This window comes from Pseudomonas sp. PDM10 (assembly GCF_014852295.1).
Classification (GTDB): Bacteria; Pseudomonadota; Gammaproteobacteria; order Pseudomonadales; family Pseudomonadaceae; genus Aquipseudomonas.
In genome coordinates this window covers 226,109-283,779 of sequence record NZ_JACVBJ010000003.1, presented here as the reverse complement: position 1 = coordinate 283,779, position 57,671 = coordinate 226,109, and the positions used below count along the sequence as shown (strand labels likewise).

Sequence of the window (57,671 nt, the reverse complement as noted above, 5' to 3'; positions counted from 1 at the left end):
CGATCAGACGCTGGATTTCCAGGGTGCGGCCGCCTTGTTTGCCGCGGCTCGCTTCACGCTGGTTACGCTCGCCGGTGGCGCGCGGCAGCATGCCGTATTCAGCGGTCAACCAGCCTTGGCCCTGACCTTTGAGGAAACGCGGCACGCCGTTCTCGACGCTGACGGTGCAGATGACTTTGGTATCACCGAACTCGACCAGTACAGATCCCTCGGCGTGTTTGGTGTAGTTGCGGGTAATGCGGATCGAGCGGAGCTGATCGGCAGCGCGACCACTTGGACGTTTCATAGGGAATACCTGTACGGGGGACGGAAAACTGCGGAGCATTATAGAGCCGCAGGGCCAGGAGTGGGCACTTCTAAAAAAATCCCCCGACGACTGAAGGCCCGCAATAGCGCTTTACCGACGGCCTGCAGCCCTTTGTCACTCCGTGTGTTTGGGCGCATTCGCCCCACTGCGCTACAATCCTGCGCCTTTGCTGCCTCTTGGCTTAAATTCATATAGATCAGGTCTGCGAAACCTTTGGTAACGCATGAACCTGCATTGCGAGGTACCTCCATGGTGCACAGCATGACCGCCTTCGCCCGCGTCGAAAAAGCCGGCGCCCAAGGCACCCTTAGCTGGGAACTGCGCTCGGTCAACAGCCGCTACCTGGAGCCGCACCTGCGTCTGCCGGAGTCCTTTCGCGACCTCGAAGGCGCGGTCCGCGAAGCCCTGCGCCAGGGAATCTCCCGGGGCAAGCTCGAATGCACCTTGCGCTTCACCGAAGAAAATACCGACAAACCCCTGCAAGTGGACCGCGAGCGTGCCGCGCAATTGGTCGCTGCCGCCGAGACCATCGCCGGCCTGATCAAAAATCCGGCCGCGCTGAACCCGCTGGAAGTCCTGGCCTGGCCCGGCGTGCTGGTGGGCGACGCGACCGACCCGCAAGCCCTGAATGCCGAAGCCCTGGCGCTGTTCAACGAAGGCCTGAAAGAACTCAAGGCCGGCCGCGAGCGCGAAGGTGCGGAGCTGGCGCGGTTGATCAACGATCGCCTGACCTCCATCGAAGAAGACGTGGTGACCCTGCGTGAACTGGTGCCGCAGATGCTTGCCACCCAGCGCCAGAAGGTCCTCGACCGCTTCGCCGACATGAAGGCCGAGATGGATCCGCAGCGGCTGGAGCAGGAAATGGTCATGCTCGCGCAAAAGAGCGACGTCGCCGAAGAACTGGATCGCCTGAGCACTCACATCATCGAAGTTCGCCGGGTGCTCAAATCCGGTGGCGCTGCCGGTCGGCGCCTGGACTTCCTGATGCAAGAGCTCAACCGCGAAGCCAACACACTGGGCTCCAAAGCCTTCGACCCGCGCAGCACCCAGGCGGCGGTCAACCTCAAAGTGTTGATCGAGCAGATGCGCGAACAAGTGCAGAATATTGAGTAAGGCAACCCTGACATGACCCACAGCACCGGCACCCTGTACATCATTTCCGCCCCTTCGGGCGCGGGCAAGAGCAGCCTGGTCAAGGCCTTGACCGACTCCGACCAGGAGATCCGCGTCTCGGTTTCCCACACCACCCGCGCCATGCGCCCCGGTGAAGTGGACGGCGTGAACTATCACTTCGTCTCCCGCGAAGCGTTTGTGAAGATGGGCGAACATGGCGACTTCCTGGAGCGCGCCGAAGTGTTCGGCAATCTCTACGGCACCTCGCAAAGCCACTTGCAGCAGACCCTCGACGCAGGCCACGACTTGATCCTGGAAATCGACTGGCAAGGCGCCGAGCAAGTGCGCAAGTTGATGCCCCAGGCCCGTTCGATCTTCATTCTGCCGCCATCCCTGGAGGCTTTGCACCAGCGCCTGACCAATCGCGGCCAGGACAGCGACGAGATCATTGAAGGCCGGATGCGCGAAGCCGTCAGCGAAATGAGTCACTACGTCGACTACGATTACCTGATCATCAACGACGATTTCGCCCACGCATTGCGCGATTTGCAGGCGATTTTCCGTGCCAATCAGCTTCATCAGAAGCGCCAGCAGCAGCGTCACGGAAAACTTTTGGCCGAATTGCTCGGCTAAACAGCTCTTCCCAAAACCGCTGCAAGGGCTTTACATTGGTACTTGCAGCGCGTTGAAGGGCTTGGTCAAAAAATCAGCGCTTCCCTAATCGCTGGTGATTTTTTAAACTGTTGAGTCCGCTCGCCCAACCGGGCAGCGCGCATATTGCATTCGCTCCGAGGAATACCATGGCCCGCGTAACCGTTGAAGATTGCCTAAACCACGTGGAAAACCGCTTTGAGCTGGTCATGCTGTCTACCAAGCGTGCCCGTCAACTGGCCACCGGCGGCAAAGAGCCACTGGTTCAGTGGGAAAACGACAAGCCTACCGTTGTAGCCTTGCGTGAAATCGCTGAAGGCCTGATGAGCTACGAGTTCATCGCCAACGCTGAAATCGTCGAAGACGAACCGCTGTTCGCAGCGTTCGAGGACGAGTCCAACGAGGCAGTCTAAGCCATGCCTGGTCGACGTAGCACGGCGCGGGGTCACAGCGAACGGCAGGTCTCATCATGCCGAGCATAGACGCCCTCGCCGATCGCTTATCGACCTACCTCGGCAAGGACCAGGTCAACCTGGTCCGCCGAGCGTACTTCTACGCCGAACAAGCCCACGACGGCCAACGCCGCCGTAGCGGTGAGGCGTACGTCACGCACCCACTCGCGGTTGCGAATATTCTTGCCGACATGCACATGGACCATCAGAGCCTGATGGCTGCGATGCTGCATGACGTGATCGAAGACACCGGTATTGCCAAGGAAGCGCTGCAAGCGCAATTCGGCGAAACCGTGGCCGAACTGGTCGACGGGGTCAGCAAACTGACCCAGATGAACTTCGAGACCAAAGCCGAAGCCCAGGCTGAAAACTTCCAGAAGATGGCCATGGCCATGGCCCGCGACATTCGCGTGATCCTGGTCAAACTGGCCGACCGCCTGCACAACATGCGGACCCTGGAAGTCCTGTCCGGCGAAAAACGCCGACGGATCGCCAAGGAAACCCTGGAAATCTATGCGCCCATCGCCAACCGGCTGGGCATGCACGCCATCCGCATAGAATTCGAAGACCTTGGCTTCAAGGCGATGCACCCGATGCGTTCCGCACGGATCAACCAGGCGGTCAAACGCGCCCGGGGCAACCGCAAGGAAATCGTCAACAAGATCGAAGAATCCCTCAGCCATTGCCTGGCCATCGACGAAATCCAGGGCGAGGTCAGCGGTCGCCAGAAACACCTCTACGGCATCTACAAGAAAATGCGCGGCAAGCGTCGGGCCTTCAACGAGATCATGGACGTCTACGCGTTCCGGATCATCGTCGACAAGGTCGATACCTGCTACCGCGTGCTGGGTGCTGTGCATAATTTGTACAAACCGTTGCCGGGGCGCTTCAAGGATTACATCGCGATCCCCAAGGCCAACGGCTACCAGTCGCTGCACACCACGCTGTTCGGCATGCACGGTGTACCGATCGAGATTCAGATCCGCACCCGTGAAATGGAAGAGATGGCCAACAACGGCATCGCCGCCCATTGGCTCTATAAATCCAGTGGCGATGAGCAGCCCAAAGGTACTCATGCCCGCGCCCGCCAGTGGGTCAAAGGCGTGCTGGAGATGCAGCAACGGGCCGGCAACTCGCTGGAATTCATCGAGAGCGTGAAGATCGACCTGTTCCCGGACGAGGTCTACGTGTTCACGCCCAAAGGCCGGATCATGGAGCTGCCCAAAGGCTCCACGGCGGTCGACTTCGCTTACGCGGTGCACACCGACGTGGGCAACAGCTGCATTGCCTGTCGGATCAATCGCCGTCTCGCGCCGCTGTCCGAACCGCTGCAAAGCGGCTCCACGGTCGAGATCGTCAGCGCCCCCGGGGCACGGCCGAATCCGGCGTGGCTCAACTTCGTGGTCACCGGCAAGGCGCGGACCCACATCCGCCATGCGCTGAAACTGCAACGCCGCTCCGAGTCCATCAGCCTCGGTGAGCGCCTGCTGAATAAAGTCCTCAACGGCTTCGACAGCTCGCTGGAAAAAGTCGCGGCCGAGCGCGTCAAGGCGATGCTCACCGAGTACCGCCTGGAGCTGATCGAAGACCTGCTCGAAGACATCGGCCTGGGTAATCGCATGGCTTACGTGGTCGCCCGCCGACTGCTGGGTGAAGGCGAACAGCTGCCGAGCGCGGAAGGCCCACTGGCGATTCGCGGCACCGAAGGCCTGGTGCTCAGTTACGCCAAGTGCTGCACGCCGATCCCGGGCGACCCGATTGTCGGCCACCTGTCCGCGGGCAAAGGCATGGTCGTGCACCTGGACAACTGCCGCAACATCAGCGAAATCCGCCACAACCCGGAAAAATGCATCCAGCTCTCGTGGGCCAAGGATGTCACCGGCGAATTCAATGTCGAACTGCGCGTCGAGCTGGAACATCAGCGCGGCCTGATCGCTCTGCTGGCCAGCAGCGTCAACGCGGCCGACGGCAATATCGAAAAAATCAGCATGGACGAACGCGATGGTCGCATCAGCGTGGTTCAACTGGTGGTCAGCGTGCACGACCGCGTACACCTGGCCCGCGTGATCAAGAAACTGCGCGCCCTGACCGGGGTGATTCGCATCACTCGCATGCGTGCTTAAGCCACTCATTACAAGGAGTCATTCATGACCAAAACAGTTATTACCAGCGACAAGGCCCCGGCTGCCATCGGCACTTACTCCCAGGCAATCAAGGCCGGCAACACCGTTTACATGTCGGGTCAAATTCCTCTGGACCCAAAAACCATGGAACTGGTTGAAGGCTTCGAAGCCCAGACCGTCCAGGTGTTCGAGAACCTCAAAGCCGTGGCTGAAGCCGCTGGCGGTTCGTTCAAGGACATCGTCAAACTGAACATCTTCCTCACCGACCTGAGCCACTTCGCCAAGGTCAACGAGATCATGGGCAAGTACTTTGACCAGCCTTACCCTGCCCGCGCCGCCATCGGCGTAGCAGCCCTGCCAAAGGGTTCGCAGGTTGAGATGGATGCCATTCTGGTCATCGAGTAATGTGTCCGGCGCAGCCTTCCAAAGGCTGCGCCGATCTTGCTTTGAAAGGATTCCACCATGCGCCAAGCGCTAGCTCTCTCGCTGGTCGCCCTACTCTTGGGCGGTTGTGCCAGCAACCCTGCCGACCGTGACATCAGCGGCACCTGGATCAATCAAGTGGCGATCGATTCAGCAGCCAAAGGCGGCCCCCTGCGCGAAGCGCTCCAGGCCTATGGGCCGAACCTGGAATGGGACGTCAACACCAAGGCCGGGCAGGCCCGCTACACCAACGGTTTTGAAAACGTCGACGGCAAGCTGCTGGGCGAACAGTCCGGCGCCTGGAAAGTCGACTTTTATGGCAGCTCGGGTAGCGAGCTGAAGCGTGACGGCAAGCAACTGAGCCAGGTCGCCAGCGACAATGAGCCGGAGCAAGTCTTCGACCGCGCGCAGGTTACGGTGCCGGACGGCGCACCGATAGGTGCCAGTTTTGAACGCGCACTGTATTCGGCCTACATGGGCGGCAGCTGGAAAGTCGTCAGCGGTCCCGGCGAAGGCAATACCGTGCAATTCCAGGCTGATGGCCAGGTTGCCGGCCTGCCGGGGGCGGATCGTTATGCCTTGTGCCTAGCGGGCGATTGCGCGTCGATGAGCGGCGGTAACGACAACATGTGGCTACAGGCGAATGGTCAGGGCAACACCTGGATCTTTGCGCGCAAGGGCAAGGAACTGGAAATCCTCCAGGCAGTGAACACCGCACACGCGGATGAAATGCCGCAGTTCACCCCGGGTGATCGCAAGTGGTTGCTGGAAAAGCAGTAGCCCGACCTTAGCGGCAACGAAGATCCCATGTGGGAGCGGGCTTGCTCGCGAAGGCGCCGTAACATTCAACATCATCGTTGACTGTTACACCGCTTTCGCGAGCAAGTCGGATCGCCGCACCGCCGCTCCCACATTTGGTTTAGGGTGGCCGGAAGTCAGCTGCGCCCTTCAAGAATCGCGGCGTAGCCTTCGCGATAGCTTGGGTACTTCGGCGTCCAGCCCAAGGCTTTCGCCCGAGCATTGCTGCATTGCTTACTGCCAGTGCGGCGCACGCTCGCGTCTTCGGCCCATTCGGTCACGCCCAGATACTCACGCAACCAGCCCACCACTTCGGCCAGCGGCGCAGGCGCATCGTCCACACCAATGTAGATGTCATCCAGCGCCACACCGCGACGATCCGCTTCAAGCAGACACGCCATCAACCCCGCCGCGTCGTCGGCGTGAATGCGATTGCCATACAACGGTGGATCGACCGCCACGCGATAACCCTGACGGACCTGAGTCAGCAGCCTTTCGCGACCCGGGCCATAAATGCCAGTCAAACGTACGATGCTGGCCGGGATGCCACTATCGAGCGCAATCTGCTCGGCTTCCAGCATCACACGCCCCGAATAGCCAGCGGCCAAAGCAGGCGAAGTCTCATCGACCCACTCGCCATCCTGCTGGCCATACACACTGCTGCTGGAAACAAACAGCAGGCGATTGGGCACCTGCCCATAGTCGTTCAGCCACTCCAGCACATGCTGCAAGCCCTGCACATAAGCGGCGCGGTAACCGGCTTCATCGTGCTCAGTGGCGGCCGCGCAATACACCAGGTAATCCACCGCACCGATTGGCCAGGTTTGCGGACAGTCTTTATTGAACAAGTCGCCGGCGACGCCGATCACGCCCTTTGGCAGACGTGAGACGTCACGCCTCAGGCCGTGAACCTCCCATCCGCCAGCCAACAATTGCGTGGCCAGACGACTACCAACATCACCACAGCCGGCGATCAAAACAGAGGGCGCGGACATCAGAAAACTCCCATCAGAAAGGCACAGACTAGCGCTGACAATGGACGAGCGGCTAGCAATGAAGGAAAAAAAGATACTCTATTACTTTTGTTAACAAGAATTAATTGCAATAATGCCGACCACTTTTGTTCTCGGCCTCACGAGGCCTGGAAGAGCATTTACCGTTTTTCTTTCTCAGGTCCGGCCAGCATGACACGCAATCATTTCCCCGCTTCGCCAACCAAACGACCTCGCGCCTGGAGCGCAGTGGCCACCCTGCTGCTCAGCTTGATGCTGGCGCCGACCGCCACTTTCGCTGACGCACAAGCGCCAGCCGCTCCGACTGCCACTGCGGCTCAAGCTCCAGCCGATCACGCCGCACCGGCCGTTACCCCGGCTGCGACCGACCCGGCCCAAGCCGTAGACACCACCGCCGAAGACGTTCCCGAAGTCCTTGAAGCCGACAATTCCCTGGGCATGGCCCACGACCTGTCGCCGTGGGGCATGTACCAGAACGCCGACATCATCGTGAAAATCGTGATGATCGGCCTGGCCATCGCATCGATCATCACCTGGACTATCTGGATCGCCAAGGGTTTCGAGCTGATGGGCGCCAAGCGTCGTCTGCGCACCGAAATCGTCCATCTGAAAAAAGCCACCACACTCAGAGAAGCCAGCGCTTCAGCCACCAAGCAAGGCACCCTCGCCAATTTGCTGGTGCATGACGCCCTGGAAGAGATGCGCTTGTCGGTCAACAGCCGCGAGAAAGAAGGCATCAAGGAACGCGTTGCCTTCCGCCTTGAGCGTCTGGTTGCAGCCTGCGGTCGCAACATGAGCAGCGGCACCGGCGTGCTGGCCACCATCGGTTCCACCGCGCCGTTCGTCGGCCTGTTCGGTACCGTTTGGGGCATCATGAACAGCTTCATCGGCATCGCCAAAACCCAGACCACCAACCTCGCCGTCGTGGCTCCCGGCATCGCCGAAGCCCTGCTGGCGACCGCGCTGGGTCTGGTTGCAGCGATTCCGGCCGTCGTGATCTACAACGTTTTTGCCCGCTCGATTGCCGGTTACAAGGCACAAGTATCCGATGCCTCGGCTGAAGTCCTGCTGCTGGTCAGCCGTGACCTCGATCACCTGCCGACCACCGAGCGCTCCGCGCAACCCCACATGGTCAAAGTAGGGTAATCAGCCATGGGCTTGCATTTGAAAGAAGGCGCAGACGACGATCTGGCCGAGAACCACGAAATCAACGTCACACCGTTCATCGACGTGATGCTGGTGCTGTTGATCATCTTCATGGTGGCAGCCCCGCTCGCCACCGTGGACATCAAGGTCGACCTGCCCGCTTCCAGCGCCAAACCGGCGCCGCGACCAGAGAAACCAGTGTTCCTCAGCGTCAAGGCTGACCAACGCCTGTTCCTCGGCGAAGACGAAGTGAAGGCCGAAGCACTCGGCGCCACCCTCGACGCCAGGACCAAAGGCAAGAAAGACACGACGATCTTCTTCCAGGCCGATAAAGGTGTGGATTACGGCGACCTGATGAGCGTGATGGACAACCTGCGCTCTGCCGGTTACCTGAAGGTGGGTCTGGTCGGACTCGAGACGGCAGTCAAGAAATGATCACGACGCGCCAAAAGCTGACGCGTTACAGCGCGAGCCTGGCCGTGGTGCTGGGCGTCCATGCGCTGGCCATTGCGCTGGCGCTGAACTGGACGTCGCGCCCACCGATCGAGCTGCCGCCGCAGGCGATGATGGTCGAGTTGGCGCCGGTTCCGGCCCCGCCACCGCCGGCACCGCCGAAGGTCATAACGCCGCCACAGCCACCCGCCCCGGTGGAAGAACTGCCAATACCGAAACTAGCGGAAGTGCCGAAGGCCGAGATCGCCGTGCCGAAACCGGTCAAACCCAAGCCCAAGCCTCAACCGCCCAAGCCTGTGGAGAAAAAGCCGGAACCGCCTAAAGAGAAGCCGTCCGAGGAAAAACCGAGCGACGCGCAACCGACTCAGGCGCCACCGGAGAAATCCGCTCAGCCGGCACCGGGCCCATCACCGGCGCAGCAAGCGGCCAAGGCCAGCTGGCAGAGCGAATTGCTCGCGCATCTGGCCAAGCATAAGAAGTACCCACCCGCTGCAAGACTGCGGAACAAGGAAGGTGTGAACCGTCTACGTTTCGTGGTGGATGCGCAAGGTAATGTGTTGTCGTTCGAACTGGAGAGCCCTTCCGGCAACGCCGATCTGGACCGCGCCACCCTGCAAATGATCCGCGAGGCTCAACCACTGCCCAAGCCACCGTCCGACATGTTGACCAACGGCGCCATCGAAATCGTTGCACCATTTGTTTACTCGCTGGAAAAACGCCGACGCTAAACCACCGCAGATCCCCCTGTGGGAGCGGGCTTGCTCGCGAAAGCGGTGTGTCAGTCAAAGTTGATCTCGACTGTCACACCGCTTTCGCGAGCAAGCCCGCTCCCACAGAGGATCCTCAGCGCAGAAATAACGCCACAAGGCACCCGAAAGGTGCCTTTTGCATATCCGCCAGCGGCAATCCTGCTTTGCCCTGTGTCACTCAACGCACTCAGTCTGATAACGTGCGTCTATCGATTGCAGCCGGTATGCTTGGCTCGCAACTTCATGGACGCTTGCTATGACTCTTACAGAATTACGCTACATCGTTACCCTCGCCCAAGAGCAGCACTTCGGCCACGCGGCCGAGCGTTGCCATGTCAGCCAGCCGACCCTGTCGGTGGGCGTGAAAAAGCTTGAAGACGAACTCGGTGTGCTGATTTTCGAGCGCAGCAAGAGTGCCGTGCGCCTGACTCCGGTCGGGGAAGGCATTGTCGCCCAGGCGCAGAAAGTGCTGGAACAGGCCCAAGGCATCCGCGAACTGGCCCAGGCCGGCAAGAACCAGCTGACCGCACCGCTGAAAGTCGGCGCCATCTACACCGTCGGCCCGTACCTGTTTCCACACCTGATTCCACAACTGCACCGGGTTGCCCCGCAGATGCCGTTGTACATCGAAGAAAACTTCACCCACGTGCTGCGCGACAAACTGCGCAACGGCGAGCTCGACGCGATCATCATCGCCTTGCCGTTCAACGAAGCCGACGTATTGACCCTGCAGCTCTACGACGAGCCGTTCTACGTCCTGATGCCGGCCCAGCACCCGTGGACCCAAAAAGAATCCATCGACGCCGCCCTGCTCAATGACAAGAGCCTGCTGCTGCTCGGCGAAGGCCACTGTTTCCGCGATCAAGTGCTGGAAGCCTGCCCGACCCTGGCCAAAGGCAACGACGGCGCCAAGCACACCACGGTGGAATCCAGTTCCCTGGAAACCATTCGCCACATGGTTGCGTCCGGCCTCGGCATCTCGATCCTGCCGCTGTCGGCGGTCGACAGCCATCACTACGCCCCGGGCGTGATCGAAGTGCGCCCACTGACGCCGCCGGTACCGTTCCGCACCGTGGCCATCGCCTGGCGCGCGAGCTTCCCGCGGCCGAAAGCGATTGAAATCCTCGCTGACTCCATTCGCCTGTGCTCGGTGGCCAAGCCGCAAGCACCGGTGGTTGCGGCCTAAGTCGCTGCCATGACCGAGTTGTCGCAAGTGTCGGTGACGGCACTCAAAGGTGTCGGCGAAGCCATGGCCGAGAAGCTGGCCAAGGTCGGCCTGGAGAATCTCCAGGACGTGCTTTTCCACCTGCCGCTGCGCTATCAGGACCGCACTCGTGTGGTTCCGATCGGCCATTTGCGACCCGGGCAAGACGCCGTGATCGAAGGCACCGTTAGCGGCGCCGATGTGGTCATGGGCCGTCGCAGAAGCCTGGTGGTGCGCCTGCAGGACGGCACTGGCGGGCTCAGTCTGCGTTTCTATCACTTCAGCAACGCCCAGAAAGAAGGCCTCAAACGCGGCACGCGCATTCGTTGCTACGGCGAAGCACGGCCCGGCGCGTCGGGACTGGAAATCTACCACCCGGAATACCGCGCCATCACCGGCGACGAGCCGCCGCCGGTGGACGAAACCCTGACTCCGGTTTACCCGCTCACTGAAGGCCTGACCCAACAGCGCTTGCGCCAGTTGTGCATGCAGACCCTGACGATGCTCGGCCCCACCAGCCTGCCCGACTGGCTGCCGAACGAACTGGCGCGGGACTATCAACTGGCGCCGCTGGCCGATGCGATCCGCTACCTGCACCACCCGCCGGCCGATGCCGATGTCGACGAACTCGCCCTCGGTCATCACTGGGCGCAGCACCGTCTGGCCTTTGAAGAACTGCTGACCCATCAACTGTCCCAGCAGCGCCTGCGCGAGAGCATGCGCTCCCTGCGCGCGCCGGCGATGCCGAAAGCCACCCGGCTGCCGGCCCAGTATCTGGCCAACCTCGGTTTCACCCCAACCGGCGCTCAGCAACGGGTCGGCAACGAAATCGCCTACGACCTCAGTCAGCACGAGCCGATGCTGCGGTTGATTCAGGGCGACGTCGGCGCGGGCAAAACCGTGGTCGCAGCCCTCGCCGCACTCCAGGCCTTGGAGGCCGGTTATCAAGTGGCGCTGATGGCGCCCACCGAAATCCTCGCCGAGCAGCATTTCATCACCTTCAAGCGCTGGCTCGAACCGCTGGGCATTGAAGTCGCGTGGCTGGCCGGCAAGCTCAAAGGCAAGAACCGCGTGGCCGCACTGGAGCAGATTGCCAACGGCACACCGATGGTGGTCGGCACCCACGCGCTGTTTCAGGACGAAGTGCAGTTCAAGAACCTCGCACTGGCGATCATCGACGAACAGCACCGCTTCGGCGTGCAGCAACGGCTAGCGTTGCGGCAGAAAGGTGTCGGTGGGCGGATGTGTCCGCATCAGCTGATCATGACCGCGACACCGATTCCCCGGACGCTGGCCATGAGCGCCTACGCCGACCTCGACACCTCGATCCTCGACGAACTGCCGCCCGGCCGGACCCCGGTCAACACCGTGTTGATCACCGATACCCGGCGCGTCGAGGTCATCGAGCGGGTGCGCGGCGCCTGTGCCGAAGGGCGTCAGGCCTATTGGGTGTGCACGCTGATTGAAGAGTCGGAAGAACTGACCTGCCAGGCCGCCGAAACCACTTACGAAGACCTCACCGCCGCCCTTGGCGAGTTGAAGGTCGGGCTGATCCACGGCCGCATGAAGCCCGTCGAAAAAGCTGCGGTCATGGCCGAATTCAAGGCCGGCAACCTGCAACTGCTGGTCGCCACCACGGTGATTGAAGTCGGCGTCGACGTGCCCAACGCCAGCCTGATGATCATCGAAAACCCGGAACGCCTCGGGCTTGCGCAATTGCACCAGTTGCGCGGTCGTGTGGGTCGGGGCAGCGCGGCCAGTCATTGCGTGCTGCTTTACCATCCGCCGCTGTCACAGATCGGTCGTCAGCGTTTGGGCATCATGCGCGAAACCAACGACGGGTTTGTCATCGCCGAAAAAGACCTTGAGCTGCGCGGTCCCGGCGAAATGCTCGGTACGCGTCAGACCGGCCTGCTGCAATTCAAGGTCGCGGACCTGATGCGCGACGCCGATCTGCTGCCCGCCGTGCGCGACGCCGCCCAGGCGCTGCTGGAACGCTGGCCGGATCACGTCAGCCCGTTGCTCGACCGCTGGCTACGTCATGGGCAGCAATACGGCCAAGTGTGAGCACCGTCGCAGTTTCTGAACCACCGTTCTGAGCAAGCTGGTTATACTCCTGCCATTGTTTTAAAACGGATACAGACCATGACCGAAGTTGCCCTCGCACCCGCCTCCCCGCACGCTCCGTCGGTTATTCGGCTGATGCTGGGCAAACTGGGTATCGCCTACGAAGAAGTCCTCGACCACCACGGCCTGAACGCCGCACGCAAAGTGCAGGCTGTTCTACTCGATGACGCCGTGGGCACGCTCATGGTGCTGTTCCCGCAGAGCCAATTGCTGGACCTCAACAGCCTCGCCGAACTGACCGGCCGCCGCCTCACCGCCGTGTCGACCGAACGCCTGGTAAAAATGCTCGGCAAACACAACCTGAGCCTGCTGCCCGGCATGCCGGCGCTTACCAGTACACCGTGCCTGTATGAAGAAAGCCTGCTGCGCGAGCCGAAGTTGCTGATCAACTCGGGCGAGCCGGGCATGTTGCTGGAGATCACCAGCGAAGACTTCAAGAGCATGCTGACCAAGGCCAGCGCCGCCAACTTCGGCGAAGCGCTGACCAGCATTCGCCCGAACCTCGACCGTCCTCACGATGACCGCGAGGAAATCACCCAGGCCGTTCAAGCGTTCACCGCGCGGCGCATCCAGCAGCGCCTGGAAGAGACCATCGAGATTCCGCCGCTGGCCGAGACCGCGCAAAAGATCATCAAGCTGCGTGTTGACCCCAACGCCACCATCGACGACATCACCGGCGTCGTCGAAACCGACCCGGCCCTGGCCGCACAAGTCGTGAGCTGGGCGGCGTCGCCGTACTACGCGTCGCCGGGCAAGATTCGTTCAGTGGAAGACGCCATCGTGCGGGTGCTGGGTTTCGACCTGGTGATCAACCTCGCGCTGGGCCTGGCCCTGGGAAAAACCCTGAGCCTGCCAAAAGACCATCCGCAACACACTACGCCGTACTGGCAACAATCGATCTACACCGCCGCCGTCATCGAAGGCCTGACCCGCGCCATGCCCCGCGCCCAGCGCCCGGAAGCCGGCCTGACCTACCTCGCCGGCCTGCTGCACAACTTCGGCTACTTGCTGCTGGCGCACGTGTTCCCGCCGCACTTCTCGCTGATCTGCCGCCACCTGGAGGTCAACCCGCACCTGTGCCACAGCTACGTGGAACAACACTTGCTGGGCATCAGCCGTGAACAGATCGGCTCGTGGCTGATGCGCTACTGGGACATGCCCGAAGAACTGGCCACCGCGCTGCGCTTCCAGCACGACCCGGGCTACGACGGCGATTACGCTGAATACCCGAACCTCGTGTGCCTGGCTGTGCGTTTGTTGCGTAGTCGCGGGATTGGGTCCGGACCGGATGAAGACATCCCCGACGCCCTGCTCGAACGCGTAGGCCTGACTCGCGACAAAGCCAACGACGTCGTCAGCAAAGTGCTTGAGGCTGAAGTGCTGCTGCGCGAACTGGCTTCGCAATTCACCCAGGTCTAAAGCACTACGGGCAAGCCCACTCCCACAGGATTTACGCGATCCCTGTGGGAGCGGGCTTGCCCGCGATGAATCCAACTCAATCCAACTGAATGACACTAAACCCTGTGGTGAGGGGATTTATCCCCGTTCGACTGCGCAGCAGTCGCAAACCCAGCCAACACGGTACACCTGATACAACCCAGTCTCAGGTTTCAGGGCCGCTTCGCAGCCCAACGGGGCGGTGCGACGCTTCGCCAAGTCCCCTCACCACAGGGTTTACCATCGACCTCAAGCCTTGGCTTTAGCCTTCGCCTTCCTCGGCTTCAAATACTTGGTCAACCCCTGGAACCAGATCACCAGCGCTGGGTTGCCCTTGATCTGAATCGACTTGTCCTGAATCCCCGTCATAAACGCCAACTGCTTGTTCTTCGCCTGCATCGTGGCAAAGCCATACGCCGCATCCTTGAACGCGATCGCAAACGCCGGCTCGGCATACACGCCGGACTTACTGGTGATGCGTTGATCCTTCACAAAGAAATGCCGCGCCACCTTCCCGTCCAGGGTCTGTAGTTGAAACACCAATTCCTTGTCACCCAACTGCTGCTGAAACGCAGGATTAGTCCGACTGGCCTTACCCATCAACAAACCCAGCATCCACAGAAGAAAACGAAATTTCATGCGCACAGCCTCAAAAGGAAAATGAACGGCCGGCGCAGTGTAGCGGCTTCAAGCAAGAACGCCACTGTCTGGTTGCGTTAGAAGAAGATGCAGGTCTTTTTGACGCCAATGACTACCAAGTCACGCCAACTTGATCGGTCCCACGCGCAATAAAGGAATGCATCCCGTGACGCTCCGCGCCACCTCCCTACACCGCCCCTACACCTGAAGAAACACAATCCTGTAGGAGCTGCCGAAGGCTGCGATCTTTTGATCTTGATCCCCTCAAACCTCTCGGACATTTCCTTCAACACGCCGGGCTGTCCGTGAACTAGGCAGTCTTCGGTATCACCGATAGTCTCTGGTGGTCGCCGCAAAATCGGTGACACGGACGTGCAAGTCCGAATCCAGGTGCGCAATTGCTTATGGCTATTCGTCGAGCGTTTTCCTATGCTCGCGAATCGTTATGGCGGCTGTGCGTCGGAGGCCTTCGGGTCTGCCGGTTCCTGGATCGGTCTTGCACACCAACGCACAGCTGCCACCTCTTTCGAAGTGCAAAGCGAAACGGTGTCAGTCTCTTAATTCCAGGAGATACATCTATGATCAAGCCAACACCGAATCCCCCCGAACACGAAGACACATCCCCCTACGAATCCTTCGATTCAAAAAAGCTCCACGAAGCCGCCGAGCGCGCCCTAGATCTTCACCTCGGCACACCTGCGGATAAAAAACCTAAACGTCGCAATGGCGACCTCTTCATCGTCGCTCCCGACCTCCACACCGAAACCATCCTGGCCAACGCCTCGGAAGACCTGCTGTCCATCAGCGCCATCGCCGCCGACCTGGCCGACAGCGTAGAAGGCTCACGCCGCTCCGTCGCACTGGCACTCAGCAGAATGGCGGTCGGTGTGCATCTGTTAGTGGAGCGAGCGCTGGACCATATTGATTCGCCGAATCCGGCGGAGCATCGGGCGAAGGTGTAGCGGAACCGCGAATAGAAAAAAGGGGACGTTAAGTCCCCTTTCTTGATGATCCCTGACTCACCACTGACAACCAGTCTCTGGTGGCGAATCCATACTGATATCTTGCTCAAACGAATACTTCTTTCCGGATTTATAGTTCATATAAGTCATTCCATAAATCCGGGCACCCTGACTGACCATTTCATACTCCCCCGTCAGCGCACCGTCAGCCACTTCTATCCACGTCGTCGTGAACTGATAGGGCCCATCTTCAGTCATGACTTCATGCTCAGTGTTCCGATGGACAAGAGCAATGGCCTTCTTCGATTTGCTGTACTTAACCCCCGCCCCACCCCACTTGGCGACCGAGTCGTAATAGGTTCTGAACTCAAAATTGATGCTTTTGCCTTCCTGCGAACGGAAGCAATAGACCTCTGTTGTGACTTCGCTGTGAGCCGCCAGCGGACAAAGGATTAGCGGGGCTAGAAAAAACGAAGACAAATATTTCAAACCGATCATTCCTCTAGTGGTTAAGGGAACCCATATTCTTACGGGAGTAAAAACGAGAAGTTGCAGTTGATAATGTCTCGTTCTTCTAAAGCGAAAAGTCCGACACCTGACTAAGCATCCAACACTGCCCCCGCACAAAGCGGTACTCGATCACATAGTCGGTATCAGGTTTTTGCAGTATCGCCGTAGCGTTGTCGCCCTGCTGCTGCTTGACAGTCAACGTCAGGCCATCAGCCTCTCTTTTCACTCGATCCGGGATGAGCGGAAACTTGATCTGATCGCCGCTCACGCTGCGTTTTTCTAGCTCAGGTTCGGGATCTCCTGCTACGGTCGTGCCTAATTGCAGTGGCTGTTGAACGAACGTTTTTTGCACGTCTGCGCGCTCGGAAAAGGCTGCGAGGAACCCTGAAAACTCGTTCGAGGGACAAGCAACATTGGCCGCGTTACCACCGGTTTTGCGCGGCTCCTGGCTGATGCTATGTTCCATTTTTGAATCCGCAATAATCTTTGCATCCAAGTCTGCCAGACGCATTTTAATACTCGCCGCATCCTTGTAAGCACATTGAACATCTACGCCCGCTTCCAGATTTCGCCCATCGCGGCAGTTCTGCAATTCAGGATCTGGCAGGTCACCGCGAAAGAACCCCAAAGACAACTGACCGCCGTCCTTGATGAGCGGCAACTCCAGCGTCGAATAGGAATAGCCTTCGAAACCACTGTTCGACTCTTTGTTTTTCGTCAGCAGATACAAGGACTTCCCCGCTCGCTCAGGGAATTTGCGCTCGAAGAAGAACACCGAAGCTATCTGTTCGCCATTGACGGGTGCCACATAAGTGAGGTTTGGCTTCGTAGCACTCATCGTTGCGTAGAAAACCTCACCATCGGAAACGTGTGCGCCTTTCGTCTGATCTTTGAGCGTGTTCTTCAAGAACAATACCGTGATCTTCTGATTACCCACCGAAGCCACCACCGGCGGGTGCATCTGCTCGATGGTTTGAAAGTCTTTGGCTAATGCTGGTTGTGACGAAAAACCGATGATTGATACAACTATGTACACACAACTAAAAAACCTGGCCATTTCCATTTACTTCCCTGTTGATCCACGAACTGATCATTCTTAAAAAAACTTGCGCCTGCAATTTTTTCAGTTTGATTCAGGTGTGCCGCATTTCAGCTTTTTGATTTCCGAGTTATGAATCGGAATCACACAAGCGAGGTGCTTCTCTCCGGGCACACGAAGCTCCGTCAGGCTAAGCGTCAGGTGCAAACAATCTTCAGCAAATGCATGAACCTCAAACCCAGGATCGTTATAACCCGACCAAAACGATTTGCCGTCAAAACTACAGCGTAGAAATGGGACAGATCTATTTCTTTAATTCTTTCATCTATTTTGATGGCGGAGCGACCGCAATCTGCCTGGCGCGATCAAGGGTCAGACGAATCAAGCAACTAGCAGATTGCTCACCATATATAGACTTTACGCACTCGATATCCCGAAGCTTCATCCAAGCTCGTTGAACCTCACGAAACGCGGTTCTTTTTTCGTCACTTAAACGATTTGCCTTGTCATGGTAAGCCGAATTAAGCAGCGCATCCGCATCCGCCAAAACCAACTGATAAATATCGCTCTCTTGCACTATTTTTACTTGAGGCAAACTCTGAGGTAGATCCGCATCCCAGTTATTCAGTCCATTATTGTCATCAACTCTTAGCTTGACCGTTTTATTATCAAACCACCCATATTGATTTTTTGTCTGCTCCGACTTGTAAAGCAACTCAATATAAATTGGGTCGTTTCCCCGTTGCGGATCATTTAGCAGAGTCTGCTTTAAAACACTGACATTTCCATTTCCCTCATCCAGTTCGAAAGAAAAGCAAGGGTTTGGCCCAGGCTGAGCAGCTGACTTGCTAGCACGCATACAGGCCGCTCGAGCGGAGCCGCTTGGCTCATTACTTCCCGTTTCTACATCTTGAACTCATTAGCAGTCTCAGATTAGGGGCCGCAGAATAGTCGGCTTGTAATATCTTCGCGGAATAGAACGGTTCTGCTTGAACGGTAGCAACGCTAGATACAAAAAATGCTGAGCATGCCAAGAAAATTATATTTTTAACCACAAGTACTAATTCCATTTAGTTCAAAAAACTGCAAACCACTGGGACAGATTTAAAAAATTATTTATCGCAAGCCAAATCTACTTTACAAATAAATTCGCCACTTTTTTTGCTTCTGCTCATCTGTGAGAACCACTTAATGAACGTTTATATTCTTTTTAATATAGGATTTTATTGATGCCGCATCCTTATAGGCAAAGTGCTCCTCCTCGCCCTCCTGGTAACCATCAATACCGCTTAGATGCTTATCGAACCGAATTAGTTTATTAGTCACCAACTGATTTTTCGCCCCCTTCTCATAACTATAAACCTGATAAAGGGTTCCATAGGTACCAATACCCCTACTGGTAAGCTCCCAAGAAACCAAAACCAATACATTTTTCTTCCCTTGTACGGGGTAAAAGAACAGCGACTCAATTTTAGGATCTGAGCCAGCGACATCATACTTATCAACTAGACTTTTAACCTTGCTTTTATCAGCCTCTGCTGTCTCTAGAACTAGCGAGATAGGGAACTCTGCATCTCCCGTATCTAAAAATGATAACTCGCCATTATCTACAACGTTTGTTTTAAATGGACCTTGAATTACCTTGCCTTGCAAAAACCTCGCATCATCTTGAGCAAAGCTTATACCCGCCAAAATAAAAAAGAAGAAAAACGCAGTAAGTCGGAGCATTGTGAGCACTCTCTTAATCAAAGATTCATTAGCGTTGCGAGAGATTGGAATCGGTTATTCCTATCCGTATATCCATTTTGGCCACCATTCACCATCTGCGTTACGTTAACGACACTGCCTGTCTTAGCAATATCACAAAGCTTCGTCCCTCCCTGACCAGTTTTCGTGAACCAGAATACGAAAGCAGACTCCACACCGTATTCGATCGAGGAAACCAGTAGATCAGGATTGGCCACGAAATCCTGTATATCCGTTGGATTTTTCTGATTATGAACATTCGTAAATCTTAGATATTCCGACTTCCCCGTTACTTGAAGCATTCCTCGGCCTCGATATGTATACCCCTCTTTGCTGGTCTCATCGCCGTTACCCATTCTATTAGCATAAACATAACTACCGAGGTTTTCCGCGTTCATAGCATAATAACTTTCTTCCGACCATAGCTTGCTACGCAACACGCCAAATTCACAGCTATCAGTTTGCTCATTATACCCGTTAACATTATTTTGCCGTCTGCACCCGTAAGTCTTTTTCATTTGTCGCGCACTATACCTCAACCCTTCCTCAATAATTCTAAAACCACTTTCATGGCCAATTTGAGAAAGAAAGTGCGCGATCGCTTTGGGCTCCTCCAACTTGTATGCCAGTGCGTATTTATTTAGATAGGGCAAAATATTTCTATGATGCTCCTCGGCTCCGTCTGGATTCGCGGCTCTCAACATCTCCAAAGTAATCAAATCACGCCGAGCAGTAAAATTGGAAATCAAGCCAATGGGATGAATGTGCTGAATATTAATATCTTCAGTTATCCCATGCTTTTGTATCAGTTTATCCCACCAGCTTAAACTTTCTATCCGAACTTTCTCTTCGATCCATTCTTTATGCGGATCTGATTCGTTATGACCCATCAATTCATCAAGGGCATCCCACTTATCTTTTTTGTATTGCCACTCGCTTTCGTAACGAGTAACCATCTGAGATATCGGCTGAGAAAACCAAGGCTTCCCCAACGCTTCTTTTATCTCAAGGGGAGTGAGTTTTTTATCACCATTTTTGTCCAGTATTTTATAAAGCTGTTGCTTCGCTGAACCTTCATTAGCATTACCAATATTCGGCAGATAAGTCGCTCGCTCTTCATCACTGAGACTTTCCTGTGCATGGAGGAAAGCAGCCAGGTGATCCACATTGCTGACGGTTTCATCGATAAAACTGAAGCCTTCCCATTCAAAAGGTGAGTGGCGTGACAAAGTAGTGTCCGGCTCCGCAAACCAACCGCTGATTTCATTCCCGTCGCCATCACCAAGCAACCCGTCTAAACGCCACCAAAGCGTGTAGGTGGTGGCTCCTCCCATGACGACAGGCACCTTAATTTTTTTCTCCGCAGGCAACGCTTCAAGTACTCCGACAGGGACCAAAAAATCGTAGCCAACTGTCTTGTGAGGATCCGTCACTTTAGGTGGGTTTGTCGCGCTCATTCCTTGCACGTGGGTGACCAAAACGCTGCCTTTGGGAATCTTGAGCAGTGTTTTTTCGGCTGCTGGCAAACCTGTAGCCTTCTCCTTGCTCAGATCGGTGAATGCCTTGATGTCTTCGCAGCTAAACACTTCCAAGTGCAGCAAATTTTTGGGGGCAGGATCAGAGTGGTTCTGATATTTCCCTACATGACCAATCAGGCTCCCAGCCTTTACCGAAAATGGACGCTCCAGCACATGGACAGTATTTTTTTCGGCCGGCTCACTCTTCGTTTCAAGCATTGCGGTCGAAACATAGCCGAGCACGCCATTGATTGCGGTCAACGCAGGGACAGCACTACCGCCAACGATTTCTAGCAACTTTTGATACCTAGCACTTGTCCCGTCATTCCCGATTTTCACCTGAGTTCCAATCGGTAGAATTGATTTTATAGCGCTTGTCCGGCTATTCGTTACATGAACGGCAAGGCCATTTTGAGGCGGGTTCATTTCATCTTTCGCAGCGCCACCGATAACGTAGCTATTGGGTGTTGTACCAGCCGCCATTTCTCTCTTGAATACCCAACCGGTTCCCGGAAGAAGACTGGCATCAGCAGGAGTAACACTCACCACCTTGAGCCATCCGTGATCTTCTTCACCTGTTTCAACGACCGTGCCGCGGGGTAATACTGTTAACACAGTGCCGTAACCAGGTTTCCCCCTCGGTTCCTGTCGAACCCTCAGCCCCAGGAGTTTGTCATTAGCAGCTGCCTTGACCTGCCACTTACCACCGTTCCAGAACGTCGGTCCGCCTAATGCGCGAGTAGAATTGTAGGTATTCCAGTCCAGCAAATGCATATAAAGACTGAAAAACGTAAGGCTTGGCCCAGGTACAGTTGTTGCAGGTGACGCGCCGGAGGCAGGTGCTGGTGCGGGGGGCACGGGAACTTCCAGACGGTGCTTAACCAACACAAACCCCGTTGAATAAACCGAATGCATCGAACCGAAATCTGATTTTGGGTATGCCTCGTCAATCCGATAAGCCACAACCTCACCATCAGCGATGCATCTGACTTCAGTCAGATCCCTCACCAATCCAGTGTCCTCATCAAAGTGAACACCGCCGTGCCAAAGGCCATTAGCACCTAACGGGTAGTAACCATCCTTAGCCTTGGCCAACGCCTTATAAAACTGCTGAGGATCTGTTGCTTCTGCCGTTCCTACCTTCAGCGGATACGACCACTTCTCTACTTTGCTCGTTGTCTCAGTCATTACCAATTACCTGAATTCTGATCCCTGGTGGCTTGGATTGCCGTCGGTGTTTATTAGCCGGAAAAATTGAGCATCCGTTTTGGTTTACGCTTGATCTGTTCCTCAGGCGCATTCAACAACGCCTGATCCATCAAACTCCCCGCCTTATCCTTATCCGCCGCCCCCGGCAGCACCGGCGGTTTAATCCCAATCCCGGTCCCACTCCCCGCCGCCCCACCCGCATTGATCTTGATCACCGGCCCAACCACGGTAATCCCGCCGGCATCGAGTTTAATAAAGCTCCCACCCGCCTTCACGGTGAGCTCCATCCCAGCCTCAATAACAATCTTCGCCCCAGCCTTCAGATGAATCTCTTTCCCAACACTAGTCAGCTGCGCAGTCCCCAACTTCACATGCTGGTTCTGCCCAATCGTCAGGTGATCATCCATCCGCGCTTCAATCTTGCGATCAGCAATCGTGGTGCGATGCTCTTCCGCCTTCAGCTCGGTGTAGGTGTTCTTCACAACCGTGTCATGGCGTTCATTCCCAACCCGAATCTTCTGATCATGCTCAACGTTTTCATCCCAATCCCGCTGGGCATGAATAAAGATCTGCTCCGCCCCTTTCTTGTCTTCAATCCGCAGTTCATTGAACCCGCCACCCCCTGGTGAGCTAAGGGTTTTGAACACGGTGCGGGTTTTATTGGCCGGCAGGTCGTAGGGAACCTGGTTTTCCTTGTGATACAGGCACCCAGTCACCAGCGGCTGATCGGGATCGCCTTCGAGGAAGGTCACCAGCACTTCCATGCCGATGCGCGGGATGGCGATGGCGCCATAACGGTCGCCAGCCCAACTCGAAGAGACGCGCATCCAGCAGCTGGTTTTGTCGTCAGCCAGTCCTTCGCGGTCCCAGTGGAATTGCACTTTGATGCGGCCGTATTGGTCGCAGTGGATTTCTTCGCCTTTGGGGCCGGTGACCATGGCGGTCTGGCTGCCGAGGACGCGGGGTTTCGGGTGTTCCAGCGCCGGGCGGTAGAACACGTCCCACGGGGTGGCGAGGAAGCGGTTGCGGTAGCCCTGGTGGAAGTCGTCCTTTTTGTCGGTGGTGTCGCTGGTCACCGACTCTTCGAGGACTTGCGGTTGTTTGCCTTCGTGGAAGATTTCGGTGAGCAGCCAGAGGTCGTTCCACTCGGTACGCGGGTGGTCGGACATTTCCAGGAAGTGGCCGCTGACCAGGGTGGTCTGATCGCTTTTGCCTTCGGCCTGGCGGTAGTCGGCGCGGTGGCGTTCGAGGGCGCGTTGGCTGAGGAATTTGCCGCGCGCACGGTCGATGAAGCGGCCGGGGTAGTCGTAGTCTTCGAGGTCCGGCGCGTCGCTTTGCGTCTCGGGTTTGTAGGCGGACTCGAGTTGCAGGCGTGGTTTTTCGAAGTCGTAGTCGCGGCGGGTGACGCGGCCGGTGCGGGTTTCCAGGCGCAGTTTGAAGCCTTTGATCACCGGCTCGTCGGCGACCATGCCGCTGCCTTGCACGTACGCGGTTGGCTGCCCGAGTTTGGGGAACACGGTCTGGTCATCGCCGAATACCAACAGATGACCTTTGGAGCTGTGCTGGAAGTGGTAGTGAATGCCTTCTTCTTCACACAGGCGTTGGACGAAGTGCAGGTCGGTTTCGTCGTACTGCACGCAGTAGTCGCGGTCCGGGCAGGGCTGGCTGAGCTGGAAGCGGTAGGCGTTGCCCTTGATGCCGTGCTCGTCGAGGATCAGCGCGATGATTTTTGGTGCGGACATCTGCTGGTAGATGCGCTGGTTGGTGCGGTGATGCAGGTATTGCAGGTGCGGCACCAGGGAGATTTTGTAGCGGGTCAGGCGTTTGCCGGCATCGCCTTGGGCGACGCGGTAGATCTGGCCGTGGATGCCGGAACCTTGTGGATCGAGCGCGAGGAATGCCTGTTTGTGCAGGAGCTTTTCCAGGTCCAGATCGGGGTTTTCGCTGACCAGTTCCAGGTCGAAGCGATACGGCTGGCTGATGCCTTCGGTGCCGGTGAACGACAGCACTTGCAGGTCGCCGACGTAGTCTTCAACGGTCAGGCTGAAGTGGGTTTCGTTAGCTGGGTTGAACATTGCTTGCTCCCTGTTCGGTAGTCATCCGTTACGCCCGCAGTCGCAGGCGTTGCAGCAAAGACGAAGTGGCGCCCAAGGCGTCACGCAATTGGGCGGCGGTGATGGTGCGCTTGGCCGAATCGAAAGCCAGCGCCGTTCGCAGGGCTGGCCAGCAGTGTTTCGGTAGATTCCTGGGGGCGTGCAGTTCGCGATCCAGTTGGCCGTCGCGGGCCTCGGTCGAGGGCAAGCGGCGGAACGGGTGTTTGCCGCCCGCCAATTCGTAGAGCACGCAGGCCACGCCGTAGACATCGGCACTGGCCGACAGCGGCTGGCCTTCGAGCAGTTCGGGGGCGGCGTAGCCGGGGGTCCAGGCGTTGAAGCGGTTGCGGCTCAGGTGTGGCAGGCCGGGCAGGATGCCCTCCTCGGCCTGGCCCAGACCGAAGTCGAACAGGCGCACGCCTTCTTCGCTGAGCATGACGTTGCTCGGTTTCATGTCACCGTGCAGCACGCCGCGAGCATGGGCGAAGGCCAGCGCGTCGAGCAGCGGCAGCGCGATGTCGCGCAGTTCTTTCCACGGCAGGCCCAGCGGCCGCTCGCAGAGTAATTTGTCCAGGGTCAGCCCACGCATGAGTTCCATGGTGATGAAGGCGCGCTGGCAATCGGTGTCCACTTCAAAGCTGTTCAAACGCAGCACGTTGTCGTGGCGCAGGCGTCGGGTCAGGGCGAACTCGCTGTAGAGCAAGGCACTGGCGTCCGGCGATTCGGCAAATTCTTCGCTGAGGATTTTCAGCGCGATGTAAGGGTCGGGGTCGCCGAACTGTTCGCTCAGCAAGTCCCGTGCGCGGTAAACCGCGCCCATGCCGCCAGCACCGAGCAGGCGCTCGATGCGGTAACGGCCTGCGAGTACGTCGGGCATTTCGCCGACGCTGGCCTTTGTTGGCGCCAGCGCGGGTTCAGCCTTATGCGGCTTTCCGTTTAGAGACGGGGCGAACGCAAAGTAAGTCAGGTTATTGGCTTCCTCGTCGGTCACCGGCAGGTCGTCGAGCGGCGGCATGAGTTGGGTCATTTTCGGATCACCACAGCGGTCAAGTTGTCCCGGGCCGAGCCACGCAGAGCGCCGTCGAACAGACGCTCCAGCGCAACGTGCGGCGCGGTCAGGCTCAGGGCGTTGCCCAAGGCATCGGTGCTCAGCCCTTGGTACAAGCCATCGCTGCACAACAGAAACGCATCGCCGGGGTAAACCTCGAGTTCAAGCACATCCAGCGTCAGCTGCTCGGCGGCCCCGACCGCACGGGTCAAGGCATGAGCGGAAGGATGGGCACGAGCGTCCTCGACGCTCATGTTTTGCTCGTCGATGAGCTGCTGTTGCAGCGAATGGTCCTTGGACAGCTGATACAAACGCTGGCCGCGCCACATATAGCAACGGCTGTCGCCGGCCCAGATGCAGGCCGCGCGATTACCTTCCACCAGCAGTGCCACTACGGTGCTGCCCATGATGCTGTCGTGACGCCCGGCCGTGACGGTCAACTCCTGACCCAAGCGGCGGTTAAGCCAGTGCAGGCACTGGCGTATGCCTTTGAGTCGTTCGTCGAAGTCGTCCTGCTCCGGCAATTCCGCCAGGCTGGCGACGATCAACTGGCTGGCGATGTCGCCACCCTGATGACCGCCCATGCCATCCGCGACCACCCACAGCCCCTGCTGTGGGCAGTCGAGGAAAGCATCTTCGTTGCGCGCCCGAACCTTGCCCGGATCGGTACGCGCAGCGCTGCGCCAGGGACTGGCAACCAGCATCAGAGCTGCACCGGCATACGGAAGGTGCGCAGCACGCCCATGTCGAACGGGTTCGGTGTGCGCTGGCTCGACAGCAAGTAGTTGGCGCGCAGGCCGCCTACGTCAGCTTTAAGCACCAGCACATCGCGACCGCTCAGGTACTCGGTCTGCATCAAGTCGAACAGACGGAACAGCGACCATGGGCCGGTGTTCTTTTCGATACCGATTGGGCGGCCAGCCATTTTGTCGAGGACCAGGCTGGTGCGACCGTCTTCAGCATCGGTCGGCCATTTGAACGACACCGGCACGATCGGGCCGTGGCGGTATTCGATGGTCTTGTCGCCAAACTTGAACTCGGAACGGCTGACGGCCGGGTCGAGGGTGTACGGCTCCAGTTTGAATTGCACTTGCGGCTCGGCCGGGTTGATCGAGAAGAAGCTCTGGCGAATCACTTGTGCCGCGGCCATCTGGTCGAGGTAGACCTTGGAGATCGGCATGCTGTGACCGTCGATGTTGCGCAGACGGTAGTTGCCTGGATCGCCACTCACGAACGGACGCATGTAGGTCTCGAAGAAGCGATCGTTGATGCCCTGCGCCTTGAAGAACTCGCGGAAGTCGCTGATCGCAACGTCGCTGGTGCTGTGGGCGCTGAACGGGTAACGCTTGTTGATCGCCTTGCCGTAGAAGCTGTACAGCTCGCTCTGATAACGCTGGTTCAGGTACTGGTAGGAATCGTTCAGCACCAGACGCCAGGTGTCTTCAGCCAGGACGTTGAACCACACGCTGACCGGACGCGGCAGACGGTTGGAAGCATTGCGCAAGTTGCTCAGCGCATCACGCTGGCCGCTCATGCGGGTCTTGGCCATTTCGAACGCGGCCTGTTCCGGCGCACTGGCACGCGCCAGGCTCGCCAGTTGCAGTTGCAGGTCGTTGAGCGCCGTCAGGGCCGGGGTCAAATCAGCGGCCGGGCCGTTGTTGTCATCCAGCAAACGGTGCAGCGGTTCGAAGCGACGTTGCAGGGATTTCTTCGCGGTGTCCGGTAGGTTCTTGGTCATGTCTGCGGCTTTGTCAGCCGCGGCCGCCGCGAGTTTGCCGAGCTTACCGCCCTTCTCGCCCAGTTTCTCAGCCGCCTCGGCCGCTTCATCAGCATTGTCGGCGATCACCGAGAAACGGGTGTTCTCGCGCACTTCCACCAGCAGTTGCAGCACCGGGGAGTTGGCGGACGTCAGGCCCGCCAGTTGCTCGGCGCCCTCACTGAAGTCGCTGATTGGAGGCAGTGCAACCTGGCCAACCGCTTCGCTCCAGAAGTTGGCGTAGTCGCGGAAGTACAGTTGCTCCAGTTCGACCATCAGGCGACGCAAGTCCATGCCGCTGATGCCCGAGCCTTCGCCCAGCACCCAGTTGTCACGCAGGATATCGGTGACCAGCGCACTGCCCTGAACCGAGAAGTACTGCTGATAACCCTGTTGAGTGTAGAAACCCGGGATCACGTATTCGGTGCCGACAAACAGCGCACCTTGTGGGCCCAAGTGTTGGCTGAGGCGATATTCCGGCAGGTTGCGGGCCTGCTCGCGCAGCATCCGGTAAACCACGTTGGCCAGCGATTCGCTGCGCAGTACCTGACGCGCTTGGGCCACCAGTTGATCGTTCAGCGGGTAGATAAACGGCTGCTTGAGCAAGCGCTCGAAGTGGGTGTTCAAACCGTTCTGCACCGCGGTGTTGCCGGCGTAACGCTGGGACCATTCGGTGGCGACCCAATCCTTGAGCCAAGGGCCGTCGCGACGGTCTTTCATGTTCAGCATCAGGTACGCACGCAGGCTGTTGAGCAGACGTTCGCGGTCCTTCATGTTGGCGCGGATCTGCCCTTCCAGCAGGGTCGCGACCTTCGGCAGCAGTTGCGCTTCAAGCTCACGCTCGTAGGCCTCCTTGACCACCGGATTGACCTCTTCGCCTTGGTACAGGCCACCCCGTTCGTGGTACGACACATCACCTTTTTTCGGGAAGACCTGAGTCGCCGCGTAGCTGGTGTCGAGAGGCTTGAGTACCGCCATGGAATCATCACGCGCGGTCAATGCCGAGCGCTGTTGTGTCCAGTTGGTCGCCAGATTGCGCAGGTTTTCCAGGCGCTCGTAGTTGGCCGAGAATCCGCCCGCCCACAGCATGCCGAACAGCGCCAGTGCCGCCAATGCGCCCACGTACAGGGCACGCTGGCCCCAATGAATACGGCTGCGTTCGCGTTTGTCCAGACCGGCCAAGTCGGCCTCGGGGAAAATCACCCGGCTGAGCAAGTGGTGAATGAAGCGCGAACGGCCGCTGCGCAAGGTCGGCAGCACGCCAGCGTTCATCCCCAGATTGGCGCCGATGCCGGCGGTGGTCTGGTCCATTTCTTGAGTCAGGTGCGGTGCGCTGGTCAGGTAGAAACCGCGCAACTGGCTGACACGCTGGTAGCGGTTGCCGGTGAACGCCATGTCGACGAACAGGCACAAGCGCTCGCCGATCTGCCCCAGTTGATGCGGGAAGTCGAGGATGCGGCCACGGCGCTGGGTGTCGCGCTCCTGGTGCATGCGCATGATCACCTGGCTGTTGAGGCGACGCAGCAGCTCTTCGAACTCGGCGCGCAGGACGGCGACGTCGGTGCCGCTCTGCTCTTTGCGGAAGCTGGTGCCGAGCACCTGATCGCTTTCTTCGCGGGTCAGTTGATCGAAGAACTCGTCAAAACCGAGCAGCTTGTCCGCCTTGCTCAGCACCAGATAAACCGGCACATCGACGTGCAGTTTCTGATGCACGTCTTGCAGACGCGCACGCACCTGGCGAGCCAGGGTGTCGAGGTCTTGCTCGGTGTTGCCCAGCAGCATTTCCACCGGAATGGTCACCAGCACACCGTTCAACGGACGATTGCGGCGACGCTTGCGCAGCAGGTCGAGCAAGGTGCTCCAGGCGCTGCCATCGACTTCGGCATCCGGCTGGGTCAGGTAACGCCCGGCGGTGTCGATCAGCACACCGTGGTCAGCGAAATACCAGTCGCAATGACGGGTGCCGAGGGTGTCGCGGGTCAGCTTGCGGTCGATCTTGTTGATCGGAAACTCAAGGCCCGAAAAGTCCAGCAGGCTGGTCTTGCCGCTGCCCTGTGGACCGATCAGCAAGTACCAAGGCAAATCGTTGCGCCAGCGCTCGCTGCGACCGCGATAGAGGCTCGAGGTCTTCAGGGTTTTCAACGCATCCTTGAAGCGTACGCGAAGCTCTTTCTGCTCTTCGTCGATCAGCTCTTCACGGCGGATACGATCCTGGCCGTCTTCGGTGTCTTCGATGGCTTTCTTGCGTACGCCAGCGCGCCAGCTGACGAAGACCATGGTCAGGCCCCAGATCAGGAACAGCACACTGATGGTCAGCAGGCGGGAGGTCGAACCTTCCCAGAACTTGTAGTCATTGACCGCCAGCAGCGGCCCGACGAACCACACCAGCAGCGCGACAAATAGCACCAGCAGCAAGGTCCAGACCCAGGTCTGACGCAAGAATGCGCCGACTTTCTTGAAAAACTTTTTCATCACACGTCCCTGTTTACGGCTGCGACTGCGGCTGGACCGCGGCCGGATCTAGCTGCTGATAAGGTTGCAGAACGGTTTCGCGTTGCTCGCCCAATACCCAGGCGAAGCCCGAATACATCACCACCAGGCAAACCACGGTGAACAGCACCACCATCCACGCCGGCACGATGCGCACCAGGCTGCGGCGCTGATCGTTCAAGCCTTCCCAATGGGGCGACAGTTCGCGAGGCACGTCACCGCGCAACTGACGAATCTGGCGATACAAGGCGTCGCGGATGCCTTCGAGCTCGAGCATGCCGCGGGCCTGCACGCGGTACTTGCCTTCGAAGCCCAGCGACAGGCACAGGTACATCAGCTCCAGCATCGGCAGGTGCTTGACCGGGTTTTTCGACAGGCGATCCAGCAGCTGGAAAAACTTCTCGCCGCCGAAGGTTTCGTTGTGGAAGCTGCTGAGCAGGCTCATCTGCGACCACTCGCTTTCGTTGCCCCACGGCGTGGTCACGACGGCTTCGTCGACCACGGTGCACAGCACGTAACGCGCGGCCATCACCTGGCTGCTTTCGGCGCCGTTGTGCAGCGCCCGCACTTCAAACAGCTTCAGCCCGGCGGTTAGTCGCTCGTTGAGCGCGTACATGTCTTCGCGGGTGTCGCTGTGCTTGAGCCGCACTACTTCCGACAACAAGTCGGAGGCGGCAGCGACCAGCGAATTGAGGCTGATGTTGAAGGCTTCGGCCGGGCGCAGGCGCGCGGCATAAATCATCCGTTCTTCGAGCTGTTCAAAACGCGGCGGTGCGGCGAAATCTGTCAGCGGACTCGAAGCAGGGCCGTGGCCCTGGCGGTCGAGCAGGACGGTTTTGTCGTCCTGGGTATGTTCCATGTCCTTGATCATGTCGGTCAGTTCCTGATGGCCCAGAATTTCAGTTCAAGCTCGGCAAATTCGCCGGACACGTGGAACGCGAAGCCGCCGGAGCGCTCGAGTTGTGCCAGGTCTTCGGAACTGAGTTCGAGAATGAAATAGGTTTTGTTGGAGTGGAACGCGATCTGCCGCGGGGCCACCGGCAATGGTTTGACCTTGATGCCCGGCAGATGCAGGTTGACCAGTTGGCGGATGCGCTCCACCGGGCCGACCTTGAGGTGCGCCGGCAAGCGATGGCGCAGTTCTTCGGAGTCGCAGTTGGCACTGGCGGCGAGTACGAACGAGGCCGAGCCCAGCAGTTTGTGGTCGTGCAACGGCGAGACGATGATCCCGTACTGACGCGCTTGCAGGACCAGTTCGATGGCGTGCTGTTCGAGCACCATCGACAGCACCTGACGAATCGCTTCCATCAGCTTGCGGAAGCTCGCGCCCTGGTCGCTGTGCTGGTAACGGCTGTCCAGGCGCGGGCGTTTGCTGTCGCTGGAAAACGTCGCCAGATCGCCGAGCATGGTCAGCAGCGTGCGGTACAACTCTTCCGGGTGAACCTGTTCCAGGCCGAGGTAGTGGCGCAGCAGCAGTTCGGTGCGGTTGATCAGTTGCAGCATCATGAAGTCGCCGACTTCCGCGCCACCGACCTTGCCGTTGGAACGGATCCGCTCGGCGATGGTGTCGCCACGGTGGCCGAGCATGCTGATCACTTCTTTCAGGCACGACAGCAGGTAGCTGGACGAATGCGCCTGAATGTAGGTCGGCACGAAATCCGGGTCGAGGCTGATCACGCCGTCGGGCGTGGTGTCGAGCACTTCACAGATCTTCAGTTTCACGTAGGCCTGGTCGCTCTGCTGCTCGCCGAGCAACAGTTTGAAGTCCGGGCGGCCGCAGCTGACCTGGCTGGCGGAATCGTCGCCGGCGTTGGAGTCGGCGACTTCCGCTTCGTACGCGGTGTAGCGCGCCAGCACGTCGGATTGCTCCGGACGGCGCGACTCGATGTGGTTGCCGGTGACCAGCGGCAGCGCCAGGTAGATCGGCGTGTTGCCGGTGTTCGGCGGGACGTCGAGGGCCAACGGTTCGGTGTTGCCACCGAGTTCGAACAGGCTGCCGTCCGGAAGAATCCCCGAGGCCTGGCTGATCACCAGTTTGCCCATGTTGAGGAACTGCAAGTCGATGTCCAGGTTCAAGAAGCCCCAGGTGTAGCTGCCCAGCAACTGCGTGCGGGTCTTCATCTGGTGGTCGTAGTAGCGATCGTTGTGCTGGAAGTGCTGCGGACGCAGCAGCATGCCTTCCTGCCAAATCACTTTATGGGAATTCATGATCAGTCATCCGCCTTGGCGAGCGTTTCGTTGCTATTGCGAATACCGGCCTGGTCGAGGGTCAGATCAGCGTTGGTGACTTCCACCGGGGTGACTTGCACCGTGTAGCGCCATTTGGTTTCCGGCAGATCGCGGTAGGCGGCGAGGATGCCGACGTAGCGACTGCCCTCCTCCACGCTGAGTTTCATCTCCACGGTTTCACCTGGACGCAGTTCGATTTCTTCGCTGGCCACCAGGTCCGGGGCCAGGGATTCCTTGGCGCGCTCGTACAGGCTGAAGAAGTCAGCGTTCTCGAACGTCACCGGATGCTTGAGCTCGAACAGACGCACAACGATCGGCGATGGACGCCCGTTGAGGTCCGGGTTCAGCTGATCGCTGGCGGTCAGCTTCAGGTTGAGCTTGGTGACGTGGGAATACGGCGACAGTGACGAGCAGCCAGCCAGCAGCACCAGGGCCGCGAGCGCCGTCAGCGTCTTGAAAAAAACGGTCGAGCAGCGAGACATGCGCATCATCCTTGGTGGTCGGTGTGAAGGGTGGAAATCAGGCGGATCTGTTCTTCGTAGGCCTGAGCGAAGTCGCGGGCCAGCAGGCGCTCGCTCCAGTCATCGTCCTGACGCAGGGCCTGGTGATAACGACCGTAAGCTCTCCAGCGACTGCCGGACGTGGCGAGCAACGGCTTGTTGTCGCGCTCGAAACGCAGGGTCAATTGCTGTGGCGAGAAGTGCTCCAGCGTGCCGCGAACGGCAGCGCGGCTGGCGGTCAGCAACGCCACCTGATGCGCCTGCAAATCGCGGAACGCACGGGAGATCGCCTGCTCGGCCGGCAACTGGCCCGGCTTGTTCGGCTGCAACAAAATGCCCAGCGCTTCGCCGGCATCGACGGCAAATTTCAGCGGGTTCTTTTGGGTGCCTTGCACGGTGGTCTGGGCCAGACGCAGTTCATTTTTCAGTTCGCTGCGGGTACGCAGGCTCTGCTGCAAACCGCCGACGCTTTGCTTGAGCAGGCGTGCAGCGTTGAGCGCCAGGGCTTCGCGGGCGTCGTGGTCGAGGCCTTTGAGGTCCACGCCCAACGCGGCGCCGAAGTACTCCCAGAAACCTTCACTCTGACGCTCGACCACTTTCGGCGGCGGAGCTGGCGCAGGTTCTGCCGGGGCGTCGATCAGCTCCGGCACCATCAGGCTTTCCATGTCGATGCGCGCATAGTCGGCGCGCTGACGGGTGTCTGAGAGGGTGGTGCTCGGGGAGATCAGTTCGTCGATTTCCGAATACACGCGCTCTTGCTGATCGAGAGCATTGAGCGGGTCGAGATCGAGAAACGCATCGTCCGGAATGATGCTGCCCGCTGCTTGTGGACGGCCGACTTCAACGTCGAAGGTCGCCGGATCGCGTACCAACCGCGCACGGATCTCGAAGTCACCCAGCACGTAGACACTGCCGTGCTCGATGCGCATCGCTTCGCCCTTGCGCAGGCGCGCGCCGCTTTCGCTGTCCGAAATACCGTTACTGCTGGTATCGGTCAGGAAAAACGTGCCTTCGCGGTAGCTGATCAATGCGTGGTGGTTGGACAGGTGACGCTTGCGGTCCGGGATGATCCAGTCGCAATCCTCGCCCCGACCGATCACGCCACCAGCCTGTTTGAAGGTCTTCTGGCACAAATCCGTGGGCACGAACTGCTTGGTGTTGAGCATTTCGAAAACCAGTTCCATGGTGATACTCCTTGCGGTCACTTGCCGCGATTGACCGCCTGCGGATCACCCAATGGGCGATAGGTGTTGTCGTTGTATTTGTAATTGCCGCTACAGCCGCCGAGGCCGCATAGAACGACGAGGGTCAGCAGGACGGCTTGCCAGTGACGAACAGACATCAGAGGGTCTCCAGGGGTAGACAAAGTACAAAGCGCCGACCCGTTTGGGCGGCGCTATCAAAAGCGGATGAGGTTAGGCCGAGCGCTCTAGCCAGTGGCCTTGAGCCGATCTCCCGTAAAAGGGTGATTCCCTGCTGCCAGTGAGATTCCTGTGGCGAGGGGACTTGTCGGAATGCCGCACCACCCCGCTGGGTCGCGAAGCGGCCCCAAAACCGGCTACCCCGTTTGTTCAGGCAGACCGCGTTGGCTGAATTGCGACTGCTGCGCAGCCGAACGGGGACAAGTCCCCTCGCCACAGGAAGCACGCTCACTGCTGGAAACTTCCTCATCACAGGGAATGCGCTGGCCACAGAGGGCATTCCAACCAGGGTGGTTGGGGTGCGGAAATTGATATCAGCCATCGAAATCACCCAAATTGATATTCAGGCGCCCGAGGCGGTACAGCAGTGTGCGGCGTGGCAGCCCGAGTTCGCGGGCGGCGAGGGTCTGGTTGCCGTCGTTTTTGCGCAGGCAATCGAGCAGCAGACTGCGTTCGACCTGCTCCAGGCGTTCGCGCAGGTTCAGGCCGCTACTGTCTTCCGGCATGGCTTCCATGCGCAGGGAAAAATGCTCGGCCAGTAACTCACCGCCCTCGCACAACAGCACCGCGCGTTCAACCAGGCCTTTGAGTTCACGCACGTTGCCGGGGAAGGCATAACCGGACAGGTGATCCAGCGCCGCATCGGACCAGCACACCGCATCGCGCTGCAAGAACGAGCAGGCCTTGTCGGCGAAGTACCGGGCCAGGTCGAGGATGTCGCCTTCACGCTGACGCAGGGCCGGCAACTCGATCGGGAATTGCGCGAGGCGGTAGTACAAGTCCTCGCGGAATTTGCCTTCGCTGACCAGCACCGACAGATCCCGGTGCGTCGCGGCGATGATGCGCACGTCGATTTTGTGGGTGTCGTTGGAGCCCAGCGGGCGGATCTCGCCTTCCTGCAGAACCCGCAACAGCTTGGCTTGCAGGGACAACGGCATGTCGCCGATTTCATCGAGCAACAAGGTGCCGCCGTTGGCCGCGTCGAACAGCCCGGCGCGGTCGCGATCAGCACCAGTGAACGCGCCTTTGCGGTAGCCGAACAGTTCGCTTTCCAGCAGGTTCTCGGGGAACGCCGCGCAGTTCTGCACGATGAACGCCTGGGAACGGCGCGGGCCGCAATCGTGAATCGCCCGCGCCACCACTTCCTTGCCGGTACCGGTTTCGCCGCGTAGCAGCACGGTATACGGGCTGTGCAGGACTTTACTGATCAGCGAGTAGGTCTCGCGCATGGCCTTGCTCTTGCCGATCAAGCCGTAACCGCTGGCGCTCGGAACGCTGATCTTCGTCGGTCGTGCATCACCGGTTGGCTGACGCAGACGTTGCAGCAAATGCAGTTGGCCAAGCACGAACGAACCGAGTTGACCGAGGGAATCGGCAAAGCCTTGCAGGTCGATGTGCCGGCGACTGGCGCACAGCAGCAAGCCTTCGACGGCTTTCTGCTGATTGACCATTGGCACGCATAACAGCGACTGCCATGGCGTGGCCTGAGGCGGCAGGAAACTGGTTTCGTGCAGGCTGCCGCTCAGTTCGCTGAGGCTCACCACGCGGTTCTGGCACAGGGCGAATTGCAGCAGTTGTTCACCGTTGTAATCCGCCGGCAGGCTCGCCGCTTCCCGGGGTTGCAGGATGCCGTTGAGGCATTCGGCGTTCATCCCCAGGCACGTGTGAGTCGCGTCCAACAGGTACAGCTGCGTCAACTCGCAACCGCTGAGCTCGGCCAGCCCGCGCACGAAGTCACCCAGCAGCGCAGCACCGTCCGCCGCGCGCGACAAGCGGGCGAACTGCGCCAGCAAGGCTTCGGCATAGACCAGCGGTTGCGGCACTTGAGTGAACATCACCCCCACCTCAGGCGAACTCGCACGTCACGCTGGCGTTGCCGTCGAGCGTCGCGTGGACACGCTTGAGGCTTTCGCCCGTGGCCATCGCATCGAGCAAGCGGTCAGCCACCAGCGGCAGCACGTGCAGGTCGAGCAAATGGTCGATCAGGCGCGCGCCACTGTCGCTCTGGGTGCAGCGATCTGCCAGGTGATCAACGAGGTCTTGCGAGTAAGTGAAATCCAGCTGACGACGGTTCAGGCGCTCGCCCAAACGACCGAGTTTGATTTCAATCAGTTCGCGCAGCACCGGGCCGCCCACCGGGTAGTAAGGCACCACGCGCATGCGCGCCAGCAGCGCCGGTTTGAAGTGTTTGCTCAGCACCGGACGGATGGTTTCTTCAAGTACTTCGGCCGACGGCCGCGCGCCGTTTTCACAGAGCTCGGCGATGCGGTCGCTGCCCAGGTTCGAAGTCATCAGGATCAGCGTGTTGCGGAAGTCGATCTCACGCCCTTCGCCGTCGTTGGCCACGCCTTTGTCGAAGATTTGGTAGAACAGGTTGAGCACGTCCGGGTCGGCCTTCTCGACTTCATCGAGCAGCACCACCGAGTACGGTTTCTGGCGCACGGCTTCGGTGAGCATGCCGCCCTCGCCATAACCGACGTAGCCCGGCGGCGCGCCGATCAGGCGCGACACGGTGTGCTTTTCCTGGAACTCGGACATGTTGATGGTGGTGATGAAACGATCGCCGCCGTACAGCAAGTCCGCCAGGGCCAGCGCGGTTTCGGTTTTGCCGACGCCGCTCGGGCCGACCAGCAAGAACACGCCGACCGGCGCATCAGGTTTGTTCAGGCCGGCAGCGGTGGCGCGCATCGAGCGGTCCAGTGCGTGAACGGCTTGTTCCTGGCCCCGGATGCGGGTGCGCAAGTCGGTGGCGAAGCTCGCAACCTTGGCGTTGTGCTCACGGGCCAGTTGGGCCAATGGCACACCGGTCCAGGCGCTGATCACTTCGGCGACCAGACGCGGGCAGACTTCGAAGCTCACCAGACGTTCTTTGACCTGCAGCTCCGTCAAAGCTTTGTGAGTTTCGTTGAGTGCTGCTTCCAGCGTTTCGACGCTATGCGCTTCGTCCACCGGCAGTGTTTCGATCACAGTGCCTTCGGCATCTTCTTCAACCGTGACAGTGGGCTCGACGGCGGCAGCTTCGCGAGCCTTGGCCAGTTGCTGACGCAAGTCCAGCAAGCGCTCTGCCAGTTCTTTCTGCTCAGTCCAAAGGGTTTCCAGCGCGACCCTTTCGTCTTCAGCTTCGGCCAGGCGATCTTCCAAAGCGTCCAGCGCTTCGTGGTCGATCAGCAGACCGGCCTCGGCATCACGGCGCAGGGCCTGACGCTGACGGCCGCCTTCAGCCAGTTCACCCCGCAGGCGCTCAAGGCTTTCCGGTGCGGCGGCGAGGCTGATGCGCACGCGAGCGCAGGCGGTGTCGAGCACGTCGACGGCTTTGTCCGGCAGCTGACGGCCCGCGAGATAGCGAGCAGACAACTCGGCCGCCGCCACCACTGCGTCGTCGCGCAGGTAGATGCCGTGGCTCTTCTCGTAGACCTGAGCCAGGCCACGCAGGATGGTCACCGCTTCGCTGACGGTCGGTTCGTGCAGTTGCACCGGTTGGAAACGACGGGCCAGGGCCGGGTCTTTTTCGAAGTACTTCTTGTACTCCGCCCAGGTGGTGGCGGCGATGGTGCGCAACTCACCACGGGCCAGGGCTGGCTTGAGCAGGTTGGCCGCGTCGGAACCGCCGGCGTTGCCGCCCGCGCCGATCAGTGTGTGAGCTTCGTCGATGAACAGGATGATCGGTTTCGGCGAGGCTTTGACTTCATCGATCACGCCTTTGAGGCGACGTTCGAATTCACCTTTGACGCTGGCGCCCGCCTGCAACAGGCCCATGTCCAGCGACAGCAGTTCGACGCCTTTCAAGACTTGCGGCACTTCACCCGCCGCGATGCGTGATGCCAGGCCTTCGACAATGGCGGTTTTACCGACGCCGGCTTCACCGACCACAATCGGGTTGTTTTTGCGACGACGGGCGAGGATGTCGACCATCTGCCGGATCGCGCCATCGCGGCACAACACCGGGTCGAGTTTGCCGTCGCGGGCTTGTTGGGTCAGGTTGTGGGTGAAGCGCTGCAGCAGTGATTCGCCGGGCACAGCGGGTTTACCGGTGGCTGGTTGCTCTTTCTGCGACAGGGCGAATTCTTTAAGGCGCTCGATGTTCAGTTTGGCCAGCAACGACTGGTAGCGGCTGCCGGCGTAGCGCATCGGGTTGCGCAACAGCGCGAGGATCAACGCGGCTTGCTCGACCTGGCTTTGGCCCAATTCAAGGTTGGCCACCAGCAACGCGTCTTGCAGCCACTGCACCAGTTCCGGGGCGAACACCGGGTTGCGCGACGCGCTGTGCTCGACCCGCGATTGCAACGCGGCGCTCAGCTCACCGGCATCGACTTCGGCGTCTTGCAGCGCGCGTGCGAGCAAGCCTTGCGGGCGCTCCAGCAAGCCCAGCAGCAAGTCTTCGACGAGGATCTTGCTGCCGCCACGGGCGACGCAGCGTTCGGCCGAACTTTCCAGGTCACGACGGGTTTCGGCATCCAGCGCCTGGATAAGTTGTTGCAGGTCTACGTTGATCATTGGTCATCTGTCCTTAATGAATTTTGCTGCCCAGGGTCACCACGCCGTCCGCTTTTTCGCGGCCGAGCCAACTGGTCCATCCCAGGCGACAGGCGTTCTGCTCACCGATGCGCAGTTCGCGGATTTCTTCCTGGCGCAGCACCAGGCGAATGTCGTAATCGAGCGGGTCACGCAGGGTGAACCGCACCAGCGCACAGAGCGGCTGGTAGCCGAAACCGATCGGCAGGAATTCGTGGAAGCGTTGCCAGTCGAGTTCGCGGATGTGGATGCGGAACTTGCCGCTGCGGTCGCGCACGTGTTCGCCCAGCACCAGGTCTTCGCCGAGCAGACTGTTGGCGCGGCCCAAGCGATTGCGCTGCTCGTCGAGGATTTCGACGCGACGCTCGATGCACTGCTCGATGGTCAGTTCTGCATGTTTGAAGTAGTAACGCAGCACCGCTTCGATCAGCGCCGCCGAGTGCGCGCGCAAGCTGAGCAAGCCGAGGTACGGCAGCAGGCGTTTCCAGTTCAGTTCCTGAGCCCTGCGGATCTCTTCACCGCCGAGGCCGATCAACGCAAACAGCTGCGACGAAAACGGGTCGAGGGCGCCGCTCTGGAAGCTTGCGCGGTAGCGGTATTTTTTCCAGATCGGCAGCATCAGCCGTTGCAGGCGATGGTGGAACAGGTCGAGAAAGTTGCGGGTCGGGTTGCCGTCTTCGCTATCGCCCAGGGCCTGTTCGCCATAGAACGCAGGCAGCGGCGAACCGGAACCGACCAGGCCGATCAGGTTGAAACGCAGGCGCGCGCGCATCTGCCCGTGCTCTTCGAAAAACTCCACGCGATCGACGTCACTGCCGGGGAAACCCAGGCTCGGATTGGCCTGGAATTCCAGCTGGTCGTACAGATCGTCTTCGCTCAGGTACGGGTGCGCTTCGCGCAGCCGGTCAACCACCAGCAGCACGGCCTGAAACAGCGAGTACTCGCGTATTACCCGGGTCAGCCCGCTTAAAGCAGGGGTTGCAGACCCATACGTGGTGTCCATTGGTACACCTCTCCCTGTGTGCTTTTTACCCGCAGCTCGTGGTACGAATTGAGACTGGCGTAAAGCGCGAAAAACTCGTTAAGAACCGAAGCGAAAACGAACAGGTCGCCCTCACCGATATACCCTTCCGGGTCGATGGTCAGCTCGGTGCGCAACCCGCGTACCGGCAACCCTCGGTGCAAGCGGTCGACGTGTTGGTGCTTGATCGACTTGAGCCCGCCCAGCAGACGCTTGCTGACTTTTTCAGCGTGTTGGTCGTAGTAGCGCGGCAGGTCGTAGGTTTCGAGAATCACCTTCAACGCATTGACGTCGGCCAGCGACAGGTAGTTAAGCGACATGTTGCTGATCAGCTTCCAGAGGAAGTCACGGTTCAGCGGCGGCGCATAACTGGGCGTGGCCGGGGTGATGTTGCGGAAACTGAGGAACTCCGGCGTCTCTTCGCAGGCCATGCAGATGTCGCCGAGCTTGAGCTTTTTGGGCAGATTCTGGTTGGTGCACATCAGCTCGATCGACAGGGTTTCGTGGGCTTCGGTGTGACGGATGCCGAAGCTCAGGTACGTGTCGAGGCCGTCGTGCAACGAGGACGAACGCTGGCGGATGCTGTAGTGCGGACGGCTGTTGGGCACGTCGAAACTCGGATCGTGCTCGAACGATTCGAACGGCACGTACGCCTGATATCCGAGGCCGCCGGGCTTCCAGCCGGTGACGGTTTCCACCGAAAATACACCGCAGTTTTGCAGGTCGTATTCGGCGGGCAGCAGCAGGTATTCGTCCTGCTTGCCGTCGAGGCGGATCGGCAACGCATCGTGCTTGAACAGGTTGACGATCGGCGTGCAGTAGAGCTTCACATTGTCCAGCGTCGGACGCAGGCGCTGGATGCCGCTCTTGCGAATATCGAAGCGCAATTCCAGGCCGCGCATCTGCTTGAGCGTGTCTTCCGGCAGGGCCTTGAGCAGGTCCAGGCCGTTGATATCGACGAACAGAAATTTGTCCTGGAAGGCGAAATATTCCTGCAGGTAGCGGTAGCCACGGAAGGTGTTCAGCGGGTACGGGATCAACGCTTCTTCTTCAGCAAAACCCACCGGCTGCACGCGGTCGCCGGGCATCTTGAATGCCATCGGCGTGCCGTTCACGCCGTTGATGGGCTTGCCGGCACCGTCCAACGGGATCAGCTCGATGCCTTCCAGGTTGCGCAACAGGCTCAGGTACAGCATCTGGCTGATATAGCGCTCACCGGCGAAGTGCAGACGCAGACGGCTCAACTCCAATTCACCGAGGTGACCGTCAGCGCTCATCTCCAGACGCAGGCTCAACAGCGAACCGTCGCCCTTCACTGAGTAATTCAGTGCAGCCAGGTCCAGCGGCAAGACTTCGGTCGGGTAGCAGGTGCGGAAACGGCAACGCACGTCATCGATTGGCATGCTCTCGACCGGTGTGTCGCGCTCGACCATCAACGCAGGACCGGAGCGTTTCAACGGATCGAACTGCAAAATGCTGAACGCCGGCAGCGGGCGCATGTAGTTGGGCCACAGCAGGTGCATCAGCGAGTGGCTGAGCTCCGGCAATTCGTCGTCGAGCTTCTGACGCAGGCGGCCAGTCAGGAACGCAAAGCCTTCCAGCAACCGCTCCACGTCCGGATCCCGACCGGCCTGACCGAGGAAAGGCGCCAACGCCGGGCTACGCTCGGCGAAACGACGACCTAACTGGCGAAGTGCGGTGAGTTCGCTTTGGTAGTAGTGGTTAAAGGACACGGGGGGTTACCTGTTTGTCGTTTTTGCAAAATTTTTCAGCGCTGGAACATCCAACAACTGCGTGCGTCATGGGCAAAAAGAACGGTCATCGACAGTCCATGAACGCACGGCTTTTTCTTCGACCTTCTCAACCCGCGCCAAAGCCGTGCGCAGCGCTTGCCCATCAATGGTTTTGACGGCGCTGGCGCTTTTAATCGACAGGCTGTACTGGTCGCTTATCTGGCCCGACACGTCCTTGCCCGCCGACGTGTAGTTGGCGATGGAACGGCGCTCGTCGGGCCTCAACGTAAAGCTGCGGGGCTGATCGTCGTAGTTGGAGTCATGGGCCAGGGACAGCTCCAGCGGGACTCCACAGGTGTTGAGCAGGTACACATCGTTGCGATAGACCTGCTGCGCAGCGCAGGCCGTCAATGACACGAAGAAGGCAAAAAGACCGGTCCACTTAAACATCGAATTCATCCTTGGCAGCTTCATGGGCACACCGACGTATCGTTGATCGTCCACTCACGCTGAGTGCCGTCGCTGATCTTCTCCACGCCGCTCAGGCGCTGTTTCAGCTGGGCGCCATCAATCACTTTGCTTCCAATGGCATCGGTGATTTTCAGCGAATAGTTGGCCGGGATTTGCTCGATCACGTCTTCGCCATAAGAGGCGAAGCTCGCGACCAGCGCCCGGGAGCCCGCTGCGGATGTCACGTTACGTTCCAGCGAATGCATGTTGGAGCTGTTGGAAATCTTCATTTCCAGAGGCTGGCCGCAGCGGTTTTCGACATACACGTGGTTGTTGTAAACCTGCTGTGCCGCGCAACTGGTCAGGGAAACGAAAAGCAGGCTGAAACCGGCGAACTTAATCATCGAATTCGACCCTGGCCAGCCATAGCAGGCTTTTGACGTCTTGTTCAGAGGCTGCCGTACGGCTTTGCCGTTCGGAAGCTGTACTGGTGTAACTGCTGAAGTACTGCATGACGTCGAGCTCGCCCGCGCCTGGCGTCGGATGATCTGCCTTCGGGTTTTGCATCAGCGAGGATGAATCCTTGTGGGTCCACGAGTAGGTCGGAATCAGACCACCGCCATACTCGTTGAGAATCAAATGCCCGAACTCATGGGCAGACGTTTCCTTGAACTCTTCGGTGGCATAACTCGCCGCGTAGCCCGCGCCGATACCTTGTCGAGTGACGAGTTGGTCATACGCATAACCGGCGTTGTGATACACCTTCCTGGCAATCGCCAGACTGGTAGAGCGACCGAAGTCCTTGGACAACGAATCAATCAGCGGGAAGTTTCCAGCTTTGGGTGTGGCATTGATGTCGGCTTTGACCGTAACTTTGTAAGCACCCTTGCCGGTCGTGATCCCACTGGCAATGCCACCGGCTCGTGAGCCATTACGCGACCAATAGAGCTCGATACCTTCCTTGGCCCAGCCCAGCAACGTGCTGAACGGCGTCGGCGCCAGGCCCGGGGTAGAGCCGCTGCTGCCACCATCGGAAAAGCTCGGCCGCAACACGACATCAACCGTCTTCGCATTCCGATCAACCCGAACATCAACCCACTTCACTTCTTGCGCCGAGCACTCAAGCGTCAGATCGGTGACCTGTTGTTCGCCGCCCTGAGTCGCGGTCAGACGCACTTTTAGGTTCGGGCTTTTCAGAACACGGGTATCGAGAATGCCCGCCGTGTCGTAGCCATCCCACTGCCACGGATGCTCACCGCTCGGCAGGAACTGGGCAGTGTTGGGTTCGGTGTAGATCAGCTTTTCGCCGTCCAGCACCTCCAGCTTCACGGTGTCGGCAGCGGCTTTGCGGTTGTCGATGAGGAAGTCGATCAGCTCACGATTTTTCGTGGCACCGCTTTTGATTTCATCGTAATCCGGGACCTCCAGCGGCGTCAGAACCGAATTGCCACCGGACTTCAGCTTCAGCCGGTAATCGAGTTTCTTTTCATCGGCACTGGCTTCTGGAATCAGCGCCGCGACCACAGCACCCAGCGCGGTCGCGATAATTCCGGAGAACGGTGCCGCCGAATGTGAATTCCCGATAATCACCGTCCCGGAACCCGCCGTCACCTTGTTGCCATGGGTCCCAACGGAATCCACAGTCGCCGCCGGTTTGCCGTTGATCAAAACCGTCGTCGCCAACCCGCCGACCATCGCACCACCACACGCCGAGGCATCCCCTTGGCGGGCGGCCGCGAGGCCGTCGAAGAACACGTCGCCGGAACCGGCGGCGATCGGGTTTGTGCCGTGGCCGGGGAGCGGGCAAGCGGTGGGGTCGGATACGCGGGCTGCGGGTTTGCCGGACATACGAATCTCCTTAGTTGACCTTCACTTGACCGCTGCCATCCAGGCGCGCGGCGAAACTGACCTGACGCTTGAAACCATCAACTTCCAGCAAGCCTTCGATGCTGAAGGACAGGCGAAGCTGATCGTGGTCACGCGGCAGGGAAATGACACGCACATTGCTCAGGCGTGGCTCGTAGGCTTCGATGAAATTTTCGATGGCCAGACGGGCCTGACTCAGGGAGTCGTGCAGGCTCAGACGCATGTCATTGAGATCGGGCAGCCCGTAATCGGACAGCGTTTGCACGCTGCCCGCACGGGTACTGAGCATCTTGGCCAGATGGGCAGCCACGGACGCCATGGCGGAGACCTCGCGGCTCCAGCCGACGCGTTTGTCCGCGTCGCCACCCAGGCGTTCGAAAAGGCTGCCGTATCCAGTCATGAGTTAGCTCCGCTTACTCTTTGTCCAGCTTGCCAACCAGCGACAGGGTGAAATCGGCACCCATGTACTTGAAGTGCGGGCGCACGTTCAGGCTGACGCGGTACCAGCCAGGCTCGCCTTCAACATCGCTGACGATGATCTGGGCAGCGCGCAGTGGACGACGGCCACGCACTTCGGCGCTTGGGTTTTCCTGGTCGGCCACGTACTGGCGGATCCACTTGTTGAGTTCCAGCTCGAGGTCGGTACGTTCTTTCCACGAACCGAGTTGCTCGCGCTGCAGCACTTTCAAGTAGTGAGCCAGGCGGTTGACGATCATCATGTACGGCAGTTGGGTACCGAGCTTGTAGTTCAGCTCTGCTGCCTTGCCTTCTGCGCTGATGCCGAAGAACTTCGGCTTCTGCACTGAGCTTGCGGAGAAGAACGCCGCGTTGTCGGAGCCTTTGCGCATGGTCAGGGAGATGAAGCCTTCCTCGGCCAGTTCGTATTCACGACGGTCGCTAACCAGAACCTCGGTAGGAATCTTGGTTTCGATTTCGCCCATGCTTTCGAAATGGTGCAACGGCAGGTCTTCAACCGCGCCACCGCTCTGCGGGCCGATGATGTTCGGGCACCAGCGGAATTTGGCGAAGCTGTCAGTCAGCTTGGTGCCGAACGCGTAGGCGGTGTTGCCCCACAGGTAATGCTCGTGGCTGTTGGCGACGGTTTCTTTGTACACGAACGATTTGACCGGGTTTTCTTCCGGGTCGTACGGGTTACGCAGCAGGAAACGCGGCACGGTCAGGCCAACATAACGGGAGTCTTCCGACTCGCGGAAGCTCTGCCATTTGGCGAATTGCGGGCCTTCGAAGTGATCTTTCAGATCCTTCAGGTCCGGCAGACCGGTGAAGCTTTCCAGGCCGAAGAATTTCGGGCCGGCCGCGGCGATGAACGGCGCGTGGGACATGCAGGCAACGCTGGACACGTACTGCATCAGTTTCACGTCCGGCGAGCTTGGGGACATGAAGTAGTTGGCGATGATCGCGCCAACCGGCTGACCACCGAACTGACCGTATTCAGCGGTGTAGATGTGCTTGTACAGGCCAGACTGCATCACTTCCGGCGAATCTTCGAAATCGTCCAGCAGGTCGTCTTTGGAGACGTTGAGGATTTCAATCTTGATGTTTTCGCGGAAGTTGGTGCGGTCGACCAGCAACTGCAGGCCACGCCACGACGATTCCAGGGACTGGAAGGACGGGTGGTGCAGGATTTCGTCCATCTGGCGGCTGAGCTTGGCATCGATCTCGGCGATCATGCGGTCAACCATGGCTTTCTTGACCGGCTCACCGTTGTTCTGCGGCTTGAGCAGCTCTTCGATGAAGGCCGACACACCGCGCTTGGCGATGTCGTAGGCTTCGTCGTCCGGCGTCAGGCGGGTTTCGGCGATGATGCTGTCGAGAATGCTGTATTCGCCGTTCTCTTTGCTCTTTTGCTGTGCTGCGCTAGTGCTCATTGTGTTGGCTTCCTTGGCTGATGGAGACTCAGACGTCCTGGGCTGCGGCATTCAAGCCCAGCTCACCCAATACGCGACCGCGGGATTCGTCGTCGGCGAGAACGCCTTCGATGGCTTTGCGGAACGCAGGCGCGTTACCCAGCGGACCTTTGAGGGCCACCAGCGCGTCGCGCAGTTCCATCAGTTTTTTCAGCTCAGGCACTTGCTCGACCAGGCTGGCCGGGTTGAAGTCCTTCATCGAGTTGACACGCAGTTGCACGCCCAGCTCTTCAGTGCTGCCCTCTTCCTGAAGACGGTTCGGCACGTTCAATGTCAGGGTCAGCTCTTGCTTGGCCAGCACTTCGTCGAAGGTCATCTTGTCGATGCTGATCGGCTTGCGATCTTCGACTTTACGTTCGTCCTTGCGGTGGGTGTAGTCACCGATTGCCAGTAGTTTCAACGGCAGTTCAATCTCTTCCTGAGCACCACCGGTGGCAGGTTTGAAAGTGACGTTGATGCGTTCCTTGGGGGCTACCGAGCCTTCTTTGGCCATGGCTATTCTCCTTGCGGTTGTGGCCCTGGGGCCTATTCGAGTACCACTTCGAGATCGAGGTGGCACAGCCTGCGATAAATCTCTTCCTTGCGTTCACGTACGGCATGGTTCTGCGGCAACAACTCGCAGCAGCTATGCAGTAAATGCAGCACTTCCAGCGCAAGATCGGGCTCCCAGGCGTTCAGGCCTGAGTCCTGTAATGTTTGGTCCAGTGTTTCGAGTTGGGTCCTGGCCAGTTCGTATTTCTTGGCCATGAAGCACAGCCGCGCGAGGGCGAACTGCCAGAAGAACCGGGCGCGTCCGCCTTGGGCGCTTTGCAGGCCTTGCTTGAGGATCTGCACGGCGGCCTTGAGGCCGTCCTTGCGCAGGATCGGCAAGACTTCTTCCAGGGCCACTTCCCAGGCTGGCTGGGTGTCGGCGACTTCGACCTTGCGCGGCGCACTGGCGCTTTGCAGGTGCGGCATGACGTGGGCGCTGACCCAGGCGCGGGTGGCCGGATCGGCAAACGGGGCGCCGTCATGGAATCGCAATTCGATGATGCCGGGCAGGCGCTGAATCAAAAGCGCGAAGTGGATTTCCACTTCGCGCATAGCCATCTCGGCGTTGAGCCCCTGGAGGCACTCCCAAACCATTCGCTGGCCATCGAACCAGAACGGCGCCTTCGCCAGGCTCGCCTCCAGTTCCACCAGCAGGTCAGCGTACTTGGCCTGGTCGTAACGGTCCTGGTAGGCCTTGAGCTTGTCGGCCGGCAAGCCGCGCAGAACGGTGATTTGCTCGGCGTTGCGTTCGGGCACCGCGTCGATGGGCAACCACAACAGTGTGCGATTGAGGCGCAAGGCGCGCAGGTCAGTGGCTTTCTGCTTGAGCCACCAGGCACACAACGGCCGCGCGCTTTCCTGCTGGGCACGCAGGGCCTTGTGGGCTTCTTTTTCGTTATCAATCGGCGCGCCGGGGGTGAACAGCTGCGTGGCTGCCTGCTTGACCTGAGCCACCGCGGCACCCACTACACCCGGTTCGGGCTGGTTGTCGGCGGCGCGCTGAACCATGTTTTTCAAGCGGCGGGAGATCGGCAGCAACAACGGCGCATCGTCGCCCAAGTGCTCGGTGCAAGCGGCATCGAGGCCTTCAAGGTGTTCGACCAGCCGCCGGAACATCGGCAACTGCTCTTTGATCGCGACGTTTTCGGTCAGCACCTGCTCAAGACGCGGCACTAACCAACTGATGGCAGCGGAGCGGGTGCGGGCCTTGTTTGGATGAACCTCGGCCCAGTGGCTTTCGCAAAGGTGGTGCAGAAGTCCGAGGCCGGCCAGCAGCCCTTGAAAGGATTCGCGCTGGTACAGGGCCCAGGTCAGCCAGGCGCCAACCCGCAAGTCCTTGGACTGGGTGCGCAGCAGGCTTTCACTGTTTTCACGGATTTTCAGCCAGTCGATCTGACCGCTTTCGTGCATGGACGAGGCTTTGGCCAGCTCGCTTTCCAATGCCTCATATTCGCTCGAAAAGCGAACATCCTCGCCCGCGAAATTCTCTTTGGAAACAGAGGCTTTTGCGAGGTCGAGGTAATGAGCAGAAAGTTTGCTTGAGTAGGACATCCATGGCCTTTAATTAGGATTACAGTCATACGTCTATTGGATTTCCAACGACGCGGGACAGAATCAAAGAGCTGCGATGAGTCTCATCCAATTGAGTTCGTGCTCTTTCAAGTGCGCGCATCGTAATCACAATGATGGCCACTAGCAAGCATCTGATTAAACAACAAGACGAAGTGTGTTTTTATCTCGTAGGAGATATCCCTATATGTAGCAGGGGAATCCCTGAGATTGGTTTAATTGTTCATCGTGCGACCAGCTGGCCTGAAACCACTGAGATAGAGCCTTCAGCCCCTCAACCTTAATAAACGCCGTATTCATTGCCGATTCGCCCCCTGAGACAGGCGCGAAGCATGCCAAAAATTCAAAATGATGAATGTAGGATCATTCCGAAATGTTACCGATATCTATGAATTAGACGATGAGTGACAACCGTCAATAAGAAAAGTGCCATCATTTTGATAGCACTTTATATTTCAAGCAAAGTTCCAAAATGGAACTTCCGGTATCGCGGAAATTTCATACCAAATTTCAAGACCCCTCCTACATCAATACTTTGGATGCCTTGTTAGCGTGCACGGCATTTTTGGCGACCTGTTCGGGCCAGGCACGACTCGGGCATCGCGATTTTTTCTCTCTCAGCTTAAGGACGAGCTAAAAAAGCAAAAGGACAAGCGCATGTTCGCACCGGCTAATGCCCCTCAATTCACCCTCGTAATCCCGACGGTTCGCAACGACTTTAAGGTGCTGGCCTTTAAAGGCACTGAAACCATCAGCGCGCTGTACTCAATCAGCGTCGATCTGGTCAGCGAGTACCCGGATATCGATCTGGAAAGCCTGCTTGACCAACCTGCCTATTTGCAATTCGGACTTAACGGCGAAGGTATTCACGGTCACATCGTAAGCGTGTCCGCGGGTGATGCTGGTAAACGCCTGACCCGCTATCGCGTAAACCTTGTCCCGGCGCTGCATTACCTGCAGTTCAGCCAGGATCAGCGAATTTTCCAGGGTCAGACGGTGCCGCAAATCATCGCTCAGGTCTTCAAGGGGCACGGCATTCTGGCCGATGCGTTTGCCTTCCACGTCAAAGCAAGCCCCCCGCGCGAATACTGCACTCAATACCGGGAAAATGATTTGGAGTTCGTCCAGCGGCTCTGCGCCGAGGAAGGCATTACGTGGCATCACCAGCATTCCTTGCAAGGCCATGTGCTGGTGTTCACCGATGACCAGACATTCTTCCCAAAACTGGGCGAAACGCCGTATCAGCAAGACTCCGGCATGGTGGCGGAGCATCCGGTCGTCAGCCAGTTTTCCATGGGTTTCAAAACCCGCCCCAGCGTGGTAACCCGCCGTGACTACGACCTGAAACGCCCGAATGCGTTGTTGGAAAGTCGCTTTACTGCTGAGTTCGACCCCAAGCTGGAAGACTATAGCTACCCGCTACCATTGGAGAGCGAAAAGCGCGGTAAACAACTGGCCCGGCAGGCACTGGAACGGCATCGGGTCGATTATCAGTTGACGGAAGGCAAAAGCGACCAGCCCACGCTGCGCAGCGGCCACTTTTTCGACCTGACGAATTGCCCACACGAAACGCACAACGATCTATGGCTGCTGTTAAGCGTGACCCACTCTGGAAAGCAACCTTCGGTGCTCGAAGAGTCAGTCACCAACGCGACCAAACCTGAGGACGGCTTTGTTCAGGGCTACCGCAACAGCTTCAGTGCGATTCCCTGGGATGTGTTTCATCGGCCACCGATGCCTGCACCAAGACCCATGCTGAACTGCCAGACCGCCCGCGTCACCGGACCTGTCGGTGAAGAGATCTATTGCGATGAATACGGTCGCGTCAAAGTCAAATTTCACTGGGACCAGTCTGAACGCAACACTGAAAACAGCAGTTGCTGGCTGCGGGTAGCGTCCGGCTGGGCGGGGGACAACTTTGGCACAGTGATCATTCCGCGTATCGGGATGGAAGTCCTCGTCACCTACCTCGAAGGCAATCCCGATAATCCATTGATCACCGGCTGCCTGATCAACAAGGTCACGCCGCCGGCCTACCCATTGCCCGAAAACAAAACCAAAACCGTACTTCGTACCCACAGCTCCCCCACTACGGGTGGCTACAACGAATTGTCGATGGACGATCGCGCTGGCGATGAGTTGGTCCACCTGCGTGCTCAGCGGGATATGGAGCAGAAGGTTGGAAACGACAGCCGGATTGAGGTGGGTAATGAGAGTCGAGTCACCATCAAGGGCGACCGTATTACGGTGCTCGGATCTGAAGAGCACCTCACTATCACGTCGGATCGAAAAATCCAGGTCAGCGGCAACGACTACCTGCATGTCTCTGGCGACAGCCACACGAGAACTGATGAAACGCTGGTTATAGAAGCCGGTGAGCACGTGCACATCAAGGCAGGCGCGCACCTCGTAATTGATGCGGGTGAGAGTATTTCTGTGAAGGTCGGCGGTCAGCACATCGTGATGAACGCCGACGGTATTTTCAGTAGTAGCGCGATTGAGATCGGTGGCTCTCCCAAGCCGGGTGCGGCCGCACATACATTGCTTCAGGGGGCTGCGGCGGGCTTGTTGGTATCCGTCGCGCCTGAGCCATCAGAAGAAAATGAATCGGATGAGCTGGAGGAAGAGGAGGAAGAAGTCGAAGAGGAAGGGATTACTTTGCGGATTGGCGTGTTTTTTGATGGCACCGGGAATAACCGATCCAACAGTGAAATGGTTACCGGGTGTTATGCGCAGGATGTGAATCTGCTGGAGGAGGCTGAGGATATTCGACAGTTTTGTCAGGCACATGGGTATGACGTTCAGGGGAACACGCCGGACAGCAGTTATGGGAATGACACGAGTAATGTGGCGAAGCTGCATGACTTGTATGGCGATGACAGTAAGCGGTTATTGGCTATTGAAGAAACCATTGGGTACATCCCAATTTATCTGGATGGAATTGGCACCAGCAGTGGTGAAGAAGATTCACCTTTTTCATTGGCAACCGGCGTAGGTGCACACGGTGTATTAGCACGGGTTGCGCAGAGTCCAGCGCGTATTCTCGAAAGGGTTGAGCGGTTCAAGCGATCTAATCCTGATCGAAAGGTTGAACGTGTCGAGTTCGATATCTTCGGTTTCAGTCGCGGTGCCGCCGCTGCGCGGCATTTTGCCAATGAAGTCCAGAAAGGAGAGAAGAGTCCATTGGCAGCGCTGCTTCCAGGCAATGCGACGTTGTTTACCGAGGACTTTTCCTGGCGCACCAACACCGATGTCTCCATCAACTTTATCGGCATTTTCGACACCGCTGCCGCAATAGGCAGCATGGCTGACGGTGACTTTAGCGTCCACGACGCCAACAACCCCGGTGTTAACTTGTATCTGGCGCCCGATGTGGCAAAAAAGGTCGTGCATTTGGTGGCGCGGGATGAGCGTCGCCATAACTTCTCACTCAATAGCGCCGGCGCTGCTGATATCAAGCTGCCCGGCGTCCACTCCGACTTGGGTGGAGGTTATATACCAAATTTCATTGAACGAGTTCTGCTTAGCAAGCCGCGCTGCAGCCGCGATATGGAACTTCACGTGCCTTCCACAGCGTCAACCGCCTATCGTTGGGCTGAGCAAGAGCTAGGCCGCCTTCAGGATCAACTCAATCTGTATGGGCTAACACTGGAGGTGAAAACCTGGGCGGTGGAGATGACTGGCAACGCAAAAGGCGACAGATCCAAATCGAAAAATGCTTATGCCGCGGTCCACAGCGAGCGGACTGTCCGCAACGATCTGGCGTTGGTTTACCTGCGAATCATGCGCGAGTTGGGGGCCAGGCACGACGTCCCGTTCAAGGTTATTGACGAAGAGGATCAAACGTACGCATTACCGACAGAGCTGAAACCGATTGCCCAAAAACTGATGGCTTATGCGTTAGGTGACACTCGCCGCACGAGCCTGAGCCTCGACGAAGAGGAGCTGCTCTACCGCCGTTATATCCATCTGTCTGCGAACTGGAATGCTGCCAAAGGCTGGAACAATAGCGATCTGAACATCGTGTTTATTAATCGACCTGCCGAAAACTATAAGCGCGTGGTGCATCCCAATGCATAGGTGCTCACCCTTGCTTAAGTCCGGCTTTGCACTGCTTTTTGTGTTGTTGGGAGGATGTGCCTCTGTCGAGAGCAGATCACTACCTTATGACGCGTGGAGCCTTGATTTTTTTTCGCCTGACTATATGGAAGTCTGGATCGAAACGGCCAGTGTCGTTGATATCAATGAGCGCGTGTTCCTTCGCGCGGGCAGCGGTATACCGGCTATGGGGTATCCACGCGCAATGAGCAAAGGCGTACCGTCCGAGTTCAGAGGCAAACCAGCTGGATGGCGAGAAGATCCTGCAGGAAAAGGCCGGTATGTCACCGGGGCTGACCTGCCTCGTTTGGTCTATGTACGTTGGCAGTCCATGGCAGAACCGCAGACCTACGGGGCCTACATCGAGATCCCTGAATCTGCGCGGGACACCATGCTCAAGGGTGAAACAGCTTATTGCGGTGCGGTAGGCAAATGGAAAACCGATTACCGAAAGTTTTTGACTATCGGCCTGGCGCCAGGAGGAATCGCCAAGGTGTGGTTGGGAGGGCCTTGTCTTAAATCGACCGAAGTCACCCGAGTCCAAGGCACGATCCATCCCAAAGGCCCCTACGGGGGCACATCCAACGGGAAACACCGCCCGCTTTCAGAAGAATCAAAAGCCTACATCGACAAATTCGGCATCCCGTTCGAAAGCTGGTAAGGAGAGAGAATCAAATGGATTTAAGAACAATATTTTTCGCAGCGCTTGTGTGGCTGCCTTTTGCAAACGCCGCAGAGTCCCGCCCAATAGAGGGGGATTATTATTTGTACGGGGCCATGGAAATGGCCGCTAGGCTGGTTCTTCAAAAGGACGGATCTTTTGCAGCAGCTGCTGCGTACGGGAGTGCCAACGGTGCTGCGAAGGAAACGTGGAGTATCGAGAGTAATACGCTGACGCTAACAAGTGAAGCTGACCCTCATGCAGCTAAAAAACTGGCTTTCGAAATGCCCAGAACAAGGAACCTGGCTGAATTGGAGGAGAGTTATCGAATCCAGCACGGCAATTACGACGAGATCGATAACGACACGGCTAACTTCGCACAGACTCACTACATTTTGCAGATGCAATACGACCAGCGCCCAAAACCTCCGGCCATCGATCCTGTGTACCTTTATTTTGAGTTTTCCGCAGGCCCCGGGAGCCAGCAGTTATTGAAGTCAAATGAAACAACGGACCTCTGGCTGCCTTACGACCCACAAAGAACGCTGACAAAAATAGGCTTTGGGACCTCCCGTGATTCCGGCCCGACTCAATGGATTGACGTTTCGCCGGATAGCCGCTGGTTCGGTATCGGCTGGAAAAAAGAGAAAAGCCAGCCTATCGCGTTCACCCCGCGTAAAGAAAAGGGACTGGCCGAAATTCAACGTGATCTGAACGATGATGAGCAAAGTCGAATTCTGAAGAATTACCTCATCACGGTTTATCACTTCGATCCAATCAGCACGCCCGCCATAACGCCTGTCGATGTGTACTGGAGATTTGACGATGGCTCTACCAAGCAACAGGTCTGGGCGGATTCGAAGCAAGAGAGATTATCCCTGCCCTACTCTCCCACGAGGACCTTGGAGAAGATCGGCCTGCACACTCAAGGCTCAAAGGACGAAATCGAGTGGATTCCTACCCTGCCTGATATGAGATGGATGCGTGTGGATTGGAAGGATTACGCCGTACCCGCCAATGGTGAGTTGTCTCTTCTGTTTCAGGACCTGCGACTCGCCATCGAGCCTGACTGCCTCGCGGTAGATTTTGGCAACGGCAAGGCATGCTTTCGCCGTCGTTAACATGCTCGGTCTGGTGAGGATTTTCAGGAAGCTCAGGTGTTGCTTCTCCACGGCTTAAACATCGCTCGACAACGACCCGTTTAAAACGCCTCAAGGTTACTTCCTGCAAGCTACAACACCTTGCGCCGTTGCCTACGGCTACGCCAGAATCCGCCGGCTTGTGCGCCTTGGGCGCGGTCGGTAACTTGGTTCCTGTCACTGCCCATCAGTGATCGGGTTTAGTCGCTCGCTGGTAATTGAAGATGCACAAGCTTCTGTCAGACAGGTATTTCCTACCTGCATTTGATGGTGGCTGTGCGTAGGGCACCTTCGGGTGCGCCGGCTTCTTCAATTCCCCGGTCCGACTAACCTGCGCACAGCTGCCACCCCTTCGTTTAGTCGGCGAAGTGTTGTCAGCATCATTCAAGGAATTGAAGATCATGTTCAAGGTCACACCCAACCCACCCGACACCGATCCAGTCTCCCCCTACGAAAGCCCCGATTCAAACAAACTCAACGAAGCCGCCGAGCGCGCCCTCAATCACCACTTTCCACCAGCCGAACCGAAACCACCCAAACGCAACAGCCAGCTCTTCAGCGTCAGCCCGGGTATCAACCCTGAAACCCTTCTCGCCAATGCCTCGGAAGATTTGCTGTCCATCAGCGCCATCGCCGCCAACCTCGCCGACGATGTGGACGGCTCACGCCGCTCCGTAGCCCTGGCGCTCAGCCGTATGGCTGACGGGGTGCATTTGTTGGTGGAGCGAATGCTGGATCATCTGGATGAGCCGGAGATGGCGGCGATTCTCGCCAGGCAACACAGCCGAGTCAGTTGATCGACCAAGAAAAAAAGTACTCCGCCCCCCATAAAAAAAAGGTTCTTCCCCGGAAAACCGTGAAGAACCTTTTTATGGGTGCGCCAGGCATGGCGAGTAACGCCGTGACTGGCGCCGTTTGGCTCACTGTGGTGGTGAGTTGGAGGTAGAAGCCCTTTACACACCCGGCAAGAGGAGGTGTTCGCCAGAGGCAAGGGTGTCGCGGGTGACTGCGAATCTGAAGGAAACGCGAGGCAAAATGCTGACCTGACGAACAGGAGGCGGTAGCGCAGGGAAGATATTCGTTACTGGCTGCATCCTTGCAACCAGCAACGAAGGGCTGTTACTTCACATTGTTCAATGGGGCTTGCGAGCAACGTCGCAGTGAATCAGGCGGGATATCTCGATCATATCAACAACGGTTTTTTCGTCGACCTCAAACCCGCAGCCTGAAAGCCCTGTATCGCTATTACTTGAGCGTGACGTCGAGCATCGGCGGGATATAACCGTAGTCGTACTCGGCCACCACGAACGTCTGCTGCCCTTTTATCTTCATGCCCACCGTCGGCGCCTCAGTGCCGCCGATACGAATCTGCGTGCCGGTTTCGTCGGTCGGTACGCTGTCGATAAAGGAGGTCACCAGGCCGTTGGGCATCACATAGTGCGAGTAGGTCTGGAACGGCTGAGAAGACGGGTTGCCCAGCACCAGGCCGGAACCGTTCAACGGCACGTAAGGGCCGAACAGCGAATCCGCGACAAAACCGTACACCCCGTCCGGCCCGGTCACACCATCGGCATAGGTGAACGTATGGCTGATGGTGAACAGGTAGTACTTGCCGTCCTGGAACACGAAGTGCGGGCGTTCGGTCTGGTCGTTGACCCCCACAGCGGTCAGCAGCGGCGGTAGCATTTCCCAGTCGTCGCCGTCCGCGTCACGGGCCACGGCAATGCCGACACAGGCGGTCTGGAAGCGCGAGTTGCCGACGTTTTCATAACCCGGCGGTACATCGCCGATTTCCGCTTCACCCACCTTGTGCGAGCCGCGCTCGCCGGCCACGTTGCCCTCGAACAGCATGTACAAGTTGCCGTCCTTCGGGTCGCGGAATGGCCATGGATCACGGAAGCCCCAGAACGAATTCTGTGCTTCGGTCTGGTACATCTTGCCGTCGGCCTCGAACAGCGGCTTGACCTTCTCGAAGCCGACCATGCTGACGCCATGTTCAGTGGTCACCACCCGGCCCCGCACCTTGACGATGGTCGCGCCCGGGGTGACGGCGGTGTAATACAGGTCCACCTCACCCTGGTCATTCAACAGGATCGGCGAACCGGCCCATTCGCGAACGGTCGGCGAAACCCCTTCAGCCATCACACGGCCTCCGAGTTTCCAGTCCTTGCCGGTACGAGAAAACCAGTAGTACATCTTTGCCCGACCGTGGCGATCGTTCCAGTCGCGGGTGATGTTGTAGTTGCCGTTCTCGTCGATGTACTCCGGGTCGTTTGGATGACGATCGGCAGTCAGGGTGAAGATCACCGACCAGCCATCGACGGACGTCACGTTACCATCCAAGTCGCGCAGCGGCATGGTGTCCCAGATGAACACTTCGTTGCTCAATACCGGGAAATCCGCGCTAACCAGCGGTTGGGTGGTGGTGGGATCGTCCGCGCGGACTTTCAGCGCATCAGCGCGGGTCCAGAGGCTGGATTGATGGGGCGTTTTGCCGAATTTTTCAGTGTTGCTTTTCATAGGGTAATGCCTCGTCCATGAATGGATTAAATATTGATCAAAAAATACTGTATGTGCATACAGTGACTTAACCTTAAGAGACTCAATCTTATGGGTCAAGAAAAAAATGCATTTGTGCATAATTTGATGTTTTTCTGAAGCTGATACGTTTCAGCTTGCGATTTTTATAGAAGTTTTTTCTGAGCCCGATCGACGACGTTGCCTGCGAAACAAGTGCGTTTAACCGCTGGTCGGTCGAGGGTATGCGTAGCCGATGCAACGGGCGGAAGCAGGGACTGGGCGGATCGGTCAACTGAGTCAGCGCATCCTGCGCAAAGCCCAACAAGGCCGTGAAGAACCCAAAAAAAATGGGCACCCAACCCAGTTGGCGTGCCCATTTTTTATCCCACTCCCGCGCTACGCGGGAAGTCGGTGCGTGTTACGGATTAACGCTGTCTTTCAACGATTTGCCTGGCTTGAACGCAACCGTGTTGCTGGCCTTGATTTTGACGGGCTCACCGGTTTGCGGGTTTTTGCCGGTGCGGGCACCGCGGTGGCGTTGCAGGAAGGTACCGAAGCCCACCAGCGTGACGCTGTCCTTGCGGTGCAGAGCGCCGGTGATTTCTTCGAGAACGGCGTTGAGAACGCGGTTGGCCTGCTCTTTGGTGAGGTCTGCTTTTTCAGCAATTGCAGCGGCGAGTTCTGGTTTACGCATTAGTGAAGCCCCTTTGACGGTTTTTTGTTGTTATGTCCGTGCTGTTCTCGTTGGAACAGCGCCCAAAGCGCCGCAGATGCTCTACTCTGCGGCAGACGGGAGTGAGGATGGCACGCAGTGAAGAGCCGCGCCAGTCTCGACGCGACCTTTGTAGGGGCAAAAGAGGGGTGATTCCGACAGAACGACCGGTATTTACGCCAGCAGTGCCGGAAGCTCTTTGTTCAGGGCCAGTTTTTCCATCACCGCCGCGCCTGTCAGGGCATAGCCCAGCAATTTGCCGCTGGCATCGCGGCACAATACCTTGATGTCCGCGCCCTGCCCTTCGACTGTCCAGACGCCCTCCAAACCCCGTGGTGGCGGCGAAACCACCAATGGGCAGACCGGCGTTTTAACGGTGATGGGCATCGGGCCATAGCTCACCGCCGTCGGGTTTCCGGCGAGGGTCTGAGCCAGCGCTCTCGCACAGCTCATGAGGGGCATCACGTACAACAGATTCAGCCCATCGACTTCGGCGCAGTCGCCCAGGGCATAGATATTGGCGTGGGAGGTTTTCAGGTGGCGATCGACCACCACGCCGCGATTGACCTGCACACCGGCCGCAGCCGCCAGGTCGATGCGCGGACGCAGACCAATGGCCGACACCACCACATCGCAAGGGATCACCTGGCCATCGGACAGATGCGCTTCCAGTCCATCTTCAACGCGCTGCAAGCGGTTGAGCACCGGCCCGAGGTGGAAGCGTGCGCCCAGGCTTTCCAGCCCGGCCTGGACCGCAGCGGCCGCCGCCGGGTGCAACAGGGTCGGCATGACTTGCTCGCACGGTGCAACCAGTTGCACCTCGTAGCCGCCAAGAATCAGGTCGTTGGCGAATTCGCAACCAATCAGGCCGGCGCCGAGCAGCAACACCCGACGTTTGCCGGCCGCCGCGGCGCGAAAGCGTGCGTAGTCTTCCAGGTCGTTGATCGGAAAGACTGCGTCAGCCGCATCGCCTTCGATCGGCACTCGCACGGTTTCAGCGCCCCAAGCGAGGATCAGGTCACGGTAAAACACCGCTTCCTCACCGATCCACAAGCGCTTGTGGCCAGGATCAATGCCGCTGATGCGCGTGTGTGTGCGCACTTCGGCCTTCAACTGCTCGGCCATGGTGCCGGGTTCGGCCATGCTCAGGCCGTCAGCGTCTTTGTTTTTGCCGAAGCCGGTGGAGAGCATCGGCTTGGAGTAGGAGCGTCCGTCATCGGCAGTAATCAACAGCAGCGGGGTTTCGCCATCGAGTTTGCGAAACTCCCGGGCCAGGTTGTAGCCAGCCAGCCCGGTGCCGACGATCACGACAGGTGCGTTCATTCCTTACTCCTCTAAAAGTCTTAGTTGATTTCGATCATTTCGAAATCCATTTTGCCTACGCCGCAGTCCGGGCACAGCCAGTCTTCCGGCACGTCTTGCCACAGGGTGCCCGGCGCAATGCCGTCATCCGGCCAGCCGTCGGCTTCGTTGTAAATCAGGCCGCAGACCACACATTGCCACTTTTTCATTCACGTACATCCTCAGGATTCAGGCTTTTGCCGGCACGAACGGTCGATGGTTGGAGCGCTGCCGTCCGGCTCAGCGCGTTTTGTACTGATCGGGCCCGGCAGATGCAAGCCTGTTCGACGCAATGGCCGGCCGGATCAATCAAAATCGCAGGCTGACATGGTAAGCTCGCCGCCTCATTTGCTGCCAATAATGACTCACTGTGCCGCACTCAAAATCCCCCGCCGTGACCCCGCTTTGGCTCCCTCGAAGCCAACTGACGCCCCT

49 protein-coding genes and 1 pseudogene (2 of these 50 running past the window's edge) are annotated in these 57,671 nt (G+C 58.4%); 18 read left to right on the top strand and 32 right to left on the bottom strand.

Features of this window, described 5'->3' with window-relative positions; genetic code table 11:
- Positions 1-286: the 5' end (the start) of a ribonuclease PH gene (rph, locus tag IB252_RS12390; RefSeq protein ID WP_010465211.1), read on the bottom strand. 437 nt of this gene lie to the left of the window's left edge; 286 of the gene's 723 nt are visible here — the first part of the coding sequence; the start codon lies at positions 284-286; its stop codon lies off the left edge, out of view.
- Between the two features lie 270 nt (positions 287-556).
- On the opposite strand from rph, the gene IB252_RS12385 reads away from it, so the two are divergent.
- The 6 genes from IB252_RS12385 to IB252_RS12360 all read left to right on the top strand — a co-directional run bounded on the left by IB252_RS12385 (position 557) and on the right by IB252_RS12360 (position 5,849).
- Positions 557-1,420: a YicC/YloC family endoribonuclease gene (locus IB252_RS12385; RefSeq protein WP_008150145.1), complete on the top strand. Its 864-nt coding sequence runs from the start codon at positions 557-559 to the stop codon at positions 1,418-1,420.
- Positions 1,421-1,432: 12 nt separating this feature from the next.
- The gene (gene gmk / locus IB252_RS12380; RefSeq protein WP_192408897.1) at positions 1,433-2,053 is read left to right on the top strand and encodes a guanylate kinase; all 621 of its coding nucleotides are present in this window, start codon (positions 1,433-1,435) and stop codon (positions 2,051-2,053) included.
- A gap of 167 nt (positions 2,054-2,220) precedes the next feature.
- Positions 2,221-2,484 carry a DNA-directed RNA polymerase subunit omega gene (gene rpoZ / locus IB252_RS12375; RefSeq protein ID WP_007894670.1) on the top strand — a complete coding sequence of 88 codons (264 nt, stop codon included), beginning with the start codon at positions 2,221-2,223 and terminating at the stop codon, positions 2,482-2,484.
- Positions 2,485-2,540: 56 nt separating this feature from the next.
- A complete protein-coding gene (spoT, locus tag IB252_RS12370) occupies positions 2,541-4,646 on the top strand; it encodes a bifunctional GTP diphosphokinase/guanosine-3',5'-bis pyrophosphate 3'-pyrophosphohydrolase (RefSeq protein ID WP_008150141.1) in 2,106 nt (701 codons plus the stop codon).
- Between the two features lie 24 nt (positions 4,647-4,670).
- Entirely contained in the window at positions 4,671-5,051 is a 381-nt protein-coding gene (locus IB252_RS12365; protein WP_003229509.1) for a RidA family protein, read from the top strand.
- 57 nt (positions 5,052-5,108) lie between these two features.
- The gene (locus IB252_RS12360; protein ID WP_111448274.1) at positions 5,109-5,849 is read left to right on the top strand and encodes a hypothetical protein; all 741 of its coding nucleotides are present in this window, start codon (positions 5,109-5,111) and stop codon (positions 5,847-5,849) included.
- A gap of 155 nt (positions 5,850-6,004) precedes the next feature.
- Here the strand turns inward: IB252_RS12360 and IB252_RS12355 are convergent, their stop codons facing one another.
- A complete protein-coding gene (locus tag IB252_RS12355) occupies positions 6,005-6,862 on the bottom strand; it encodes an SDR family oxidoreductase (RefSeq protein WP_192408895.1) in 858 nt (285 codons plus the stop codon).
- A 189-nt stretch (positions 6,863-7,051) separates the two neighbouring features.
- Here IB252_RS12355 and exbB point away from each other — a divergent pair, with 189 nt between their 5' ends.
- The 6 genes from exbB (at position 7,052) to IB252_RS12325 (ending at position 13,978) form a co-directional block, all read left to right on the top strand.
- Entirely contained in the window at positions 7,052-8,026 is a 975-nt protein-coding gene (gene exbB, locus IB252_RS12350) for a tonB-system energizer ExbB (protein WP_192408893.1), read from the top strand.
- Between the two features lie 6 nt (positions 8,027-8,032).
- On the top strand, positions 8,033-8,461 hold the full coding sequence (gene exbD / locus IB252_RS12345; RefSeq protein WP_008150131.1) for a TonB system transport protein ExbD: 429 nt from the start codon (positions 8,033-8,035) through the stop codon (positions 8,459-8,461).
- Positions 8,458-9,207, top strand: a complete 750-nt coding sequence (locus tag IB252_RS12340; protein ID WP_192408890.1) for an energy transducer TonB — start codon at positions 8,458-8,460, stop codon at positions 9,205-9,207. The genes exbD and IB252_RS12340 overlap by 4 nt, the downstream gene beginning before the upstream one ends.
- A 277-nt stretch (positions 9,208-9,484) precedes the next feature.
- Positions 9,485-10,414, top strand: coding sequence for a hydrogen peroxide-inducible genes activator (locus IB252_RS12335; protein ID WP_008150125.1), 930 nt, complete (start codon positions 9,485-9,487; stop codon positions 10,412-10,414).
- Positions 10,415-10,423: 9 nt separating this feature from the next.
- Positions 10,424-12,499 carry an ATP-dependent DNA helicase RecG gene (recG, locus tag IB252_RS12330; protein ID WP_008150123.1) on the top strand — a complete coding sequence of 692 codons (2,076 nt, stop codon included), beginning with the start codon at positions 10,424-10,426 and terminating at the stop codon, positions 12,497-12,499.
- A 78-nt stretch (positions 12,500-12,577) separates the two neighbouring features.
- Positions 12,578-13,978, top strand: a complete 1,401-nt coding sequence (locus tag IB252_RS12325; RefSeq protein WP_192408888.1) for an aminoacyl-tRNA deacylase and HDOD domain-containing protein — start codon at positions 12,578-12,580, stop codon at positions 13,976-13,978.
- Between the two features lie 267 nt (positions 13,979-14,245).
- On the opposite strand, the gene IB252_RS12320 is transcribed toward IB252_RS12325, so the two are convergent.
- Positions 14,246-14,635: a hypothetical protein gene (locus tag IB252_RS12320; protein ID WP_008150118.1), complete on the bottom strand. Its 390-nt coding sequence runs from the start codon at positions 14,633-14,635 to the stop codon at positions 14,246-14,248.
- Positions 14,636-15,213: 578 nt separating this feature from the next.
- Here IB252_RS12320 and IB252_RS12315 point away from each other — a divergent pair.
- A complete protein-coding gene (locus tag IB252_RS12315; protein WP_192408887.1) occupies positions 15,214-15,597 on the top strand; it encodes a DUF6124 family protein in 384 nt (127 codons plus the stop codon).
- 57 nt (positions 15,598-15,654) lie between these two features.
- On the opposite strand, the gene IB252_RS12310 is transcribed toward IB252_RS12315, so the two are convergent.
- The 25 genes and pseudogenes from IB252_RS12310 to tssA form a co-directional block, all read right to left on the bottom strand.
- Complete coding sequence (locus tag IB252_RS12310) at positions 15,655-16,095, bottom strand: hypothetical protein (protein WP_192408885.1); 441 nt, start codon at positions 16,093-16,095, stop codon at positions 15,655-15,657.
- A 76-nt stretch (positions 16,096-16,171) separates the two neighbouring features.
- Entirely contained in the window at positions 16,172-17,170 is a 999-nt protein-coding gene (locus IB252_RS12305) for a hypothetical protein (protein ID WP_192408884.1), read from the bottom strand.
- A 301-nt stretch (positions 17,171-17,471) separates the two neighbouring features.
- Entirely contained in the window at positions 17,472-18,005 is a 534-nt protein-coding gene (locus tag IB252_RS12300; protein WP_192408882.1) for a lysozyme inhibitor LprI family protein, read from the bottom strand.
- Positions 18,006-18,334: 329 nt separating this feature from the next.
- The gene (locus IB252_RS12295) at positions 18,335-18,874 is read right to left on the bottom strand and encodes a hypothetical protein (protein WP_192408880.1); all 540 of its coding nucleotides are present in this window, start codon (positions 18,872-18,874) and stop codon (positions 18,335-18,337) included.
- A 17-nt stretch (positions 18,875-18,891) separates the two neighbouring features.
- A complete protein-coding gene (locus tag IB252_RS12290; RefSeq protein WP_192408878.1) occupies positions 18,892-21,597 on the bottom strand; it encodes a glycoside hydrolase family 19 protein in 2,706 nt (901 codons plus the stop codon).
- Positions 21,598-21,650: 53 nt separating this feature from the next.
- Positions 21,651-23,693, bottom strand: a complete 2,043-nt coding sequence (tssI, locus tag IB252_RS12285; protein WP_192408876.1) for a type VI secretion system tip protein TssI/VgrG — start codon at positions 23,691-23,693, stop codon at positions 21,651-21,653.
- Positions 23,694-23,721: 28 nt separating this feature from the next.
- Complete coding sequence (locus IB252_RS12280; protein ID WP_192408874.1) at positions 23,722-24,738, bottom strand: serine/threonine-protein kinase; 1,017 nt, start codon at positions 24,736-24,738, stop codon at positions 23,722-23,724.
- Complete coding sequence (locus IB252_RS12275; RefSeq protein ID WP_111448261.1) at positions 24,735-25,463, bottom strand: PP2C family protein-serine/threonine phosphatase; 729 nt, start codon at positions 25,461-25,463, stop codon at positions 24,735-24,737. The genes IB252_RS12280 and IB252_RS12275 overlap by 4 nt, the downstream gene beginning before the upstream one ends.
- Positions 25,463-28,987 (bottom strand): type VI secretion system membrane subunit TssM, encoded by a 3,525-nt coding sequence (gene tssM, locus IB252_RS12270; protein WP_192408872.1) that lies wholly within the window; start codon positions 28,985-28,987, stop codon positions 25,463-25,465. The genes IB252_RS12275 and tssM overlap by 1 nt, the downstream gene beginning before the upstream one ends.
- 13 nt (positions 28,988-29,000) lie before the next feature.
- Positions 29,001-29,876, bottom strand: a complete 876-nt coding sequence (gene icmH / locus IB252_RS12265) for a type IVB secretion system protein IcmH/DotU (RefSeq protein WP_046045023.1) — start codon at positions 29,874-29,876, stop codon at positions 29,001-29,003.
- Between the two features lie 5 nt (positions 29,877-29,881).
- Complete coding sequence (tssK, locus tag IB252_RS12260) at positions 29,882-31,213, bottom strand: type VI secretion system baseplate subunit TssK (protein ID WP_046045022.1); 1,332 nt, start codon at positions 31,211-31,213, stop codon at positions 29,882-29,884.
- A 2-nt stretch (positions 31,214-31,215) separates the two neighbouring features.
- Positions 31,216-31,716, bottom strand: a complete 501-nt coding sequence (gene tssJ, locus IB252_RS12255; RefSeq protein ID WP_192408869.1) for a type VI secretion system lipoprotein TssJ — start codon at positions 31,714-31,716, stop codon at positions 31,216-31,218.
- A gap of 5 nt (positions 31,717-31,721) precedes the next feature.
- Positions 31,722-32,918 (bottom strand): type VI secretion system-associated FHA domain protein TagH, encoded by a 1,197-nt coding sequence (tagH, locus tag IB252_RS12250; protein ID WP_192408867.1) that lies wholly within the window; start codon positions 32,916-32,918, stop codon positions 31,722-31,724.
- A 17-nt stretch (positions 32,919-32,935) separates the two neighbouring features.
- A complete protein-coding gene (locus tag IB252_RS12245) occupies positions 32,936-33,076 on the bottom strand; it encodes a hypothetical protein (protein ID WP_008150087.1) in 141 nt (46 codons plus the stop codon).
- A gap of 393 nt (positions 33,077-33,469) precedes the next feature.
- Complete coding sequence (locus tag IB252_RS12240; RefSeq protein ID WP_192408865.1) at positions 33,470-34,990, bottom strand: sigma-54 interaction domain-containing protein; 1,521 nt, start codon at positions 34,988-34,990, stop codon at positions 33,470-33,472.
- Positions 34,991-35,000: 10 nt separating this feature from the next.
- On the bottom strand, positions 35,001-37,649 hold the full coding sequence (tssH, locus tag IB252_RS12235; RefSeq protein WP_192408863.1) for a type VI secretion system ATPase TssH: 2,649 nt from the start codon (positions 37,647-37,649) through the stop codon (positions 35,001-35,003).
- Positions 37,650-37,662: 13 nt separating this feature from the next.
- Positions 37,663-38,670 carry a type VI secretion system baseplate subunit TssG gene (gene tssG, locus IB252_RS12230; RefSeq protein WP_033059313.1) on the bottom strand — a complete coding sequence of 336 codons (1,008 nt, stop codon included), beginning with the start codon at positions 38,668-38,670 and terminating at the stop codon, positions 37,663-37,665.
- Entirely contained in the window at positions 38,634-40,421 is a 1,788-nt protein-coding gene (tssF, locus tag IB252_RS12225) for a type VI secretion system baseplate subunit TssF (RefSeq protein ID WP_192408861.1), read from the bottom strand. The genes tssG and tssF overlap by 37 nt, the downstream gene beginning before the upstream one ends.
- Before the next feature lie 66 nt (positions 40,422-40,487).
- Positions 40,488-40,871, bottom strand: coding sequence for a hypothetical protein (locus tag IB252_RS12220; RefSeq protein WP_111448254.1), 384 nt, complete (start codon positions 40,869-40,871; stop codon positions 40,488-40,490).
- Positions 40,872-40,891: 20 nt separating this feature from the next.
- Positions 40,892-41,275, bottom strand: a complete 384-nt coding sequence (locus IB252_RS12215) for a hypothetical protein (protein ID WP_111448253.1) — start codon at positions 41,273-41,275, stop codon at positions 40,892-40,894.
- A gap of 1,150 nt (positions 41,276-42,425) precedes the next feature.
- Positions 42,426-42,719: pseudogene (locus IB252_RS30440) on the bottom strand (PAAR domain-containing protein); the annotation flags it as partial.
- Positions 42,720-42,729: 10 nt separating this feature from the next.
- Complete coding sequence (gene tssE / locus IB252_RS12205; RefSeq protein WP_008150080.1) at positions 42,730-43,137, bottom strand: type VI secretion system baseplate subunit TssE; 408 nt, start codon at positions 43,135-43,137, stop codon at positions 42,730-42,732.
- Between the two features lie 13 nt (positions 43,138-43,150).
- A complete protein-coding gene (tssC, locus tag IB252_RS12200; protein WP_111448251.1) occupies positions 43,151-44,626 on the bottom strand; it encodes a type VI secretion system contractile sheath large subunit in 1,476 nt (491 codons plus the stop codon).
- 28 nt (positions 44,627-44,654) lie between these two features.
- Complete coding sequence (gene tssB, locus IB252_RS12195; protein ID WP_111448250.1) at positions 44,655-45,158, bottom strand: type VI secretion system contractile sheath small subunit; 504 nt, start codon at positions 45,156-45,158, stop codon at positions 44,655-44,657.
- A gap of 32 nt (positions 45,159-45,190) precedes the next feature.
- Complete coding sequence (gene tssA, locus IB252_RS12190) at positions 45,191-46,747, bottom strand: type VI secretion system protein TssA (RefSeq protein ID WP_192408857.1); 1,557 nt, start codon at positions 46,745-46,747, stop codon at positions 45,191-45,193.
- 675 nt (positions 46,748-47,422) lie between these two features.
- Here tssA and tssI (IB252_RS12185) point away from each other — a divergent pair.
- The 4 genes from tssI (IB252_RS12185) (at position 47,423) to IB252_RS12170 (ending at position 53,460) form a co-directional block, all read left to right on the top strand.
- Positions 47,423-50,845, top strand: coding sequence for a type VI secretion system tip protein TssI/VgrG (tssI, locus tag IB252_RS12185; protein WP_192409297.1), 3,423 nt, complete (start codon positions 47,423-47,425; stop codon positions 50,843-50,845).
- Positions 50,838-51,524, top strand: a complete 687-nt coding sequence (locus tag IB252_RS12180; RefSeq protein ID WP_111448247.1) for a DUF2931 family protein — start codon at positions 50,838-50,840, stop codon at positions 51,522-51,524. The genes tssI (IB252_RS12185) and IB252_RS12180 overlap by 8 nt, the downstream gene beginning before the upstream one ends.
- Positions 51,525-51,538: 14 nt before the next feature.
- The gene (locus tag IB252_RS12175; protein ID WP_192409305.1) at positions 51,539-52,645 is read left to right on the top strand and encodes a hypothetical protein; all 1,107 of its coding nucleotides are present in this window, start codon (positions 51,539-51,541) and stop codon (positions 52,643-52,645) included.
- Between the two features lie 419 nt (positions 52,646-53,064).
- Positions 53,065-53,460, top strand: a complete 396-nt coding sequence (locus tag IB252_RS12170; RefSeq protein ID WP_192408855.1) for a DUF6124 family protein — start codon at positions 53,065-53,067, stop codon at positions 53,458-53,460.
- Between the two features lie 448 nt (positions 53,461-53,908).
- On the opposite strand, the gene IB252_RS12165 is transcribed toward IB252_RS12170, so the two are convergent.
- The 4 genes from IB252_RS12165 to IB252_RS12150 all read right to left on the bottom strand — a co-directional run bounded on the left by IB252_RS12165 (position 53,909) and on the right by IB252_RS12150 (position 57,406).
- Positions 53,909-55,183 (bottom strand): glycoside hydrolase family 68 protein, encoded by a 1,275-nt coding sequence (locus IB252_RS12165; protein WP_192408853.1) that lies wholly within the window; start codon positions 55,181-55,183, stop codon positions 53,909-53,911.
- A gap of 418 nt (positions 55,184-55,601) precedes the next feature.
- The gene (locus IB252_RS12160; protein WP_003213368.1) at positions 55,602-55,877 is read right to left on the bottom strand and encodes an HU family DNA-binding protein; all 276 of its coding nucleotides are present in this window, start codon (positions 55,875-55,877) and stop codon (positions 55,602-55,604) included.
- Between the two features lie 192 nt (positions 55,878-56,069).
- On the bottom strand, positions 56,070-57,218 hold the full coding sequence (locus IB252_RS12155; protein ID WP_008150072.1) for an NAD(P)/FAD-dependent oxidoreductase: 1,149 nt from the start codon (positions 57,216-57,218) through the stop codon (positions 56,070-56,072).
- 20 nt (positions 57,219-57,238) lie between these two features.
- Positions 57,239-57,406 (bottom strand): rubredoxin, encoded by a 168-nt coding sequence (locus tag IB252_RS12150; RefSeq protein ID WP_007954349.1) that lies wholly within the window; start codon positions 57,404-57,406, stop codon positions 57,239-57,241.
- A gap of 200 nt (positions 57,407-57,606) precedes the next feature.
- On the opposite strand from IB252_RS12150, the gene IB252_RS12145 reads away from it, so the two are divergent.
- A protein-coding gene (locus tag IB252_RS12145; protein WP_111448243.1) for a chorismate--pyruvate lyase family protein crosses the window boundary here: on the top strand, positions 57,607-57,671 show its 5' portion. Its footprint extends 499 nt past the window's final position; 65 of the gene's 564 nt are visible here — the first part of the coding sequence; its start codon is at positions 57,607-57,609; the stop codon falls past the right edge of the window.

Coding starts and splice junctions, on each gene's coding strand:
- IB252_RS12315 (WP_192408887.1), top strand. CDS start 15,214: ATGATCAAGCCAACACCGAATCCCCCCGAACACGAAGACACATCCCCC.
- gmk (WP_192408897.1), top strand. CDS start 1,433: ATGACCCACAGCACCGGCACCCTGTACATCATTTCCGCCCCTTCGGGC.
- IB252_RS12340 (WP_192408890.1), top strand. CDS start 8,458: ATGATCACGACGCGCCAAAAGCTGACGCGTTACAGCGCGAGCCTGGCC.
- IB252_RS12240 (WP_192408865.1), bottom strand. CDS start 34,990: ATGTTCACTCAAGTGCCGCAACCGCTGGTCTATGCCGAAGCCTTGCTG.
- IB252_RS12385 (WP_008150145.1), top strand. CDS start 557: ATGGTGCACAGCATGACCGCCTTCGCCCGCGTCGAAAAAGCCGGCGCC.
- IB252_RS12165 (WP_192408853.1), bottom strand. CDS start 55,183: ATGAAAAGCAACACTGAAAAATTCGGCAAAACGCCCCATCAATCCAGC.
- tssJ (WP_192408869.1), bottom strand. CDS start 31,716: ATGTCTCGCTGCTCGACCGTTTTTTTCAAGACGCTGACGGCGCTCGCG.
- IB252_RS12275 (WP_111448261.1), bottom strand. CDS start 25,463: ATGCTGGTTGCCAGTCCCTGGCGCAGCGCTGCGCGTACCGATCCGGGC.
- IB252_RS12300 (WP_192408882.1), bottom strand. CDS start 18,005: ATGCGTGCTAGCAAGTCAGCTGCTCAGCCTGGGCCAAACCCTTGCTTT.
- IB252_RS12290 (WP_192408878.1), bottom strand. CDS start 21,597: ATGACTGAGACAACGAGCAAAGTAGAGAAGTGGTCGTATCCGCTGAAG.
- IB252_RS12170 (WP_192408855.1), top strand. CDS start 53,065: ATGTTCAAGGTCACACCCAACCCACCCGACACCGATCCAGTCTCCCCC.
- IB252_RS12150 (WP_007954349.1), bottom strand. CDS start 57,406: ATGAAAAAGTGGCAATGTGTGGTCTGCGGCCTGATTTACAACGAAGCC.
- tssC (WP_111448251.1), bottom strand. CDS start 44,626: ATGAGCACTAGCGCAGCACAGCAAAAGAGCAAAGAGAACGGCGAATAC.
- tssE (WP_008150080.1), bottom strand. CDS start 43,137: ATGACTGGATACGGCAGCCTTTTCGAACGCCTGGGTGGCGACGCGGAC.
- IB252_RS12310 (WP_192408885.1), bottom strand. CDS start 16,095: ATGATCGGTTTGAAATATTTGTCTTCGTTTTTTCTAGCCCCGCTAATC.
- spoT (WP_008150141.1), top strand. CDS start 2,541: ATGCCGAGCATAGACGCCCTCGCCGATCGCTTATCGACCTACCTCGGC.
- IB252_RS12365 (WP_003229509.1), top strand. CDS start 4,671: ATGACCAAAACAGTTATTACCAGCGACAAGGCCCCGGCTGCCATCGGC.
- tssI (WP_192408876.1), bottom strand. CDS start 23,693: ATGTTCAACCCAGCTAACGAAACCCACTTCAGCCTGACCGTTGAAGAC.
- IB252_RS12360 (WP_111448274.1), top strand. CDS start 5,109: ATGCGCCAAGCGCTAGCTCTCTCGCTGGTCGCCCTACTCTTGGGCGGT.
- IB252_RS12355 (WP_192408895.1), bottom strand. CDS start 6,862: ATGTCCGCGCCCTCTGTTTTGATCGCCGGCTGTGGTGATGTTGGTAGT.
- tagH (WP_192408867.1), bottom strand. CDS start 32,918: ATGGAACTGGTTTTCGAAATGCTCAACACCAAGCAGTTCGTGCCCACG.
- tssA (WP_192408857.1), bottom strand. CDS start 46,747: ATGTCCTACTCAAGCAAACTTTCTGCTCATTACCTCGACCTCGCAAAA.
- IB252_RS12325 (WP_192408888.1), top strand. CDS start 12,578: ATGACCGAAGTTGCCCTCGCACCCGCCTCCCCGCACGCTCCGTCGGTT.
- tssH (WP_192408863.1), bottom strand. CDS start 37,649: ATGATCAACGTAGACCTGCAACAACTTATCCAGGCGCTGGATGCCGAA.
- tssM (WP_192408872.1), bottom strand. CDS start 28,987: ATGAAAAAGTTTTTCAAGAAAGTCGGCGCATTCTTGCGTCAGACCTGG.
- icmH (WP_046045023.1), bottom strand. CDS start 29,876: ATGATCAAGGACATGGAACATACCCAGGACGACAAAACCGTCCTGCTC.
- IB252_RS12335 (WP_008150125.1), top strand. CDS start 9,485: ATGACTCTTACAGAATTACGCTACATCGTTACCCTCGCCCAAGAGCAG.
- tssB (WP_111448250.1), bottom strand. CDS start 45,158: ATGGCCAAAGAAGGCTCGGTAGCCCCCAAGGAACGCATCAACGTCACT.
- exbD (WP_008150131.1), top strand. CDS start 8,033: ATGGGCTTGCATTTGAAAGAAGGCGCAGACGACGATCTGGCCGAGAAC.
- IB252_RS12215 (WP_111448253.1), bottom strand. CDS start 41,275: ATGATTAAGTTCGCCGGTTTCAGCCTGCTTTTCGTTTCCCTGACCAGT.
- IB252_RS12220 (WP_111448254.1), bottom strand. CDS start 40,871: ATGTTTAAGTGGACCGGTCTTTTTGCCTTCTTCGTGTCATTGACGGCC.
- IB252_RS12155 (WP_008150072.1), bottom strand. CDS start 57,218: ATGAACGCACCTGTCGTGATCGTCGGCACCGGGCTGGCTGGCTACAAC.
- tssK (WP_046045022.1), bottom strand. CDS start 31,213: ATGAATTCCCATAAAGTGATTTGGCAGGAAGGCATGCTGCTGCGTCCG.
- IB252_RS12180 (WP_111448247.1), top strand. CDS start 50,838: ATGCATAGGTGCTCACCCTTGCTTAAGTCCGGCTTTGCACTGCTTTTT.
- exbB (WP_192408893.1), top strand. CDS start 7,052: ATGACACGCAATCATTTCCCCGCTTCGCCAACCAAACGACCTCGCGCC.
- IB252_RS12245 (WP_008150087.1), bottom strand. CDS start 33,076: ATGTCTGTTCGTCACTGGCAAGCCGTCCTGCTGACCCTCGTCGTTCTA.
- IB252_RS12175 (WP_192409305.1), top strand. CDS start 51,539: ATGGATTTAAGAACAATATTTTTCGCAGCGCTTGTGTGGCTGCCTTTT.
- rpoZ (WP_007894670.1), top strand. CDS start 2,221: ATGGCCCGCGTAACCGTTGAAGATTGCCTAAACCACGTGGAAAACCGC.
- recG (WP_008150123.1), top strand. CDS start 10,424: ATGACCGAGTTGTCGCAAGTGTCGGTGACGGCACTCAAAGGTGTCGGC.
- IB252_RS12280 (WP_192408874.1), bottom strand. CDS start 24,738: ATGACCCAACTCATGCCGCCGCTCGACGACCTGCCGGTGACCGACGAG.
- tssG (WP_033059313.1), bottom strand. CDS start 38,670: ATGGACACCACGTATGGGTCTGCAACCCCTGCTTTAAGCGGGCTGACC.
- IB252_RS12320 (WP_008150118.1), bottom strand. CDS start 14,635: ATGAAATTTCGTTTTCTTCTGTGGATGCTGGGTTTGTTGATGGGTAAG.
- IB252_RS12305 (WP_192408884.1), bottom strand. CDS start 17,170: ATGGAAATGGCCAGGTTTTTTAGTTGTGTGTACATAGTTGTATCAATC.
- IB252_RS12295 (WP_192408880.1), bottom strand. CDS start 18,874: ATGCTCCGACTTACTGCGTTTTTCTTCTTTTTTATTTTGGCGGGTATA.
- tssI (WP_192409297.1), top strand. CDS start 47,423: ATGTTCGCACCGGCTAATGCCCCTCAATTCACCCTCGTAATCCCGACG.
- IB252_RS12160 (WP_003213368.1), bottom strand. CDS start 55,877: ATGCGTAAACCAGAACTCGCCGCTGCAATTGCTGAAAAAGCAGACCTC.